Annotated in this window: 52 protein-coding genes, 1 tRNA gene and 2 pseudogenes (2 of these 55 cut by a window edge); 27 read left to right on the top strand and 28 right to left on the bottom strand. The window is 73.1% G+C overall.

The features are described from left to right. The 5 genes from VM636_RS17920 to VM636_RS17900 all read left to right on the top strand — a co-directional run. On the top strand, window positions 1-260 hold the 3' portion of the coding sequence (locus VM636_RS17920; RefSeq protein ID WP_338485149.1) for a hypothetical protein. The gene continues 346 nt to the left of window position 1, outside the view; only the last 260 of its 606 coding nucleotides appear in the window; its start codon lies beyond the left edge, outside the window; it ends in the stop codon at window positions 258-260. Continuing rightward, window positions 257-913: a Fic family protein gene (locus VM636_RS17915; protein WP_338485147.1), complete on the top strand. Its 657-nt coding sequence runs from the start codon at window positions 257-259 to the stop codon at window positions 911-913. The genes VM636_RS17920 and VM636_RS17915 overlap by 4 nt, the downstream gene beginning before the upstream one ends. Further along, window positions 910-1,305: a DUF5958 family protein gene (locus VM636_RS17910; RefSeq protein ID WP_053914130.1), complete on the top strand. Its 396-nt coding sequence runs from the start codon at window positions 910-912 to the stop codon at window positions 1,303-1,305. Before VM636_RS17915 ends, VM636_RS17910 begins: the two co-directional genes overlap by 4 nt. A 117-nt stretch (window positions 1,306-1,422) precedes the next feature. Beyond that, window positions 1,423-1,911: a DUF4265 domain-containing protein gene (locus tag VM636_RS17905; RefSeq protein ID WP_053914191.1), complete on the top strand. Its 489-nt coding sequence runs from the start codon at window positions 1,423-1,425 to the stop codon at window positions 1,909-1,911. Between the two features lie 52 nt (window positions 1,912-1,963). Beyond that, window positions 1,964-2,341 carry a hypothetical protein gene (locus VM636_RS17900; RefSeq protein ID WP_053914129.1) on the top strand — a complete coding sequence of 126 codons (378 nt, stop codon included), beginning with the start codon at window positions 1,964-1,966 and terminating at the stop codon, window positions 2,339-2,341. Here the strand turns inward: VM636_RS17900 and VM636_RS17895 are convergent. From VM636_RS17895 to VM636_RS17885, 3 genes are all read right to left on the bottom strand, one after another. Beyond that, window positions 2,338-2,694: a hypothetical protein gene (locus VM636_RS17895; protein WP_234340450.1), complete on the bottom strand. Its 357-nt coding sequence runs from the start codon at window positions 2,692-2,694 to the stop codon at window positions 2,338-2,340. The genes VM636_RS17900 and VM636_RS17895 overlap by 4 nt on opposite strands. Window positions 2,695-2,781: 87 nt before the next feature. Beyond that, complete coding sequence (locus tag VM636_RS17890) at window positions 2,782-3,207, bottom strand: DUF4259 domain-containing protein (protein ID WP_338486396.1); 426 nt, start codon at window positions 3,205-3,207, stop codon at window positions 2,782-2,784. A 344-nt stretch (window positions 3,208-3,551) separates the two neighbouring features. After that, entirely contained in the window at window positions 3,552-4,091 is a 540-nt protein-coding gene (locus VM636_RS17885; protein WP_107091393.1) for a helix-turn-helix transcriptional regulator, read from the bottom strand. Between the two features lie 72 nt (window positions 4,092-4,163). On the opposite strand from VM636_RS17885, the gene VM636_RS17880 reads away from it, so the two are divergent. Continuing rightward, a complete protein-coding gene (locus VM636_RS17880) occupies window positions 4,164-5,096 on the top strand; it encodes a hypothetical protein (RefSeq protein WP_053914126.1) in 933 nt (310 codons plus the stop codon). Continuing rightward, a complete protein-coding gene (locus tag VM636_RS17875; RefSeq protein WP_338485142.1) occupies window positions 5,093-6,916 on the top strand; it encodes a hypothetical protein in 1,824 nt (607 codons plus the stop codon). Before VM636_RS17880 ends, VM636_RS17875 begins: the two co-directional genes overlap by 4 nt. Before the next feature lie 234 nt (window positions 6,917-7,150). Here the strand turns inward: VM636_RS17875 and VM636_RS17870 are convergent. The 7 genes from VM636_RS17870 to galU form a co-directional block, all read right to left on the bottom strand. Then, window positions 7,151-7,224 (bottom strand) — tRNA-Ala (locus tag VM636_RS17870). A 61-nt stretch (window positions 7,225-7,285) separates the two neighbouring features. Then, on the bottom strand, window positions 7,286-8,485 hold the full coding sequence (glpR, locus tag VM636_RS17865) for a gephyrin-like molybdotransferase receptor GlpR (protein WP_053914696.1): 1,200 nt from the start codon (window positions 8,483-8,485) through the stop codon (window positions 7,286-7,288). 168 nt (window positions 8,486-8,653) lie between these two features. Further along, window positions 8,654-9,331, bottom strand: a complete 678-nt coding sequence (locus tag VM636_RS17860; RefSeq protein ID WP_199809363.1) for a GNAT family protein — start codon at window positions 9,329-9,331, stop codon at window positions 8,654-8,656. Continuing rightward, window positions 9,328-9,831 (bottom strand): MogA/MoaB family molybdenum cofactor biosynthesis protein, encoded by a 504-nt coding sequence (locus VM636_RS17855; RefSeq protein ID WP_030419666.1) that lies wholly within the window; start codon window positions 9,829-9,831, stop codon window positions 9,328-9,330. The genes VM636_RS17860 and VM636_RS17855 overlap by 4 nt, the downstream gene beginning before the upstream one ends. Further along, entirely contained in the window at window positions 9,828-10,337 is a 510-nt protein-coding gene (gene moaC, locus VM636_RS17850; RefSeq protein WP_030419667.1) for a cyclic pyranopterin monophosphate synthase MoaC, read from the bottom strand. The genes VM636_RS17855 and moaC overlap by 4 nt, the downstream gene beginning before the upstream one ends. An 85-nt stretch (window positions 10,338-10,422) precedes the next feature. After that, the gene (glp, locus tag VM636_RS17845) at window positions 10,423-11,706 is read right to left on the bottom strand and encodes a gephyrin-like molybdotransferase Glp (protein WP_051821263.1); all 1,284 of its coding nucleotides are present in this window, start codon (window positions 11,704-11,706) and stop codon (window positions 10,423-10,425) included. Between the two features lie 77 nt (window positions 11,707-11,783). After that, window positions 11,784-12,686 (bottom strand): UTP--glucose-1-phosphate uridylyltransferase GalU, encoded by a 903-nt coding sequence (gene galU, locus VM636_RS17840; RefSeq protein WP_053914719.1) that lies wholly within the window; start codon window positions 12,684-12,686, stop codon window positions 11,784-11,786. 92 nt (window positions 12,687-12,778) lie between these two features. On the opposite strand from galU, the gene VM636_RS17835 reads away from it, so the two are divergent. Continuing rightward, window positions 12,779-13,405, top strand: a complete 627-nt coding sequence (locus tag VM636_RS17835; protein WP_053914697.1) for a 5-formyltetrahydrofolate cyclo-ligase — start codon at window positions 12,779-12,781, stop codon at window positions 13,403-13,405. Between the two features lie 85 nt (window positions 13,406-13,490). Here VM636_RS17835 and VM636_RS17830 read toward each other — a convergent pair whose 3' ends face one another. Then, entirely contained in the window at window positions 13,491-16,322 is a 2,832-nt protein-coding gene (locus tag VM636_RS17830) for a penicillin acylase family protein (protein WP_030419671.1), read from the bottom strand. 252 nt (window positions 16,323-16,574) lie between these two features. Between VM636_RS17830 and VM636_RS17825 the strand changes: the two genes are divergently transcribed. The 6 genes from VM636_RS17825 to mscL all read left to right on the top strand — a co-directional run bounded on the left by VM636_RS17825 (window position 16,575) and on the right by mscL (window position 22,602). Continuing rightward, on the top strand, window positions 16,575-18,212 hold the full coding sequence (locus VM636_RS17825; RefSeq protein WP_338486392.1) for a potassium/proton antiporter: 1,638 nt from the start codon (window positions 16,575-16,577) through the stop codon (window positions 18,210-18,212). 397 nt (window positions 18,213-18,609) lie between these two features. After that, the gene (locus VM636_RS17820; protein ID WP_234312546.1) at window positions 18,610-19,836 is read left to right on the top strand and encodes an MFS transporter; all 1,227 of its coding nucleotides are present in this window, start codon (window positions 18,610-18,612) and stop codon (window positions 19,834-19,836) included. A gap of 68 nt (window positions 19,837-19,904) precedes the next feature. Beyond that, window positions 19,905-20,267, top strand: coding sequence for an FmdB family zinc ribbon protein (locus tag VM636_RS17815; RefSeq protein ID WP_338485138.1), 363 nt, complete (start codon window positions 19,905-19,907; stop codon window positions 20,265-20,267). A gap of 149 nt (window positions 20,268-20,416) precedes the next feature. Continuing rightward, on the top strand, window positions 20,417-21,259 hold the full coding sequence (locus VM636_RS17810) for an S-methyl-5'-thioadenosine phosphorylase (protein WP_030419675.1): 843 nt from the start codon (window positions 20,417-20,419) through the stop codon (window positions 21,257-21,259). Window positions 21,260-21,414: 155 nt separating this feature from the next. Continuing rightward, window positions 21,415-22,020: a hypothetical protein gene (locus tag VM636_RS17805; RefSeq protein WP_234312545.1), complete on the top strand. Its 606-nt coding sequence runs from the start codon at window positions 21,415-21,417 to the stop codon at window positions 22,018-22,020. Window positions 22,021-22,131: 111 nt separating this feature from the next. Continuing rightward, complete coding sequence (gene mscL / locus VM636_RS17800) at window positions 22,132-22,602, top strand: large conductance mechanosensitive channel protein MscL (protein WP_030419677.1); 471 nt, start codon at window positions 22,132-22,134, stop codon at window positions 22,600-22,602. Between the two features lie 52 nt (window positions 22,603-22,654). Here the strand turns inward: mscL and VM636_RS17795 are convergent, their stop codons facing one another. Beyond that, window positions 22,655-22,831, bottom strand: coding sequence for a hypothetical protein (locus VM636_RS17795; RefSeq protein WP_078855849.1), 177 nt, complete (start codon window positions 22,829-22,831; stop codon window positions 22,655-22,657). 191 nt (window positions 22,832-23,022) lie between these two features. Here VM636_RS17795 and VM636_RS17790 point away from each other — a divergent pair, with 191 nt between their 5' ends. The 3 genes from VM636_RS17790 (at window position 23,023) to VM636_RS17780 (ending at window position 26,355) form a co-directional block, all read left to right on the top strand. Then, window positions 23,023-24,273: a low temperature requirement protein A gene (locus VM636_RS17790; protein WP_338485135.1), complete on the top strand. Its 1,251-nt coding sequence runs from the start codon at window positions 23,023-23,025 to the stop codon at window positions 24,271-24,273. Window positions 24,274-24,312: 39 nt separating this feature from the next. After that, complete coding sequence (locus tag VM636_RS17785; protein WP_338485133.1) at window positions 24,313-25,365, top strand: P1 family peptidase; 1,053 nt, start codon at window positions 24,313-24,315, stop codon at window positions 25,363-25,365. Window positions 25,366-25,608: 243 nt separating this feature from the next. After that, entirely contained in the window at window positions 25,609-26,355 is a 747-nt protein-coding gene (locus VM636_RS17780; RefSeq protein ID WP_030419680.1) for a DUF6227 family protein, read from the top strand. Between the two features lie 208 nt (window positions 26,356-26,563). Here the strand turns inward: VM636_RS17780 and VM636_RS17775 are convergent, their stop codons facing one another. The 6 genes and pseudogenes from VM636_RS17775 to VM636_RS17750 form a co-directional block, all read right to left on the bottom strand. Next, complete coding sequence (locus VM636_RS17775) at window positions 26,564-28,777, bottom strand: fructose-specific PTS transporter subunit EIIC (protein ID WP_338485131.1); 2,214 nt, start codon at window positions 28,775-28,777, stop codon at window positions 26,564-26,566. A 220-nt stretch (window positions 28,778-28,997) separates the two neighbouring features. Next, window positions 28,998-29,945 (bottom strand): 1-phosphofructokinase, encoded by a 948-nt coding sequence (gene pfkB, locus VM636_RS17770; RefSeq protein ID WP_030422919.1) that lies wholly within the window; start codon window positions 29,943-29,945, stop codon window positions 28,998-29,000. Next, on the bottom strand, window positions 29,942-30,703 hold the full coding sequence (locus VM636_RS17765) for a DeoR/GlpR family DNA-binding transcription regulator (RefSeq protein ID WP_030422920.1): 762 nt from the start codon (window positions 30,701-30,703) through the stop codon (window positions 29,942-29,944). Before VM636_RS17765 ends, pfkB begins: the two co-directional genes overlap by 4 nt. Before the next feature lie 593 nt (window positions 30,704-31,296). Further along, window positions 31,297-31,878, bottom strand: a pseudogene (locus VM636_RS17760) (helix-turn-helix domain-containing protein); the annotation flags it as partial. A 768-nt stretch (window positions 31,879-32,646) separates the two neighbouring features. Continuing rightward, window positions 32,647-33,645: a sigma-70 family RNA polymerase sigma factor gene (locus VM636_RS17755; RefSeq protein WP_030422922.1), complete on the bottom strand. Its 999-nt coding sequence runs from the start codon at window positions 33,643-33,645 to the stop codon at window positions 32,647-32,649. A gap of 490 nt (window positions 33,646-34,135) precedes the next feature. After that, a complete protein-coding gene (locus VM636_RS17750) occupies window positions 34,136-34,921 on the bottom strand; it encodes a class III extradiol ring-cleavage dioxygenase (RefSeq protein WP_030422923.1) in 786 nt (261 codons plus the stop codon). Window positions 34,922-35,028: 107 nt separating this feature from the next. Here VM636_RS17750 and VM636_RS17745 point away from each other — a divergent pair, with 107 nt between their 5' ends. Then, window positions 35,029-35,544 (top strand): MarR family transcriptional regulator, encoded by a 516-nt coding sequence (locus tag VM636_RS17745; protein ID WP_030422924.1) that lies wholly within the window; start codon window positions 35,029-35,031, stop codon window positions 35,542-35,544. 39 nt (window positions 35,545-35,583) lie between these two features. Here VM636_RS17745 and VM636_RS17740 read toward each other — a convergent pair. Next, window positions 35,584-35,809: pseudogene (locus VM636_RS17740) on the bottom strand (MFS transporter); the annotation flags it as partial. A gap of 216 nt (window positions 35,810-36,025) precedes the next feature. Between VM636_RS17740 and VM636_RS17735 the strand changes: the two are divergent. From VM636_RS17735 to VM636_RS17720, 4 genes are all read left to right on the top strand, one after another. Next, window positions 36,026-37,318: a M6 family metalloprotease domain-containing protein gene (locus tag VM636_RS17735; RefSeq protein WP_030422925.1), complete on the top strand. Its 1,293-nt coding sequence runs from the start codon at window positions 36,026-36,028 to the stop codon at window positions 37,316-37,318. Between the two features lie 49 nt (window positions 37,319-37,367). Next, entirely contained in the window at window positions 37,368-39,059 is a 1,692-nt protein-coding gene (locus VM636_RS17730) for an IclR family transcriptional regulator C-terminal domain-containing protein (protein ID WP_030422926.1), read from the top strand. A gap of 57 nt (window positions 39,060-39,116) precedes the next feature. Further along, complete coding sequence (locus tag VM636_RS17725) at window positions 39,117-40,100, top strand: DsbA family protein (protein WP_030422927.1); 984 nt, start codon at window positions 39,117-39,119, stop codon at window positions 40,098-40,100. Window positions 40,101-40,203: 103 nt separating this feature from the next. Next, the gene (locus VM636_RS17720; protein ID WP_051821560.1) at window positions 40,204-40,809 is read left to right on the top strand and encodes a TetR/AcrR family transcriptional regulator; all 606 of its coding nucleotides are present in this window, start codon (window positions 40,204-40,206) and stop codon (window positions 40,807-40,809) included. Window positions 40,810-41,004: 195 nt separating this feature from the next. Here VM636_RS17720 and VM636_RS17715 read toward each other — a convergent pair whose 3' ends face one another. Beyond that, window positions 41,005-41,445, bottom strand: a complete 441-nt coding sequence (locus tag VM636_RS17715) for a helix-turn-helix domain-containing protein (protein ID WP_030422929.1) — start codon at window positions 41,443-41,445, stop codon at window positions 41,005-41,007. Between the two features lie 194 nt (window positions 41,446-41,639). Between VM636_RS17715 and VM636_RS17710 the strand changes: the two genes are divergently transcribed. After that, on the top strand, window positions 41,640-43,010 hold the full coding sequence (locus VM636_RS17710; RefSeq protein ID WP_234312809.1) for a transposase: 1,371 nt from the start codon (window positions 41,640-41,642) through the stop codon (window positions 43,008-43,010). Here VM636_RS17710 and VM636_RS17705 read toward each other — a convergent pair. Beyond that, the gene (locus VM636_RS17705; protein WP_030422931.1) at window positions 42,908-43,795 is read right to left on the bottom strand and encodes a helix-turn-helix transcriptional regulator; all 888 of its coding nucleotides are present in this window, start codon (window positions 43,793-43,795) and stop codon (window positions 42,908-42,910) included. The genes VM636_RS17710 and VM636_RS17705 overlap by 103 nt on opposite strands. A 240-nt stretch (window positions 43,796-44,035) precedes the next feature. On the opposite strand from VM636_RS17705, the gene VM636_RS17700 reads away from it, so the two are divergent. Genes VM636_RS17700 through VM636_RS17685 form a run of 4 tightly spaced genes read left to right on the top strand, consistent with a single transcriptional unit; the run spans window position 44,036 to window position 47,857 of the window. Next, entirely contained in the window at window positions 44,036-45,472 is a 1,437-nt protein-coding gene (locus VM636_RS17700; RefSeq protein WP_030422932.1) for an MFS transporter, read from the top strand. Then, complete coding sequence (locus VM636_RS17695) at window positions 45,462-46,337, top strand: alpha/beta hydrolase (RefSeq protein WP_078856247.1); 876 nt, start codon at window positions 45,462-45,464, stop codon at window positions 46,335-46,337. The genes VM636_RS17700 and VM636_RS17695 overlap by 11 nt, the downstream gene beginning before the upstream one ends. Then, window positions 46,334-46,861, top strand: coding sequence for a hypothetical protein (locus VM636_RS17690; protein ID WP_030422934.1), 528 nt, complete (start codon window positions 46,334-46,336; stop codon window positions 46,859-46,861). The genes VM636_RS17695 and VM636_RS17690 overlap by 4 nt, the downstream gene beginning before the upstream one ends. A gap of 9 nt (window positions 46,862-46,870) precedes the next feature. Further along, window positions 46,871-47,857: an MsnO8 family LLM class oxidoreductase gene (locus tag VM636_RS17685; protein WP_037859715.1), complete on the top strand. Its 987-nt coding sequence runs from the start codon at window positions 46,871-46,873 to the stop codon at window positions 47,855-47,857. 85 nt (window positions 47,858-47,942) lie between these two features. On the opposite strand, the gene VM636_RS17680 is transcribed toward VM636_RS17685, so the two are convergent. From VM636_RS17680 to VM636_RS17650, 7 genes are all read right to left on the bottom strand, one after another. Beyond that, entirely contained in the window at window positions 47,943-49,148 is a 1,206-nt protein-coding gene (locus VM636_RS17680; RefSeq protein WP_051821562.1) for an acyltransferase, read from the bottom strand. 83 nt (window positions 49,149-49,231) lie between these two features. Next, the gene (locus tag VM636_RS17675) at window positions 49,232-50,476 is read right to left on the bottom strand and encodes a VCBS repeat-containing protein (RefSeq protein ID WP_030422937.1); all 1,245 of its coding nucleotides are present in this window, start codon (window positions 50,474-50,476) and stop codon (window positions 49,232-49,234) included. Then, window positions 50,473-51,279 carry a hypothetical protein gene (locus VM636_RS17670; RefSeq protein WP_234312811.1) on the bottom strand — a complete coding sequence of 269 codons (807 nt, stop codon included), beginning with the start codon at window positions 51,277-51,279 and terminating at the stop codon, window positions 50,473-50,475. Before VM636_RS17670 ends, VM636_RS17675 begins: the two co-directional genes overlap by 4 nt. After that, entirely contained in the window at window positions 51,276-52,460 is a 1,185-nt protein-coding gene (gene wecB, locus VM636_RS17665; protein WP_030422939.1) for a UDP-N-acetylglucosamine 2-epimerase (non-hydrolyzing), read from the bottom strand. The genes VM636_RS17670 and wecB overlap by 4 nt, the downstream gene beginning before the upstream one ends. 104 nt (window positions 52,461-52,564) lie before the next feature. After that, complete coding sequence (locus tag VM636_RS17660; protein ID WP_078962844.1) at window positions 52,565-54,259, bottom strand: FAD-binding oxidoreductase; 1,695 nt, start codon at window positions 54,257-54,259, stop codon at window positions 52,565-52,567. 308 nt (window positions 54,260-54,567) lie between these two features. Further along, entirely contained in the window at window positions 54,568-55,353 is a 786-nt protein-coding gene (locus VM636_RS17655; RefSeq protein WP_030419376.1) for an SDR family oxidoreductase, read from the bottom strand. 214 nt (window positions 55,354-55,567) lie between these two features. Continuing rightward, window positions 55,568-56,145: the 3' portion of a UTP--glucose-1-phosphate uridylyltransferase gene (locus tag VM636_RS17650; RefSeq protein ID WP_053914721.1), read on the bottom strand. It continues 355 nt past the right edge of the window; the window shows 578 of its 933 coding nt (coding positions 356-933); its start codon lies beyond the right edge, outside the window; the stop codon is at window positions 55,568-55,570.

The raw sequence follows: 56,145 nt of genomic DNA, 5'->3' as shown, positions 1-56,145 counted from the left end.
ACCTCTGGAACTGGGAGCGGGCGTGCACGCGCCTGGTCACCGTGGTGGCTGACCGCACCCAGGCCGAGAGCGGCTGGTACGGGCACTGCATGCAAGTACTCCGATGGTTCCTCGCCTACAACGGCATCGACGAGGGCCAGGCCGAGGAGATCGTCGAGAACGCGGTCGGCGGCCGGTTCGGCAGTTGGATCGCGCCTGACGTTCCGGTGGTCGACGCGGTGAGTTCGCGGTTCGCCAGAGGCGTGGGCGGCATCAGATGACCTCCGGGTCCGGCCAACCGAAGGACAGCCTCGCCGACTGGCTGCTCATCCGCCCGGAGATCTCCTGGCCGTCCTGGCGCGGCGCATCCCCTGTCTCTGGAGCACCGGCCCGCGACGGCTTCCGGAGTTTCTTCATGGCAACGCGAGGTGGACGTGACAGCGGGGGAACCGCGCGGGTTCTGACCGCCCTCGACGTGGCCTTTGCCGACGCGGAGCAGGGCAGGCCGCTGGCCTTCGCCCTGATGGCGAAGTGGCAGCGGACCGTGTTGGGCCACGACCTCGTCGGTTTCCGCACGATGCCGGCCTTCGCGAAGGGCGGACGGGAGCGCTACGGTCTTGCACCCGATACGCAGACGCTGTTCGAGCACTGTCTGTCCGAGAGCGTTCTACCGAATCTGCCCCTCCCCTCACGTGCTGCCCGGGCCTACCTCGACGTCCTCTTCTTCCATCCGTTCGAGGACGGCAATGCCCGCGCGGCCATGCTGGCGTTGGCCTTCGTCCTTGCACGCGAAGGCGTCCTCCTCGACCAGGTTCACCCGCTGCAGACCACCCGCTGGGCCGACGACGCCGAAGGCGCGGCCGATCTGGCAAGGCTGCTCGGAGTCCTGATCACCGCTGCGGAGCGGCGTCCGTCCCACGGGAGGCCGTCATGAACGAACGCGACGTCCTGCTCAACGAGCTCGCACAGGGGCTGCGCCCGATGTCAGAGGGCATCGAATGGTTCGACAGCCTCGGCCAGGAAAAGCAGTCCGAGGCGCTGCTGTTCCTGCGCCATCACTGCGTCCAGGCGCGCGCTGTCGCCGAGGACGCGCAGGAGGCCATCCGCCGTGCCGGGCTGCGCCTGACCCATACGCCCGCAGTGCTGATCTCACGAGGCCGGATCGACGAGCAGCTGGGGAAGATTGCCGGTCTCGCCCCCCTCGACGAACGTCGTAAGGCTTTCAGGCTGCTGATCGCGGTGCTCACGATTGCCGATGCGCGACGCCGTGAGCGCTTCTGCTCCGACGGCTGCAGTCACTGGTGGCACAGATTGTCCGTCGCCTGAAACCCGAATACCGCGGCTCTGAAGGCACTTCACGCCTGAGCGTTCCTGAGGAATGGATCAGTCCTACCAGGACTCCCATCGTTTCCCACGACGACGGTGGCTGTGGATGATGGTGCGGTGACGAGCATCAGGGACGACCACGTGAAGGTCCACTTCCGCCTGGAGGTAGACGAGGACGGCTGGCCGCCGGCGAGCGTGGAGAGTTTGTGGGCGGTGGACCTCGGCGACGGAACCGTTCGGTTGGACAACACTCCCTGGTTCGTACGCGGAGTCGCCAGCGACGACATCATCCGGGTGGAGCTCGATGATGAAGGCGTCCGCTGGGCTGGCGAGACGGTGCAGGCTTCAGAGAACTGCACCATCCGGTTGATCGTCATGAAGGACGGCGGCTCAGCTGCCGCTCGGCAGACCGTGCTGGAGACCTTTCACCGGCTCGGCACGACCGGCGAGGGTATCGAGCAGTTCCGGATGGTGGCGCTCGATGTGCCACCGGATGCGGACCTGCCTCGGATTCGGAAGCTCTTGGAACATGGAGAGGCCAAGGGGTGGTGGCACTGGGAGGAAGGGTGTGTCACCGCCGTGTGGCAGGCCACGGCAGCTGCGTGACTGCCATAGCGGCTCGCGCCTCTCTTCGTGCGGAGGCAAGGAGGAAAACGCTATGACCACCTTTCACTGCGTCAGCTGTCAGCAGCTCCTGACAAGGGAGGTGGCTCCGGGGGAACCGCTGAGGGGGCCGGAGCGGCCGGTGGGCCATGAGGTCGTCTCGCCCCGGATGGCCCCGGGGACCTTCAAGGTCAATTTCGACGCCAGTCTGCTGATCTTTCACCCGGATGACGTTCCGGGGACTGCGCTGCACCCCGATTCTCGGCGTCTCGTTGGCTGCTGCGGACTCGCCGGCCAGGACGGCCCCAACCTTGTGTGCAGCGGCTGCGGTGTCGAGGTCGCGACCAAGGAGTCTGACTGCTGGACCGACAATCTCGTGGCGTTGATCGCCTCCGCCGTCACGGAGAGTGTGTCCTCGCGCCTCAGCCTTTAGCGATGGGAGCGGAGCATGCGGTCGCGGTACTGCTGGAAGCGGTACCATCCGGAGGTTTCTAGTGGAGTGATCAGGTCTCCTTCGGCGCAGTCCAGAACCTTGCAGCGTAGGGCTCCTGCGAGGCGGAAGACAGGGGTGAGGACGTCGTCGCCGCCTCCGCGGATGTGGAGCATGATCGAGTCGACTGGGTCTTCTGTGCCGATGTTGAGCTCCATGGACCAGGTGGGGCCGAGGAGTTCGCCCCAGGTGGGGTCGGAAAGGTCGGTGTCGGGGATGGCCTGGGTGATGGCTGCGAGGACGTCGTGCTGGCTGCCGAGCGGGGCGGGGGCGTAGTCGTCAGAGATCTGCTGCACCGAGGTGACGTCATTGGGCAGGCGGAGGAGGAGCACGTCCCAGCTCATGGTGACCTTTCGGGGATAACTCGTAGAGGGTGCGGTGGTTCAGATCAGGCTGAGCTGTTCGCCGGGAGGCTGTGGCGTGAGCACGTTCCGTAGGTTGCGGATGTGCGTGCGCCAGGGACCGCCATTCGATTCATCCCAGAGGTCCATCAGCTCGGACGGCTCGGTCATGACGCGGTCGAGGGCCTGGAGGGCAAGGTCGCGCACGCCGGTGAGGTCGGGAAGTGGCTCTTCGGGGCCGTAGACGGGATCGGTCGGCTCACCCTCGGGGCACTGCGCGGCAACGAGGGCGGCTGCGGCGACGGCTTCTTCGGATTCGGGTGCTTCGAGGTAGCCGGCTGTGTCGATCACGCGTGTGAGGGTGCCGAGGATGATGCCCGCGCGCGCATCCGCAGCTGCCTCGTCGAGGGTGTAGCTGAAGTCCGCTGCGGTGTCGTTGTCGAAGGGGCCGACATCCCAAGTGCCCATGTTGCCCTCCTGCATCGTGGCCGGTTCCGGGCATCCTGACAGCAGCCACTGACATTGAGCCCTGCCTGAACGGGGACAGGAGTGATCCCGCACCGATTCTGAGTGAGCGGAAGGCGAACGCGTGCGGTCGGTTGGGGATATCTGCGGTCTCGCTCTGCGATCTTGTTGCGGCTCGCCCTACGTTTGGCTCGGGCTCCGACTGCCGTTGGGGCCGTAGTGCCGGTGGGGAGAGGGCGGACCGCGATGACGTCGCTGTTCGAGCGTCTTGCTCTGGAAGAGGCGGTCGTGCGTGGAGAGTTGTCCTCCCTGCGCGAGAAGATCGCGGTGACCGAGGAACGGCTGGCTCACCTGACGATCACGCGGGAGACGTTGTTGTCCCTGGTTGGCAAGGAGTACGCCGACCAGGACGACGGCGTCATGCAGGAGCCGCTGGCAGCCCCTGCGGACGAACCGGTGACCGAACGACCCCCTGCCCCCGATTCCCGGCCTGCTGATGCAGAAGTACCTTCCAGCGGGGCGGCGTCTGGCGGCCCGTTGGAGTGGGAAGAGGCGCGAGAGCGGATGCTGGTGCTGCTGGCGGGGGCTGGTCGGGCGATGAAGTCCGGCCACAGGTTGGCGCCGGTGAAGTGGGCGAGGCGGGCGACGGTGGCCACGTCCGGCCGGGACCGTCCCGCGAGAAGGTCAGCTACGGCCTGCCTGTTCACTCCGGAGCCGGCGGCGGTCGCGCGCAGACTCAGGCCCCGGCCGTCCAGGACCAGGGCGAGAGTACGAGCGATGTAGCGTACCGCTTCGGCGGCCGCATCGGTGCTCGGCTGTTCGGGCCAGGCTTCCGGATTGTCGGTCAGCTCCCTGGGGGAGCGTGCGCGGGCGCGTCCGCCAACCATGCGCGCACCATCCTGTCCGTTGAAATTGATCAGCTGTGGAATGGCTGCTTGTCCAGCCGGTATGCATGGACCGTGATCCTTGATCCCGTCACGTCCGCGAAGATCACCCGCTACCGGCCCAAGAGCGTTCCGCCTGTGTGGGCCGAGGTCGCGCCGCTGGTGCGGTCGGTCGTCGCTGCGGCCGTGACGGCGGTGCCCTATGACGTGGAGCGGCTGCTGCACGTCGTCGGCAGACTGGCGTTGTGGGCCGAGGCGGCGGGGATCGAGCGGTCTGCAGACGCGTGGTTGCGCAACGAGGTGATCGACGCGTTCGTGCTCTCGCGGGCCGGGGAGATTGAGGCGTCGTCGGTACGGACGTACCGGACGTGGCTGCTGCGCGTACGCGATGCCCTGGCGTGGAGTGAGCGCGGGGAGGCGCCCCCGGCCCGGATGCACGCTGAGGTGAGTCCGCACCAGCCCTACACGGCAGCCGAGTTGGCGGGACTGCGGCACTGGGCGACTCATCTGCCCCGCCAGCAAAAGACCGACGCGCTGGCGCTGCTGGGGCTGGGTGCCGGTCTGGGGCTGATGCCGAAGGAGGTCGCGGCCAGTCGGGGCATCGATCTGCGCCGTCCGCGCCAGGACGGACCGCTGCTGCACAAGGGCGTCGAGCGGCTGGTCCCGCTCGTCGCACGGGCCGCCTGGGACACGATCCTGGGTGAACTGGCAGATCGGGCGGGCGACGGGGACTTGTTCCGGCCGAGGCGGACCGTCGAGTACTCCAAGAACCTGATCGGCTCCTGGTCCCTGCTCCACCGGCCGCCGCGGGATCTGCCTGCGGTGTCGGTAGGCCGGTTGCGGGCGACGTGGATCGTCGAGCTGATGCGCGCGCATATCGATCACCATCTGATCGCCCAGGCGGCCGGCCTCGCTTCCGCCGCGTCTCTGGCCCGCTGGCAGCACCTGGTGCCGCCCGTGGACGAGGTGACTGCGGCCCGGCTCCTGCGAGGCCCGGAGGAGAGGTGACCAAGCCCCGGGCCTGGCGGAACCCGGAGAAGATCAGACAGTGCCGGCCGCGGCCGGTCACCGACGCACCCGCCCAGGCCCCCGACTCCAAGGTCGGTCAGCTCGACGCACTCCTCCAGGAGTCCGGAGTGCTTGAGCTGATCGACACCGAGTTGCAGGGCCGCCCGGGTCCGAAGGGGCTCCCGGTCCGGACCGTGCTGGTGGGGTTGCTGCTTGCGTTGCACTATCACCGCAGCGCCAGCCTCGCGGATGTCTGCAGAGTGCTGCTCGATGAGCTTCGGGCCCCCGCGCGGTCGTGGCTCGGCGTTCCGGACGGCAGCCGTGCCGACGACCACGCCAGGATCGCGTTCTCCCGCCGCGTCTACCAGTCTTTCGACCGGCTGACCACCGCCCTCGACCCCCTTCGCTGCGACCGGCGACGTCGGCTTCCCGCCGAGGAGGCCCACGTCGTGGCAGCCGCTTGGGAGGACACGGACGCCGAGCGCACACGTCGGCGGGAGCTGCTGCAGGAGGTCAGTGACCGTCTGGTGCTGATCACCGTCCGCCTCGCCCACCGCCGGGGACTGTTCGAAGGCTGGCGGGGCGACATCGCCGCCGACACCACCCCGATCCCCGCCTGGCACCAGCCGCCCCAGGAACGACGTTGCTTGGCCTCCGTCGAACTCACCGCCGGCTGGCACTACTGCGGAGGCTCCGAGGAAGGGATCTTCGGACACTCCGCCAGCCTTCTGGTCGCCTCCAGCCGACGCCACCCCGCAGGACACCCGCAGGCCGGTGAACGCGTCAGCCACCATCCGCAACTGGCCCTCGGTCTCGTCCTGGACACCCCGGGCAAACGTATCGGCCCGAACGCGGTCCACTCCCTCGCCCGACTTGCTCCGTTCGGCTTCCCGGCAGGGCTGCTGGCGGCCGACCGCGCCTACACCGACCAGAACACCGAGCACTTCGCCCAGCCGGTCCGCACCATGGGCTACCAGCTGGTTCTCGACTACAAGCAGCAGCACCGGGGCGTCCAGGGCACCCACCAAGGCGCCCTCCTCGTCGACGGCTCCCTCGCCTGCCCCGCCATGCCGGACGCACTGGCCCGTGCGACGGCCGGGCTCGACGACAGGGCCGTACGCGGCATCGGCGACAGCGGCGAGCTCCACGATCTGATCGCCGCCCGGGAGCCGTACTTCCTCAAGCTCAAGCAGTCCGCGGACGAGCGGGGCGCGATCAGGCTCCAGTGCCCGGCGAGCGGGCCCTCGCCCGCCGTATCGTGTCCCCGCTTCAACCAGGTCCACCGCGTCCCGGCACCACGGCCGGCCGTGGTCGACCTCACGAACAAACGGGCCGCCGCCGCACACGCTGCGGCCAAGCCCACCGTCCCGATCCCCCAAGGCGAACGACTGCGTCCCCTGCCCAGGAGCGAGTTGCCGCGCATCTGCCAGAAGCCCACGATCACCATCCGCCCTGGTGACCTCGGCAAGCTCGACAAGTTCCGCCAGGACCGGCACTACCTCCACCCCACCTGGCAGGACGCCTACCGGCCCGAACGAGCGAACATCAAGGGCCTCAACGGCAGGGCCAAGAGTCACGGCATCGACATCTCCGACCCCACCAAGCGCCTCGCCCACGGACGGGTCGCGCAGACCATCCTGCTCGCGCTGATGATCTGCAGCATCAACCTGCACATCCTCTTCACCTGGCAGCAGACCACCGGAGCCCGAGCGACCGCGACCACTCATGAAGTCGCCCCCATCTCCAGACCTGCCGCACGGCCACCCGACACGGCTGGCCTGCCTCCACCCAACGGTCCGGAGATCCGCACGACCACCTGAGACCTCAGCACCACCAGCAGGGATCACGCACGCCCGTCGACAGTCCTAGAACGCCCCCGCACCGGACCACCCCCGAAACTTCAGCCCGACGACCGCCAGGCAACCGCTCCCGGCACCGAACCCGTTCGGACAACACCTCGAACAAGCTCCGGAAACGCCGAGATCCCGTCCAATCAATCAGATCGGACGGGATCTCGTGAACTCTTCCTGAGCGAACTCAAGAACAGTCGTGCGTGGACCTGTGGGGATTTGAACCCCAGACCCCCTCGATGCGAACGAGGTGCGCTACCAGACTGCGCCACAGGCCCTTGCGACGAGTGAAACTTTAGCACCCCGGGGGGCGTGCTCAAAAATCACTTCCCCGGGGGACTACTCGTTGGCCGCGCGGGGCCGGTCGCCTTCCTCGTACTGGTCGAAGAGGGGAGTCCGGCCGCGTTCGCGGGAGCGGCGGGCGGAGGCGGCGCGACGGGCGCCGCTGCGGCCCGGGTCCTCCGGGCGGTCCTCGGCGGAGGGGGCGGGCCGGCCGGCCTCCGGGGCGGACCCGGCGCCCGCGTCCCGCTGCTCCGGAGGTACGGCGCTGGAGCGGGCCGAGCTCCAGGCGTCCGGGCCGCCCAGGTCCACGTCGGGGGTGGCCCGGGGGGCGACCGGCGCGGTCACGTAGGTGGGCAGGGGGACCGGCACGGGGTCCCAGCTCTCGCCGCCCTGGCCGGGGCGGCGCTGCCGTTCGCGCTGCTGGTCGACCCACTCGGCGTGGTCGGTCTGCTCCACCAGGGCCCGCCGGTCGGCGGCGAGGGCGGAGAGGCCGGGGTCGGCTTCCGCCTCGGGCTCCTCGTCGGGCTCGTCGGCGTCGGTGACGTCCGCGGGGTCGAGCGGGGCGCGCCGGCGGGACCCGCGTTCCCGCAGCCGCTGTGCGGCGACCTCGGCCTGCCGGCGGTCCATCTGGAAGGCGAACCGGCGGCGCTCCTGGGTACGCAGGTGGACGATGTACGCGCTGAGCAGCACCGCGGGGGCGCCCGGCGCCCACAGGAAGGCGAGTCCGCCGACGGCGGCGACGACCGAGCCGGCGGTGAAGGCGAGGAAGAGCACCACGGTGGTGCGCCGACGGCGCGCGAGCACCTTCGAGCGCCGGGCGCGTGCGGCCTCGGCGGGCGAGGGCGCCGCGGGCTGCGCCCGGCGGCGGGGCGGGCCGGGCTCGGGACGGGTGGTCCGTACGGGGGCGGGGTCCGCGTCGGCCGGCTCGGGCCGCTGCGCGGCGGGCACCGGGGCACCGGGCCGGCGGGGGGGCCGGGACACGGCGAACTCCCGGACGTCCACCGCGCCGGCCCCGTGGTCCGGGTCCGGCGCGTCGGAAGCCGGTGCGGGGGGCTCCGCCTCGTCGGCGGAGCGCGCCCGGTCCTTGGCGTACCGGCGCTCCATGCCCGCCCGTCCGGACAGCAGCCGGATGGCGGTGCTGAAGCGTTCCGTCGGACGGGCCTCGTTCAGCTCGTCCTGCCTACGGAGCCACATCGGCACCAAGTAGGCGGCCCAGGCCCCGACGATGACTGCGTAGATGAGGCCGCTGCTGCTCACGCCTCACACGGTAGAGGGGTTTACCTGAGGCCATCCGCCAATTGAGCCGGTGTGTCGCACGATCTGGCTGATATTTCGAACTTTTTTTGTGACCGATGCGATCAGCCGACCGACAATGCCGTGAATTTCCCACTTCGGGATGATCGGCATACGGCCAATTTCGAACACTTATTCCATTCCGGGGCCTGGGTGTGCGGCATTTCCCGGAGAGTTCGGCAGGTGGGGGGCACCGTCCCGGCCCTCGGACCGGTGCCGTCGGCGCACCAGACCCTCGGGGACCTCCTCGACGGTGAGGGCGTACACGAGGTGGTCGCGCCAGGCTCCGTCGATGTGGAGATAACGCGGACGCAGCCCCTCCTCGCGGAATCCGAGCTTCTCCACGACCCGGCGGCTGGGCCGGTTCTCCGGGCGAATGCAGACCTCGACGCGGTGGAGTCCGACGGTGCGGAAACAGTGGTCGACCACGAGCGCCACGGCGGTCGGCATCACCCCGCGCCCGGCGACCGCCTCGTCCACCCAGTACCCGATGTGACCGGAGCACATCGAGCCCCAGGTGATCCCGGCCACCGTGAGCTGCCCGGCCAGCCGGCCCCGGTACTCGATGACGAAGGGCAGCATGCGGCCCGCGTTCGCCTCCGCGCGCAGGTGGCGCACCATCTGCCGGTAGGTCGGCCGGTGGACGACGGGGCCGGCCGGGCCGGGCGGCGGGATGGTCGCCTCCCAGGGCCGCAGCCAGTCCCGGTTACGCCGGTTGACCTCGCGCCAGGCCCGCTGGTCGCGCAGCCTTATCGGCCTCAGGACGACGTCGCCGTCCCTCAGCTCCGCGGGCCAGGAGGGGCCGTTCAGCTCGCACCCCCGGCGCTTCCCGGGCCCGGGTGGTCACCGCCGCGCAACTGGTCCACCGCGTGCGTCAGCACCGGCTCCAGCACGGCGAGGCCGTCCTTCACCCCGCCGGTGGAACCCGGCAGGTTGACGATGAGCGTGCGCCCCGCCACCCCGGCCAGTCCCCGGGAGAGCACGGCCGCCGGCACCTTCTCCCGGCCGTGGGCGCGGATGGCCTCGGCGATGCCCGGCACCTCGTGGTCGATCACCGCCCGGGTCGCCTCCGGGGTGCGGTCGGTCGGGGACAGGCCGGTGCCGCCGGTGGTGACGATCACGTCGTAGCCGGCCGCGGCGCCCTCGCGCAGTGCCTCGCGCACCGGCTCGCCGTCCGGGACGACCCGGGGGCCGTCGACGGCGAAGCCGAGCCCGGCCAGGCGCCCGGCGATCAGCGGGCCGCCGCGGTCCTCGTAGATCCCGGCCGCCGCCCGGTTGGAGGCGGTGACCACCAGGGCGCGGTAGCTCATGACCGGCTCCAGACGCCCGAGGCCCCGCCGGTCTTCTCCTCCACCCGCACCTCCGTGATGACCGCCCCCTTGTCGACCGCCTTGACCATGTCGACCACGGTGAGCGCGGCGACGGAGACCGCGGTGAGCGCCTCCATCTCGACGCCCGTGCGGTCCGTGGTGCGCACCGTGGCGGTGATCTCCACGGCGTCGTCCGCGACCGACAGGTCCAGTGTCACACCGGAGAGCGCCAGCGGGTGGCAGAGCGGGATCAGGTCCGGGGTGCGCTTGGCGCCCATGATGCCCGCGATGCGGGCGGTGGCGAGGGCGTCGCCCTTGGGGACGCCCTCGCCGCGCAGCAGTTCGACGACGCGGGGCGCGACGAGGACGCGTCCGGTGGCGCGGGCGGTGCGCGCGGTCACGTCCTTGCCGGAGACGTCGACCATGCGGGCGGCGCCGGTGTCGTCGATGTGCGTCAGTCGGTCCTGTGGGCGCGTGTCCGGCGCCTGGGGGTCGTGCGTGCTCATGCTCTGTGGCGCTCCCGGTCCGGGCCCGGCGGTGCGGTGCGCGCGGGCCTGCTGTGCGCGACACGGTACCGCCAACCGGGGGTGCTCAGCGGAGCAGGACCACCTCGACCTCGGCGCCGGGCTCGACGGTCTCGACGTCCTCGGGGACGACGATCAGCGCGTCGGCCCGCGCGAGGGCGGCCACCAGGTGGGAGCCGGCGCCGCCGACCGGGGTGGCCGTGCCGTCGGCGCAGGTCGCGCGGAGGAACTGGCGGCGGCCCCGGGGCGAGGTCAGCGCCTTCTCCGCGGCCAGCGTCGCCGTGGTCCGCGGCCGGTGCACGTCCGCCAGGCCCATCAGGGTGCGGATGGCGGGGCGGACGAAGAGTTCGAAGGAGACGTACGAGGAGACCGGGTTGCCGGGCAGGGCCAGCAGCGGGGTGTGGTCGGGGCCGACGGAGCCGAAGCCCTGGGGCTTGCCGGGCTGCATGGCGAGCTTGCGGAAGTCCACGCCGCCGCCGGGCTCGTCCTCGTCCCCGACGTGAGCGAGGGCCTCCTTGACCACGTCGTACGCGCCGACGCTGACGCCGCCGGTGGTGACCAGCAGGTCGGCGCGGACCAGTTGGTCCTCGATGGTGGAGCGCAGGGTGTCGGCGTCGTCGGCGACGGCGCCGACCCGGTAGGCGATGGCGCCGGCGTCGCGGGCCGCCGCGGTGAGGGCGAAGCTGTTGGAGTCGTAGATCTGGCCGTAGGCCAGTTCCTCGTCGGGCTGGACGAGTTCGCTGCCGGTGGAGAGCACCACCACGCGCGGGCGCGGGTGCACCCGGACCCGGCCGCGGCCGATCGCGGCGAGCAGGGAGATCTGCGGCGGGCCGAGCACCGTGCCGGCCTCCAGGGCGAGGTCGCCGGCCCGGACGTCGTCGCCCGCCGAGCGCACGTGGGCGCCGGGTCCGGCGGGGCGGTGCACGAGGACCTGGCCCTCGGCGCCCTCGGGGGCCAGGCTGCGGGCGCGCATGCCGTCGACGGGGCCCCCGCCGAGGCCCCCGTCGGTCCACTCGACCGGGACGACGGCCTCGGCGCCGGGCGGCAGCGGGGCGCCGGTCATGATGCGGGCGGCCTGGCCGGGGCCGACCCGCAGTTCCCCGGCGGCTCCGGCGGCGACGTCGCCGATGACCTCCAGCGCGGCCGGGTACTCCTCGCTCGCGCCCGCCACGTCGGCGACGCGGACGGCGTAGCCGTCCATGGAGCTGTTGTCGAAGGGGGGCAGGGAGACCGGCACCGTGACGTCGTCGACCAGGACGCACCCCTGGGCGTCGAGCAGGTTCAGCTCGATGGGCTCCAGGGGACGGACGGTGGTGAGGATGTCCTCCAGGTGGCCTTCCACCGTCCACAGTCCGTCGGGGCCCGGGGTGTGGTCCGGGGCCGTCCGGTCGTGGCCGGCGGCACGGTGCTCGGCGCTGCTCAAGGTCCTTACATCTCCTCGGCTACGTAACTGCGGAGCCAGGTCCGGAAGTCCGGGCCCAGGTCCTCACGTTCGCATGCGAGGCGGACGATGGCACGCAGGTAGTCGCCGCGGTCGCCGGTGTCGTAGCGGCGGCCCTTGAAGACGACGCCGTGCACCGGGCCGGCGGCCTTCTCGTCGGCCGCGAGCTGCTGGAGGGCGTCGGTGAGCTGGATCTCGCCGCCGCGGCCGGGCTCGGTGGTGCGGAGTACGCCGAAGATGCCCGGGTCGAGGACGTAGCGGCCGATGATGGCGTAGTTGGAGGGGGCCTCGGACGGGTCGGGCTTCTCGACGAGCCCGGAGACCTTGACGACGTCCGAGTCGCCGGTGGCCTCGACGGCGGCGCAGCCGTAGAGGTGGATCTGCTCCGGCTCGACCTCCATGAGGGCGACGACGCTGCCGCCGTACTGCGCCTGCACGTCGATCATGCGCTGGAGCAGGGGGTCGCGCGGGTCGATCAGGTCGTCGCCGAGCAGGACGGCGAAGGGCTCGTCGCCGACGTGCGGGGCGGCGCAGAGCACGGCGTGGCCGAGGCCCTTGGGGTCGCCCTGCCGGACGTAGTGGATCATCGCCAGGTCGCTGGACTCCTGGACCTTGGCGAGACGGCCGGCGTCGCCCTTCTTCTGGAGGGCCGACTCCAGCTCGTAGTTGCGGTCGAAGTGGTCCTCCAGGGGGCGCTTGTTGCGGCCCGTGACCATGAGGACGTCTCCGAGACCCGCGGACACGGCCTCTTCGACCACATACTGGATCGCCGGCTTGTCGACGACCGGCAGCATCTCCTTGGGAGTGGCCTTGGTGGCCGGAAGGAACCGGGTGCCGAGACCTGCTGCGGGGATGACAGCCTTGCTGATCCTGGGGTGGGACTGAGTCATGCCCGCCACCCTATCCGGTGAATTCCGGGGCCCTTCCCGGGTCCGGGGCACCGGCCCGGGGCGGGGTCACGAGAACGGCAGGGGAGCGCGCGATGAGCGGTACGAGCGGTGCGGACGGGTCCGGGAAGCGGGCGCTGCGACGGGCGTTGCTCGCCGCGCGCGAGGCCCTGGGGCCGGGCGAGGCGGAGGCCGCGGCCCGGGAGCTGGCGGCCCGCGCCCTCACGCTGCCGGAGCTGGCCCGGGCGCGTGCGGTGGCGGCGTACGTCTCGGTGGGCACCGAACCGGGCACGCTCGCGCTGCTGGACGCACTGCGCGCGCGGGGCGTGCGGGTGCTGCTGCCGGTGCTGCTGGCCGACAACGACCTGGACTGGGGCCTCTACACGGGTCCCGGCTCGCTCGCGCGGGTGCGCCACGGCGGGCGGATGGAGCTGCGCGAGCCGTCCGGGGAGCGGCTGGGACCGGAGGCGGTGACGGCCGCCGACGCGGTGCTGCTGCCGGGGGTGGCGGTCGACGGGCGCGGCATGCGGCTGGGGCGCGGGGGCGGCTCCTACGACCGGGTGCTGGCCCGGCTGGAGCGGGCCGGGGCCCGCCCGGCGCTGCTGGTGCTGCTCTACGACGCGGAGGTCGTCGACCGGGTCCCGGCGGAGCCGCACGACCGGCCGGTGGACGCGGTGGTGACGCCGTCGGGGGTCCGCCGGTTCCGCACGTCCCGGGAATGAGAGAAAGACCTCCACGCGCGTGGAGGTCTTTCCCGTACCGCCCGGTGGCCGCCCCCGAGGGGGCGGCCGGTGTGTCGCCCTTCCGTCAGGAGGGCTTGAGGACCAGCGTGTCGCCGGTGTTCTTGTCGACCGCGTCCTTCGAGAAGTGCCAGGGGAGCAGTTCGCCGTCGGCCCACTTGTCCGTCTGGTCGGTGTAGTGGGCGCTGAAGGCGTGGCCGGAGGCGCCGGTGAGGTTGATCCAGCGGGACTTGTCGAGGTCGCCGAGGTTGACGACCATCCGCATGGACGGCACCCACACCACCCCGTAGCCGCCGGCCGCGTTCCAGCCGGTGGCGTTGACGGCGGCCTCGCCGCCGCTGAGCTTCCACGGGCCGCGGTTGAGCGCGTACTTCAGGAAGCCGGGGCCTTCGGTGCCCAGTGTCTGGTTCTTGAGGAACAGGCGGTGCAGCCGGCCCCAGTTCCAGGTGTCGATGTCCTTGCCGAGCTTGGCGGTCAGCTCCCAGCGGGCGTCGACCATGGCCCGCTGGAAGAGGTCGTCGCGGTTGTCGGCGGCCTTGCGGGTACCGGAGGCCGGCGTGGACCACCACTCGCTCTTGGGGTCGTCCATGAGCGTGCGGACCACCTCGAACCAGCGGTCGCCGCCGTCCGGCTGGGCCTGGTCGGCGTCGCGCTGGCCGCACTCGCGGACCTTGTTGGTGGGGTCGGCGGGGCCGGTGGTGTTGACCGGGTCGACCCACAGGCACTGGCCCTTGACGCGCAGTTCCTTGGGGAGCTTGTTGCCGAAGCCCAGCTTGAGGATGTTGCGCCACACGGCGTTGAAGTAGGCGGCGGCGGCCGAGTCGGCCTCCTGGGTGTAGTCCCAGCCCTCCAGCAGGCGCTGCGCCTCGCGGACGTCCTTGTCCTCGACGTCGATCTTCAGCAGTTGCGGCACGAGCAGCTTGGCGATCTCGCTGCTGTTGTCGATCTGCATCTGGCGCATGTCGTCGGTGGAGATCTTGCCGCCGTCCTTGATCTTCTGCTCGATCAGGGAGTTGATGCGCTGGCTGCGGGTGCCGTAGCCCCAGTCCGTGGTGAGGGTGTGCGGGTAGTCGTCGGGGCCGATGACGGCCTGGTTGGCGGTGACGATGTAGCCGCGGTCGGGGTCGTACTCGTACGGCATCTCGTCCGCGTCCAGGTACGTGCCGGTCCAGCGGTACTTGGGGTCCCAGCCGGGGACGGGCAGGGAGCCGTCGTGGCCCTCGGCGCGCACCGGGATCCTGCCGGGCAGGGTGTAGCCGATGTGGCCCTCGGTGTCGGCGTAGACGAGGTTCTGCGAGGGCACGTCGAAGAGCGCGGCGGCCCCGCGGAAGTCGTTCCAGTTCTTGGCGCGGTTGATGGCGAAGACGGCGTCCATGGTGGTGCCGGGCTCCAGCGCCGTCCAGCGCAGGGAGATGCCGTAGCCGTCGCCGCGGTCGGGGGCGAGGGTGTCGACGGTGGCCTTCTTGCCGACCTTGACCAGTTCGCCGTCGCGGTCGGAGAGCAGCGGCCCGTTGCCGGTCTCACGGACGACGATCTTCTTGGCGGGGCCGCCGGCGACCTGGATGGTCTCCTCGCGGGTCGTGAAGGGCACCACCTTGCCGTCGTACTGGTAGCCCTCGCCGGTGATCTTCTCGAGGTAGAGGTCGGTGACGTCGGCGCCGGAGTTGGTCAGGCCCCAGGCGATGTCGCCGTTGTGGCCGATGATGACGCCGGGCATGCCCGCGAAGGTGTAACCCGACACGTCGTAACGGCACTTGTCCGAGACGTCGCGGCAGTGCAGGCCCATCTGGTACCAGACGGACGGCAGCGCCGGGGAGAGGTGCGGGTCGTTGGCGAGCAGCGGCTTGCCGGTGATGGTGTGGTCGCCGGAGACGACCCAGGAGTTGGAGCCGATGCCGTCGCCGTTCACGCCGACGGCGGTGGGCAGGCCGGACAGGACCTCCTGGAGTCCGGCCAGTTGGCCCTCCAGGGCGCCGGCCGCGTCGCCCGGCAGACCGGTGCCGGTGCCCACGCCGGTGCCACCCGCGCCCGTGCCGGTGCCGGTACCCACGCCCGTGCCGGTACCGACGCCCGTGCCGGTGCCGGTGCCGGTGCCCGTGGCGCCGCTCGCGCCGCCGTCGTAGGTGCCGGTCAGCTCGTCGTAGCCGCCCTCCTGGACGATCGCCTTGTTCCGGCCGTACGGGTACGCCGGGTACAGGTCGGCGATCTGCTTCGGGCCGAGACGGCTGGTCATCAGGGCGCGGTCGATCTCGTCCTGCATGTTGCCGCGCAGGTCCCAGGCCATCGCCTTCAGCCAGGCCAGCGAGTCGACCGGCGTCCAGGTCTGCGGCGCGTAGTCGTTGGTGAAGCCGAGCGCCGCGTACTCCAGGGAGATGTCGGCGCCGTCCTTGCCGGCGAGGTAGGCGTTGACGCCCTTCGCGTACGCCTGGAGGTACTTCTTCGTGGCGTCCGACAGCTTCTCGTCGTACTCCTTCTTCGCCACCCGGTGCCAGCCCAGGGTGCGCAGGAAGGCGTCGTTCTTGACCTGGCCCTTGCCGAACATCTCCGACAGGCGCCCGGCGGTCAGGTGGCGGCGCACGTCCATCTCGTAGAACCGGTCCTGCGCCTGGACGTAGCCCTGCGCCATGAACAGGTCCTCCTCGGAGGACGCGTAGATCTGCGGGACGCCGTACCCGTCGCGCTGCACGTCGACCGGCCCCGACAGCCCCTCCAGCGTGAGCGAGCCCTTGGTCTGCGGGAAGGACGCGCGCACGGTGCCGACGGACCAGTACGCCCCGTAGGCGAGGCCGCCGACGAGGGCCAGGACCAGGACCAGGACGAGCAGGCGCGCCTTGCGCCCCTTCTTCCTGCCGGACTTGACGGGCTGCTGGCCCGTGGAGGCGGTGGTGTTGGGGGGCATCGCTGTCCTTGCTGTCCTAACACGAGCGGCAGGGGCGGGCTGTGCTTCGTACTGAGCGCTGGGGCAACTCTAGGCGCAGGGCGGGCGCCCCCTTGACGCGGAGTCGGGTACCGGCACGCACGGGCGTTCGATCATGCCCGCCCTTGCGTCAAGAAAACGTCAAGAGTTAGGTAAGGTAACGAAGTAGTCGTTCGCGGGGTCCCCCGGCTTCGTGTGCCATGTACGTGCCTCAGGCCCGTCGTCATACGGGCGCTGTGCACCAGGGAAGGATTCGGGCCGCTGACTGTCCACGACCTCAACCAGCTCCTGCTCGTCTGCTCGCTGGTCCTGCTCGTCGCCGTCGCGGCGGTGCGGATCTCCTCGCGCAGCGGGCTCCCCAGCCTGCTCATCTACCTGGCCATCGGCATCGCCATGGGCCAGGACGGCATAGGCCACATCCGGTTCGACCGGCCCGAGCTGGTCCAGGTCATCGGGTACGCGGCCCTCGTGGTGATCCTGGCCGAGGGCGGCCTCGGCACCAAGTGGAAAGAGATCCGGCCGATACTCCCGGCCGCCTCCGCGCTGGCCCTGGTGGGCGTCGCGGTGAGCGTCGGCGTGACCGCGGCCGGCGCCCACTACCTGACCGGGCTGGAGTGGCGCCAGGCACTGATCATCGGCGCGGTGGTCTCCTCCACGGACGCCGCGGCCGTCTTCTCGGTGCTGCGCCGAATCCCCCTCCCCGCGCGCGTGACGGGCACGTTGGAGGCCGAGTCCGGCTTCAACGACGCCCCCGTGGTCATCCTCGTCGTCTCCTTCTCCATGGCCGGGCCGATCGAGCACTGGTACGTGCTGCTGGGCGAGATAGCGCTGGAGCTGGCCATCGGCGCGGCCATCGGGCTCGCGGTGGGCTGGCTGGGCACCTGGGGGCTGCGGCACGTGGCGCTGCCCGCCTCCGGCCTCTACCCCATCGCCGTGATGGCGATCGCCGTCGCCGCGTACGCGACCGGCGCCATGGCCCACGGCAGCGGCTTCCTCGCCGTCTACCTGGCCGCGATGGTGATGGGCAACGCGCGGCTGCCGCACTGGCCCGCCACCCGCGGCTTCGCCGACGGCCTCGGCTGGATCGCGCAGATCGGCATGTTCGTGCTGCTGGGCCTGCTGGTCACACCGCACGAGCTGGGCGACGACATCCTTCCCGCCCTGATCATCGGGCTGGTGCTGACCATGGTGGCCCGCCCGCTGAGCGTGGTGCTGTGCCAGACGCCGTTCCGCGTGCCGTGGCAGGAGCAGGCCCTCATGTCGTGGGCGGGGCTGCGCGGCGCGGTGCCCATCATCCTGGCGACGATCCCGATGGTGGAGCACGTCGAGGGCAGCCGCCGGATCTTCAACATCGTCTTCGTGCTGGTCGTCGTCTACACCCTGGTCCAGGGCCCGACGCTGCCCTGGCTCGCCCGCCTGCTCGGCCTGGGCAAAGGCGAGGAGACCGCCGACCTCGGCGTCGAGTCGGCGCCCCTGGAGCGCCTGCGCGGCCACCTGCTCTCCGTCACGGTCCCCGAGGGCTCCCGCATGCACGGCGTGGAGATCAGCGAACTGCGGCTGCCGGCCGGGGCCGCCGTCACCCTCGTGGTCCGCGACGGCACCTCCTTCGTGCCGCTGCCGACGACGGGCCTGCGGCGCGGGGACGAACTCCTCGTGGTCGCCACCGACCCGGTCCGCGACGCCGCCGAGGCGCGGCTGCGCGCGGTCGGCCGCGGCGGCAAGCTCGCCGGGTGGCTCGGTACGAACGGGGACGGTGGTCCCGGGGCCGGTGGTTCCGGCGGGGCACGGGGGGTCGGCGGTCCGGGCGGCAGGCCCGGCAGGGCCGGCGGGGCGGGCAAGACGCGACGGCGGGCGGGTGGGCCCGTGGGATGAGGGGCGGACCCGTGGGGTGAGAGGTGGGGTGCCCCCGCGTACCGGGGTGCGCTTGCGGGTGCGGGGGTCGGCGGAGCGCGCGTGCTCACTTTCACAGGTGCCGACCCGCCCCTCCCCTGTACGATGAAGGCGGCACCTGATCGAACCAACTCTGCCTGACGCAGAGCTGGCGCGACCGTATGGCGGCCGGAACGCCCCCTTCCGCACCGGGCTCCGGTATCTACCGCAGTCCGCGCAAGAGGACAGCTCTCGGCGCTCCCCGGTGGCCGCCACGACGGGGACGGCGCTACCAGGCGGCGGAAAGGCACGGACCGTGGCAGCCGCGGTCACCCCGTCGAAGACCCCCTCGGAAGGCACCCCGGGCACCCCGCCCGCCCGTCCCGGATACGGACCGCTCCTGCGCACGCGCGGAGCGTGGACCTTCCTGCTCCCGGGCTTCGCCGCCCGTCAGCCCTTCGCCATGCTGACGATCTCCATCGTCCTCCTCGTCCAGCACACCACCGGCTCCTACGGCGTCGCGGGCGCCGTCGCCGCCGTCACCGGCGTCTCCATGGCCCTCTGCGCGCCCTACGTCGGACGGCTCGCCGACCGCCTCGGGCAGCGGGCCGTCCTGCTCCCCGGCGTCCTCGTGCACGCGGTGTCCGGGCTCGGCCTGACCTTCCTGGCCCTCGCGCACGCGCCCCTGTGGGCACTGTTCGCGGCGGCCGTCCCGACCGGCGCGTCGGTGCCGCAGATCGGGCCCATGGTGCGGGCCCGCTGGGCCGCGAAGCTGAAGGGCTCGCCCCTGATGAGCACGGCGGCGGCCTTCGAATCGGTCACCGACGAGCTGACCTTCGTCCTCGGCCCGCTGCTGGCGACCGCCCTGTGCACCGGCGTGACCCCGGCCGCCGGCCTGGTCGCCGAAGCCGGGCTGACCCTGGTGGGCGGCCTGCTGTTCGCCGCCAGCCGGAGCACCCAGCCGCCCGCCGGCCGCACCGGGGACGGCTCCCCGCGCGTGCCGCACGCCTCCGCCCTGCGGGTGCCCGGTGTGCGCGTGCTGATCGCCGCCTTCCTGGGCATCGGCGCCGTCTTCGGCGGCATGCAGGTCTCCCTCGCCGCCTTCACCGAGTCGATCGGCCGGCCCGGCCTGAACGGCGTCCTGTACGGCGTCTTCGCCGCGGGCAACATGCTCTCCGGTCTGGTCTGCGGCGCCCTCGCCTGGAAGGCGGCCCCGCACCACCGCCTCCTCGTCGGCTACGGCGCCCTGGCCCTGACCGCCTCCGGCCTGTGGGCCGCCCAGTCGGTGCCCGTACTGGCGGGGCTGGGACTGCTGGTCGGCGTCTGCGTCGCACCCGCCCTGGTCACCGGGTACACCCTGGTCGACGGTCTGGTCCCGGCCGGGGCGCGCACCGAGGCGTTCACCTGGCTCACCGGCGCCGTGGCGCTCGGGCAGGCGACGGCCGTCACGGTCGCCGGGCAACTGGAGGACCGCCTCTGGGACGGTGCCGGGTTCCTGGTCCCGGCGGGCGGCACGCTGCTCGCGCTGGCGGTGCTGCTGACGCTGCGGTCCTGGCTGGCAGCGCCCTCGCAGGGGCGCACCGTCGCACGTGGTGTCGGTCACCGCGCGCCTGCCGCAGTGGACTGATCCCCGGGAATGCGTCACTATGGACCGTCGTTAGCACTCATCGAGTGAGAGTGCCAGGAGGAACAACAGTGCCGACCTACCAGTACCAGTGCACCGCCTGCGGCGAGGGCCTCGAAGCGGTGCAGAAGTTCACCGACGACGCCCTGACCGAGTGCCCGAGCTGCCAGGGGCGCCTGAAGAAGGTGTTCTCGGCGGTCGGCATCGTCTTCAAGGGCTCCGGTTTCTACCGCAACGACAGCCGCGGCAGTTCCTCGGGCGGCTCCACCGCCGCGAAGACGTCCTCCGGGGCGTCGTCCCCGGCCGCCTCGGCGTCGTCGGGTTCCTCGGATTCGTCCTCCGGCTCCTCCGGCACTTCCTCCGGCTCCGGGTCGTCGGCCTCCAGCAGCTCCAGCAGCTCCAGCAGCTCCAGCGGGAGCACGACCGCCGCGTAGCAGCGCACGCTCTCCTCGGGTCCCCGTCGTCACCGGACGACGGGGACCTCGTTGTCCGCGCCGCCCGCAGTGCGGACCTCGTCGTCCGTGCGGCCGCGGTGTTCCGGAGGGCGTTCCCGCGCGCCCGGGGCGGCGGTTAGGGTGCGGGCATGGCGAACACGGTGAGTGCCGGGATCGGTGTGATCGGCGGCTCCGGCTTCTACTCGTTCCTCGACGACGTGAGCGAGGTCCGGGTCGACACGCCGTACGGGCCGCCGAGCGACTCGCTGTTCGTCGGCGAGATCGCGGGCCGGCGCGTCGCCTTCCTGCCCCGGCACGGCCGCGGTCACCATCTGCCGCCGCACCGCATCAACTACCGCGCCAACCTGTGGGCCCTGCGGTCCGTCGGCGTCCGCCAGGTGCTCGGTCCCTGCGCGGTGGGCGGTCTGCGGCCCGAGTACGGTCCGGGCACGCTGCTGGTGCCCGACCAGTTCGCCGACCGGACCAAGTCCCGGCCCTCGACGTACTTCGACGGCATGCCGCTGCCCGACGGCACGATGCCCCGCGTGGTGCACGTCTCGCTCGCCGACCCGTACTGCCCCGCGGGGCGGAGCGCCGCGCTGAAGGCGGCCCGGGGGCGGGACTGGGAGCCGGTGGACGCAGGCACCCTCGTGGTGGTCGAGGGGCCGCGCTTCTCCACCCGCGCCGAGTCGCTGTGGCACCGGGCGCAGGGCTGGTCGGTGGTCGGCATGACCGGTCACCCGGAAGCGGCCCTCGCCCGTGAACTGGAGCTGTGCTACACCTCCTTGACCCTCGTCACCGACCTCGACGCGGGCGCGGGGAACGGCGACGGCGTCTCGCACGACGAGGTGCTGCGGGTCTTCGCCGCGAACGTGGACCGGCTGCGGGGCGTCCTGTTCGACACGGTGGCCGCGCTGCCGGCGGACGGTGAGCGGGACTGCGCGTGCGGGCGGGCCCTCGGCGGCATGGACCCGGGGATCACGCTGCCGTAGGGCGGGGGTCACTCGGGACCACGACCCGGGCGGAACGTCCCGTTCGAGTGGGCGAGTTGTCCACAACCGGCCGGTCGTCCACGGGCGCCGGCGGGCTGCGGCGCGGAGCCTCATCGTGGGGACACCAGCCGATCTCACCGCAGGTGGTGGTCACCTTGTCCCCTTCCGCCGTCCTCCCGCCGGAGGTCCCGGTCGCCTACCGCGCCGGCGCCCCCGTCGTCGCCCCCGCTCTCCCGTCCCCTCCGCTCGGCACGGACACACCGCCCACCGGTGAGGTGCCGCCCTTCGCCCCGGTCCGGGTGCGCGGCGGACGGCTGCGGTCACGCGGGCTCCCGCGGCACCGGCGGCGCCTGCTGGCCGCCGGACTCGCGGTCACCGCCGCCTCCCTCGTCGTGGCGGGCGCGCGGCCGGGCACGGAGGAGGCCGGGGAGGCGCGGGCACGGGCCCGTCCGGTGGCGGAGCGGATGGCGGAGAGACCGGCCGGCGCGCTCGTGACGGCCCCGGTACGGATCGCCGACGCGGCTACGGTGCGGCTGCTGGCGCCGGGCGACCGGGTCGACGTGGTCGCGGCCGGCCCGGAGGGCGCGGGCGCGGACACCGCGGTCCTCGCGCACGGGGCGCGGGTGGCGCGGGTGCCCGAGCCGGAGCCCGGGGCGGTCGCCGGGGAGGGGGCGCTGGTCGTGCTCACGGTGCCCCGCGACACCGCCCACCGGCTGGCCGGCGCGGGGGCCTTGTCACGGTTGGCGGTGATTCTGTGCTGACGCTGTCAAGTCACTCTTTCGAGGGGCGCGATTGGACAAGGCGGCCCACGGCTGACGTAGGTTGCGAGTCGTTTTGTTCGCCGATCTGTTCATGCGAGGAGTGCTACCGAGGTGAGCGAGAAGAAGGAACCGAGCATCCTGGACGGCTTCAAGGCCTTCCTGATGCGCGGAAACGTCGTCGATCTGGCGGTCGCGGTGGTCATCGGCGCCGCCTTCAGCGACATCGTCAACTCGGTGGTGAAGGGCATCATCAACCCGCTGGTCGGCGCGTTCGGCACGCAGAACCTGGACAGCTACAGCTCGTGTCTGAAGGGCCCGTGCGAAGGCTCGGGCGACACGGCGACCGGGGTGCGGATCCTGTGGGGTTCGGTGCTCGGCGCCACCCTGACGTTCCTGATCACGGCGGCCGTCGTCTACTTCCTGATGGTCCTGCCCATGTCCAAGTACCTGGCCCGCCAGGAGGCCCGCCGGAAGGCGAAGGAGGGCACCCAGGAGGTCATCGAGGTCTCGGAGCTGGAGGTCCTCAAGGAGATCCGCGACGCGCTGGTCGCGCAGCGCGGCTCGGGCCACGACCGGGAGTGACGCCGGGGCCGGCCGGGTGGCCCGCCGCACGGCGGGTACCGGTCCGGCCGGCTCAGATGTGGTGCGGCGGCTTCTCGTCGAGGAAGCGCTTCAGATCGGCCGCGCTCCCGCCCTCGGTCCGCTCGCCCCACCCGCGGTCGGTGTCGTCCGAGGACTGCTGGTCCAGCGGGTCGTCGAAGACCAGGGCGGGCCGGGGGCCACTCGGCTCGGATGCGGGTGCGCTGCTCATGCTCCCAGGGTACGTCCCCCGCGCGCACCGGCCGCCGCCCTCGCACGGCCTCCCCGCCCGGGGGACCACACCCCGCCCCCGCCGTCCGGCACGGGCCGGCCCCCGCCGGACGAGGCCGCACCACTCCCCGTGGCGGACAGGACCTCCCGGGCGGCGAGCGCGTCCGCTCCCCGTCTGCTGTGCTGGGAGTCATGACGTCCGGCCCCCCGCCCGCCGCCACCCCGCCCGGCTCCCCGGGCCCGTCAAGCCCGCCCGAGGGGCGACGACCGCTGCGCCGGCTCACCGCCCGCGACCGGCACGAGCCGCACCGGGTCTCCTCCCCGCTGGAACTCCTCTTCGACCTGTGTTTCGTCGTGGCGGTCGCCCAGGCGGGCGCCCAGTTGGTGCACGCGGTCTCCGAGGGCCGTGCCGGGGAGGGCATCCTCGACTACGCGATGGTCTTCTTCGCCATCTGGTGGGCCTGGATGAACTTCACCTGGTTCGCCTCCGCCTACGACAACGACGACGTGCTCTACCGGGTCATGACCCTGGTGCAGATCGCGGGCGTGCTGGTGCTGGCGGCCGGGATCTCCCGGGCCTTCGCCGACCACGACTTCCTGGCGGTCTGGCTGGGATACGTCATCATGCGGATCGCCATGTCGGCGCAGTGGCTGCGGGCGGCCCGCGGCGCCCCGCCCGCGGAGCGCGTGATGGCCCGCAGATACGCGGTCGGGGTGCTCGTCTGCCAGGTCGGCTGGCTCGGCCTGGTGCTGCTGCCGGAGGGCGGGCGACTGTGGCTGTTCCCGGGGATGGCGCTGCTGGAGATGTGCGTGCCGCTGATCGCGGAGTGGCACCACCCCTCCTCCTGGCACCCGCACCACGTGGCGGAGCGGTACGGACTGTTCACGATCATCGTGCTCGGCGAGACGATCGCCGCGGCCACGGTGGCGGTGAAGTCGGGCATCGACGAGCACGACGCGCTGCACGAGGTGCTGCCCATCGCGGTGGGCGGGCTGCTGATCGTCTTCGCCGCCTGGTGGATCTACTTCGGGGTGCCCGTCCACGGCCGGCTGCGGTCCAGCCGGGAGGCGTTCCTGTGGGGGTACGGCCACTACCTGGTGTTCGCCTCGGCGGCGGCGATCGGCGCGGGGCTGGAGGTGGCAGTGGACCACGCGGTCGGCAAGGGGCACGTCTCGGACCTGGCCGCGTCCGCCGCGGTGACGCTGCCGACGGCGCTGTACCTGCTCACGGTGTGGGTGCTGCACTCGCGTCACTTCAAGGCCGGCATCTCCCAGCAGGTGGTGCTGCCGCTGGCCGCGCTGCTGGTGATCTGCTGCACCTTCCTCGGGGACCTGGCGGTGCTCGCGGCTGGGATCGTGCTGGCGGTCGCGGTGGTCTCCGCAGTGGTGCTGACCGCCCGCCGGGGCCCCCGGGGGCGGGGTCCGGTGGCGTCGGGCGGCTGATACCGGCGCGGACGCGGCCCGCTGGACGACACTGTGGGCATGAGAGTCGACGCGGTGACGGACGTGGCGGGCGTGCGGGTCGGACATGCGACGCGCAGCGGAGACGGATGGCTCACGGGCACCACGGTGGTGCTCGCGCCGGAGGGCGGCGCGGTCGCCGCCGTGGACGTCCGCGGCGGCGGTCCCGGCACCAAGGAGACCGACGCGCTGGACCCGCGCAACGTGGTGGAGAGGGTCGAGGCGGTCGTCCTGACCGGTGGCAGCGCCTACGGCCTGGACGCGGCGTCCGGGGTGATGGCCTGGCTGGAGGAGCGGGGGCGCGGGGTCCGCGTCGGGCCGGACCCGGCGCACGTGGTGCCGGTGGTGCCCGCCGCCTGTGTCTTCGACCTGGGGCGTGGCGGTGATTTCCGGGCCCGGCCGGACGCGGGCACGGGGCGGGCGGCGGTGGAGGCCGCCCACGCGAGCGCGCCCGGCGCCCCCGTGGCCGAGGGGTGCGTCGGGGCCGGTACGGGGGCGGTGGCCGGGACCCTGAAGGGCGGGGTCGGCACGGCGAGCACGGTGCTGGAGTCGGGGATCACGGTGGCGGCGCTGGTGGTGGCCAACGCGGCGGGGTCCGCGCTGGACCCGGAGACGGGGGTGCTGTACGGGGAGTTTTTCGAGGGGCGGCGGGTGGCGTACCCGGCGCGGGAGGTGCACGAGGCGGCGCGGCGTCGGCTGGCGGAGGTCGCGGCGCTCAACGCCCCTCCCCCGCTCAACACCACCCTGGCCGTGGTCGTCACGGACGCGGACCTGTCGCGGGCGCAGGCCCAGAAGCTGGCCGGCACGGCGCACGACGGTATCGCCCGCGCCGTCCGCCCCGTGCACCTGCTCACCGACGGGGACACCGTCTTCACCCTGGCGACCGGACGGCACCCGCTGGACGCCCGGCAGCCGCTCGCGCTGAACGACGTGCTGGCCGCGGGCGCCGACATGGTGACGCGGGCGATCGTGCGTGCCGTCCGGGCCGCCACGCCGGTGGACGGGCCGGGCGGCGCCTGGCCGTCGTACACCCGGCTGTACGGCGCGGGCGGCGGTGCGGGCGGGGCGCCGTAGCGGACGCCACCGGGGCCGGCGAGGAAAAAGCGCAGGAGTGCCGGGCGGGGAACGGGGCATGCTGTAGGGCACCAAGAGGGGTGCGGGCAGGGTTTTTTGACGGCCCATCGGATCCCGCGGAAACTTTTCGGGTGGGCGGCGCGTTTTCCGATCAGGCGTTTTCCCGGTTCCCGGGTACGACGTCCGACCGAGGGGCTACGGTATGCACCCACAAGGTGACATGCAGCAACGCCGGGAGAAACCTTGAGCGTTCCGTACGACACGGCAGCGTACGAACCACCCGAGTCGCCCGAGTCTCCGGAGGAGCACCTCGCGCGACTGCTCGGCCGCGCGCTGAACTCGTTCGAGCTGCCCGACGAGACGGTGCGGCGGGTGGAGGGCGCGCTGGCGTACGACGACTCGCTGCACTCCGCGCACCACAGCGCGGGTCTGCACCGGGAGACGTACCGGCACACGTGGCTGCTGGCGGACGGTTCGGCGCTCACCCTCTGGGAGCTGGTCCACAACACGGCACCGAACGGCGCCCCGCAGCACGAGGTGTACGTCGACGAGGAGGAGGCGCGGGCCGCCACCGCCCGGCTGGCGCTGCCTCCGGACTCGCCCGGTTTCGAGCTGCCCCTGCCGGTGCGGTTGTCGCCGGTCCCGGCGCCCCGGCACACGTACGTGTCCGACGGTTCGGCCGACCACGCGCGGCGGCTGCTGCGCCGCGCGGAGAACCCGGACCGGCCGGGCCCGGAGATCGCCGCCCTGCTGGCCTTGGCGTCGGCGCACCGGATCACGCAGGCGTTCGGCGGCCCCGGCCGCGCGGGCCGGGGCCGGCTCAGCATCTCGCTCTACGAGCACGCCTTCCTGCTGGGCAACGGCGTCGAGATCTCCCTGTGGGAAGTCGAGCACACGGCGACGCCCGACGGACGGCACATGTGCGAGGTGTACGTCAGCGAGGACGTGGCCCGGCGGACGATGGAGCGGCGCGCGGCCCGGGTGATCTGAGGCGGCGGCCCGCACGCCCGCCGGTGTCCGCCGAAGACGCCGGGCACCGGCCACGACGGCGAACGGCTGCGGGCAGTGTGCATGACGGCTGGACGGCTGGACGGCTGGACATTTCCGGGCCGGAACCCTCGGAGGGTTCCGGCCCGGAAGTGTCTGCCTGCGCGTGCCGGTGCCTGTGCCGTGCCGGTGTGCGGTCAGGCGCCGCGGGTCACACGGCGACCGGCTGCTGCGCCTCGGGAGCCTGGCCGGCCTCCGCGTCCCCGGTGCCCTGGGCGACGGCGGGGGCGTTCCGGCGCAGCCCCTTGAGGACGATCACCAGGGCGGTGGTGACGCAGACGCCGGCGGCGATGGCGACCATGTAGAGCAGCGGGTTGCCGATCAGCGGGACCACGAAGATGCCGCCGTGCGGGGCGCGCAGCGTCGCGCCGAAGGCCATCGACAGCGAACCGGTGAGCGCGCCGCCGACCATGGAGGCGGGGATCACGCGCAGCGGGTCGGCCGCGGCGAAGGGGATGGCGCCCTCGGAGATGAAGGAGGCGCCGAGCACCCAGGCGGCCTTGCCGTTCTCGCGCTCGGTGGCGTTGAAGAGCCTGCCGCGCACGGTCGTGGCCAGGGCCATCGCCAGCGGCGGGACCATGCCGGCCGCCATGACCGCCGCCATGATCTTCATCGCCGAGTCGCTCGGACTGGAGACCGCGATGCCGGCCGTGGCGAAGGTGTAGGCGACCTTGTTGACGGGGCCGCCGAGGTCGAAGCACATCATCAGGCCGAGCAGCGCGCCGAGCAGGACGGCGTTGGCGCCGGAGAGGCCGTTGAGCCAGTCGGTCATGCCGCTCTGCGCGGAGGCGATGGGCTTGCCGATCACCACGAACATCAGGAAGCCGACGATCGCCGAGGAGATCAGCGGGATCACGACCACCGGCATGATGCCGCGCAACGCCGCCGGGATGCGCAGGCGTTGGATCGCCATCACCACCGCGCCGGCGATCAGACCGGCCGCCAGACCGCCGAGGAAGCCGGCGTTGATGGTGAGCGCGATCGCACCGCCGACGAAGCCGGGCACGAGGCCGGGCCGGTCGGCCATGCCGTAGGCGATGTAACCGGCCAGGACCGGCACGAGGAAGCCGAAGGCCACGCCGCCGATCTGGAACAGCAGCGCCGCCCAGCTGTCGGCCTGCGCCCAGGCGAAGTGCTCCATCACCGAGGGCGCCTGGTCGACCTCGTACCCGCCGATGGCGAAGCCGAGGGCGATGAGCAGGCCGCCCGCGGCGACGAACGGGACCATGTAACTGACGCCGGACATCAGCCACTTGCGGAGCTTGGTGCCGTAGCCCTCGCCGCTCTCGCCGGTGCGCTCGACGGGCGTGGTACCCGGGGCGGCGGCCGAGGTGACCTCGCCGCGGGCGGCCTTGGCGCGGACCTCGGCGATCAGTTCGCCGGGCCGGTTGATGCCGGCCTTGACGCCGGTGTCGACGGTGGGCTTGCCCGCGAACCGCTCCTTGTCGCGCACCGACACGTCGTGGGCGAGGATCACGCCGTCGGCGGCCTCGATCACCGCCGGGTCGAGCCGGGTGAAGCCGGCCGAGCCCTGCGTCTCGACGACGACCTCGACGCCCGCCTCACGGCCCGCCTTCTCCAGCGACTCGGCCGCCATGTAGGTGTGCGCGATGCCGGTGGGGCAGGAGGTGACGGCGACGATACGGAACGGACGCCCGGCGCCTTCCGAACCGTCCGTGGAAGCCCCCGCGCCCTGGGCGCTCTCGCCGGCCGCGGGGCTCGCGGCGCCGTCGGGTGCGCCGTCGGATGCGGCGTCGGTGACCGTGGCGGGGCCGGCGGAGGCCGCCGCCGGCCCCGCCACGGAGTCATCGGAGTGATCGGAAGCGGAGCCTCCGGCAACTCCCGTGCCGGCCTCTCCCGTACCGGCCTCTCCCGTGCCGGCCGCGCCCTCGGCGGCGGACGCGCCCGTCCCCGCCGCCGGGGATTCCTCGCCCCGGATCAGGGCCGCGGCGGCCCCGGCGTCGTCCACCGACCGCAGCGCGGCGGTGAAGTCGGCGTTCATCAACTGCCGGGCCAGCGACGAGAGGATCGTCAGGTGGGCGTCGTCCGCTCCCGCGGGCGCGGCGATCAGGAAGATCAGGTCGGCCGGGCCGTCCGCCGCGCCGAAGTCGATGCCGCGCGCGCTGCGCCCGAAGGCGAGCGTGGGCTCGGTGGCGTGCTCACTGCGGCAGTGGGGGATGCCGATGCCGCCGTCGAGTCCGGTCGGCATCTGCGCCTCGCGGGCCGCGACGTCGGCGAGGAAGCCCTCCAGGTCGGTCACCCGGCCCTGGGCCACCATCCGTTCGGCGAGGGCGCGGGCCGCCGCTTCCTTCGTGTCGGCGGACAGGTCGAGGTCGACCAGATCCGCGGTGATCATCTCGCTCATCGCGGGCTCCTTCGCTCGCGTATCGCCCGGAACGTGGGGTGGTGGGCGGGGGTGGGGAGGGGGGTGCCGCCCCCGTGGGGGACGGGGGTCCCGCCGTGGGGGACGGGGGTCCCGCCGTGGGGGACGAGGCGGGCCCCGGCCGGAACGCCGGGGTCGGGGAGGTACTGGGGGCAGGTGAGGGGTGCGGGGGCGGAGCCGTACCGCCACGGGGGCCGTCGGTTCATGGCACCGGCTCCGTCAGCGGGCGGTCGACGGGGACGCGGGCCGTGACGGTCACCGCGGCCGGGTCCAGGTCGGCCGGCGTCGGCATCACGCTGCCGGGAAGCCGCACCGCGGCGGCGCCGTGGGCGACGGCGGAGGCGAGGGCGCGCGGGCCGGTGCCCCCGGCGATGAGGAAACCGGCGAGGGAGGAGTCCCCCGCGCCGACGTTGCTGCGCACGGCGTCCACGCGGGCGCTGCCGTACCAGGTGCCGGCGTCGGACACGAGCAGTTGCCCGTCGGCCCCGAGGCTCGCCAGGACGGCGACCGCGCCCAGCGCGCGCAGTTCCTCGGCGGCCTTGACGGCGTCGCCGACGGTGGCGAGGGGGCGGCCGACGACCTCGGCGAGTTCCTCGGCGTTGGGCTTGACCACGTCGGGGCGTTCGCCCAGCGCCCGGCGCAGGGCGGGCCCGGAGGTGTCCAGGGCGATACGGACCCCGGCGGTGTGCGCCCGCGCGACCAGCTCGGCGTACCAGGAGGGGGCCAGTCCGCGCGGGAGGCTGCCGCAGCAGGCGATCCAGTCGGCGCCGTGGGACTGGCGGCGGACGGTGTCGAGGAGCAGTTCCCGTTCGGCCTCGGTGAGTTCGGGGCCCGGGGCGTTGATCTTCGTCAGGACGCCGTCGGCCTCGGCGAGGGCGATGTTGGAGCGGGTCGCCCCGCCGACCGGCACCGGCGCGACCTCGATGCCCTGCGCGTCGAGCAGGTCGGCGACGAGGGCGCCCGGTGCTCCGCCCAGCGGCAGGACGGCGACGGTGCGCCGGCCGGCGGCGGTGACCGCGCGCGAGACGTTGACGCCCTTGCCACCCGGGTCGACGCGTTCCCCGGTGGCCCGGACCACTTCGCCCCGGTCGAGGGAGGGCACCTCGTAGGTGCGGTCCAGGGAGGGGTTGGGGGTGACGGTGAGGATCATGCGCGTACCACTTCCGTGCCGTCGCGCTCGATGGCGGTGGCGTCTTCCGGGCTCAGCCCGCTGTCGGTGATCAGCAGGTCCACGTCGCCCAGGCCGCCGAAGCGGGCGAAGTGCTCCTGGCCGTGCTTGGAGGAGTCGGCGAGCAGGACGACCCGGCGGGCGGAGGCGACGGCGGCCCGCTTGACCGCGGCCTCGGCGAGGTCGGGGGTGGTCAGGCCGTGCTCGGCGGAGAAGCCGTTGGCCGCGAGGAGCACCACGTCGGCGCGGATCTCGCCGTAGGCGCGCAGGGCCCAGGCGTCGACGGCGGCGCGGGTGCGGTGCCGGACGCGTCCGCCGACCAGGTGGAGCTGGATGCCGGGGTGGTCGGCGAGGCGGGCCGCGATGGGCAGGCTGTGGGTGACGACGGTGAGCGACGCCTCGCGCGGCAGGGCGGAGGCCAGCCGGGCCACCGTGGAACCGGCGTCGAGGATCATCGTGCCCTCGACCGGCACCTCGGCCAGGGCGGCCTGGGCGATCCGGTCCTTCTCGTCGGCGGCGGTGGTCTCGCGCTCCGCGAGGTCCGGTTCGAAGTCGAGGCGGCCGGCGGGGATGGCGCCGCCGTGCACGCGGCGGAGCAGTCCGGCGCGGTCGAGGGCCTTCAGGTCGCGGCGGATGGTCTCCGCGGTGACCTGGAACTCCTCGGCGAGCGACACCACGTCGACCCGGCCGCCGTCCCGGGCGAGCCGGAGGATCTCCTGCTGCCGCTCGGGTGCGTACATGCCCTTCACCTCCGACGTGGTGCCCGAACCTGTGACTTCACTGGGAGGGTACGTCCCATTTTCCGGAAAGTAAACACGTAAACAGAAGTGAACGGACTCAATCGGGCGCGAACGGGCGCGGCTACTCTGCGTGCGGGGTGGCACCCGCACCGGTCCGCCGAGGCGGGCGACGCGGGAAGGCCGGGCCGCCCCTCAGAGGGGGTGGAAACCCCAGCGAAACGGAAGCAACCGGGCATGAGGCCGCCAGGGCGGACAGCAGCGGGTCCGCGGTCTCCGACCACGGAGGAGGCCCGGCGGTCAGATCCGGGGGGGGTACGCGCCGGACGGACGGACGGACGGTGCGCTGACGGGCAGGGGGCCGGGACGGCCGGAGCCGCTGCGCCGTCGAGGCGCCGCCCCGCCCTCGGCGGGAGCTACCCGCCGGCCGCCTCACCCCGGCGGACGCCACCCTCCTCAGTCTCCCCGGCCACCGCGTCGGCCCGGTGGGTGCCATCCCCCACGGGCGCCCCCGCCGCCCCCTCGCCCCGGCGAACGCCCGCCGCCACCGGCTCGTCCGCGCCGCTCCCCCACTGGTCCCAGCCGCTCCCCCACCGCTCCCAGGGGAAGTGCCGCAGCACGTCCAGGTTGCGCAGGGCCGCGTCCAGCGGGCCCGGCGTCGCCTCCGGGGCGGACGCCCAGTGCTCGACGGCGACCCGGACGGCACCGCCCGCGGTGGCGGCGGCGAAGCGCAGACCGGGGGACGCCGCGAGGCGCGCGGCAACGTTGTCGTCCCCCGGCGCCAGCCGGGCGGCCAGCGTCTGGGCGAGGGTCCGTTCCGCGGTGTGGCAGACCTCCGTCCACACCTTGCGCAGCGCCGGGCTGTCCTCGGCGAGGCGGATCAGGGCGCCGGCCCACCGCCAGGAGGACGCCGCGACACCGGCGCCCGGCGTGAGGGTGTGCCGGGCGGCGTACGCGAGGGCCTCGGGCGGAGGCAGTGCGGCCGGCGCCGTGCGCACCGTCTCGGCCCAGCGCTGGGCGCCCAGGGCGTAGAGGGGCGCGACGGCCTCCTCCTTGGTGGCGAAATACCGGTAGAAGGTGCGCGGCGCGACCCCGGCCGCCTTGGCGATGTCCTCGGCGCGGGTGGCCCGCAGCCCCTGCCCCACGAAGAGCCGGGCCGCGGTGCGGGCGATCTCCATCCGGGTCTCGGCCTTGCGCCGCCCGGCCGGCGGGAGGGTGCCGGGACCGGGCGCGGTGGCGGGTTCCGGACCGGTGGCGGGCTGGGTCGCGGGGGTGGTCCTCACTTCGGCAGGCTATGCCCCTGTGGCACAATCTGCCATCCGGCGGGCCACCCCGGGGTTCAGGTCCGGGGTGCCCCGCCCTTCCGGCCTGTCCGCCGCCCCGCGGCCCTCTCCACCTCGCCGTTCGCACGGGGGGTGGGCACGAGAGGAGCCGGGCCGCCGTGCCCAGGGGGAGAGGCACCGCGACCCGGCTCGGGGAAGTCCCGGCGCCGGGGGGAGTACGTCGGGACGTGGTTCCGGGTGTCCGCAGGTCCAGGGTGGTTCAGAGGGGTGCGGGTGTCCGGCCGGGTCCGGCGCCCACGGGCTCGGGGGCGGGGCGCGGGAACGGACCGGTCGGACGGACGCGTACGGGTGGGTCGGTCACTCGGTTGACTGACGGGCGTGCTTCACAGGCGTCGGGCGCACGTGCGTGCGGCCCGGCGGGCGTAGGGCACCCGTGGCCACGGGGCGCCCGGACACGACGGCTCGTACCTCGGGCCGGGGCCGGTCCGTGACCCGGTTCCGGATCGGTGCGCATCGCCTCGGATTCGGATCGGACCGCATGCGGATCGGATCGGCATCGGTGGGCCCGGAGTTCTTGTTCCCGGGCCCCGGCGGGTTGAAGCGGCGTTACACGGCCATGTTCGGACGCCCCGTGGGGAACCGGCCGGCCGTGGCCGCCGTGGGTCAGGCGGCGGCTTCGAAGCCGGTGTCGTGGGCCAGCTTCTTCAGCTCCAGCAGCGCGTGCTTCTCGATCTGGCGGATGCGTTCGCGGGTGAGTCCGTGCTCCTTGCCGACCTCGGTCAGGGTGCGCTCCCGGCCGTCGTCGATGCCGTAGCGCATCTTGATGATCGACGCCGTGCGCGGCTCCAGACGGCCGATCAGGTCGTCCAGTTCCTCGCTGCGCAGGAGCGTCAGCACGGACTGCTCGGGAGACACGGCGGAGGTGTCCTCCAGCAGGTCGCCGAACTGGGTCTCGCCCTCGTCGTCCACCGCCATGTTCAGCGAGACCGGGTCGCGGGCCCAGTCGAGCACGTCGGTGACGCGCTCCGGCGTGGAGCCCAGCTCGGCGGCGATCTCCGCGGGCTCCGGCTCACGGCCGTGCTCCCGGTTGAACTCGCGCTGCACGCGCCGGATGCGGCCCAGTTCCTCGACGAGGTGGACGGGGAGCCGGATGGTGCGGGACTGGTCGGCGATGGACCGGGTGATGGCCTGGCGGATCCACCAGGTGGCGTACGTCGAGAACTTGAAGCCCTTGCGGTAGTCGAACTTCTCGACCGCGCGGACCAGGCCGGCGTTGCCCTCCTGGATGAGGTCGAGCAGCGGCAGTCCGCTGCGGGGGTAGCGGCGCGCGACCGCGACGACCAGGCGGAGGTTGGAGCGGATGAACACGTCCTTCGCGCGCTCGCCCTCCCTCTCCAGCGCCTCCAGTTCCTCACGGGTGGCGTCGGTCCCGGTCTCCTCGTAGCCTGCGAGTATCTGCCGCGCGAACACACCCGCCTCGATCGTCTGGGACAGCTCGACTTCCTTGGCGGCGTCGAGCAGCGGGGTCCGGGCGATCTCGTCGAGGTACATGCCGACCAGATCGCGGTCGGCGAGTTCGCCGCCGTTCGCGCGGACGCTGGTTGCCGCGTCGGTGGTCCGGCCGGTGGCGGACTGACGACGGGCGACGGCACGGGTTGCCATGCGTGCTCCCTTGCGATGGTGGTTCAGCGGGTGGTCCTTCGGACGTACGGCACCGTGGAGAACTCCTCCGGTCTGCTCCGGAACTCTCGCCGGGTGCCCTGCATCCGATGGAAACAACGACTGGAATCCGGACAGAATTCCCCACCCGCTCCCCGATTTTTCTGATCATGCAGTACCCTGTCGGGCCGCAGCCTCCGGCGTCGCCGCCGAAAGGGGCGGACCGCCAGGTCAGACGGGGGGTGTGCGATACTTCCGCGCCCCACCGGCCCCCGGGCGGAGCCCCGGATGAGACTTCCGTCACGTACGCCGGTGCCCCTCCCCCGGGCTCCGGCGGCCTCCCCACGAGAACGCCCCCGCCCCACCAGACGGTTCCCGCGGCCGGGAGGTTGCCGGGGCACCCCGCCGGGCGGCGCGGGCGGGCAGCAGGGCGGGACCGACCGCCGCCCCCGCCCCGGCCGGATGACGGCGACCGCCCGGCCGGCCTCGCCGCTCAGCCGAACTGCACCGACCGCTTGGCCAGCCCCATCCAGAAGCCGTCGATCACCGAGCGGCGCAGGTCCAGCTCGCCGGCCGCGTCCGCCGCGCCCATCGTCACGAAGAGCGGGGCGAAGTGCTCGGTGCGCGGGTGGGCCAGCGTGCCCGCCGGGGACTTGTGGGCGAAGTCCAGCAGCCCGTCCACGTCCCCGTCCTCCAGCGCGCGCCGGCCCCAGTCGTCGAACTCGGCGGACCAGGAGGGCACCCCGGCCTGGCGCAGGGCGGCCAGGTTGTGGGTGAAGAAGCCGGACCCGATGATCAGCACGCCCTCGTCGCGCAGCGGCGCGAGCCTGCGGCCGATCTCCATGAGCCGTACCGGGTCGAGGGTCGGCATCGAGACCTGGAGGACCGGGACGTCGGCGTCCGGGTACATCTCGACCAGCGGGACGTAGGCGCCGTGGTCGAGCCCCCGGTCGGGGACGTCCTGCACGGGGGTGCCGGGCGCGCGCAGCAGCTTGCGCACCGCATCGGCCAGCGCGGGGGCGCCGGGGGCCTCGTAGCGCACGCCGTAGTAGTGCTCGGGGAAGCCCCAGAAGTCGTAGACGAGCGGGACGGTCCGGGTGGCGCCGAGCGCGAGGGGCGCCTCCTCCCAGTGGGCGGAGACGACGAGGATCGCGCGCGGGCGCGGCAGGCCGGCGGACCAGGCGGCGAGTTCGCCGGGCCAGACGGGGTCGTCGGCCAACGGCGGGGCGCCGTGGCTCAGGTACAGGGCGGGCATGCGGTCCCCGGTGGCGGCGGACATGGCGGCGGTTCCCTCCTCGACTGCTCGAGTTGCTTGAATCCTCAAGCTCTAACGCGAGGATACGCCGCTTTTGTTTAACGTTCAAGAATTTGCCTTACAGTGGACCCATGAACAGGGCACCCGGAAACCCTCCCGGCCAGGAACCGCGCTGGCTGACCGACGAGGAACAGCACGTCTGGCGCGCCTACATCGAGGCCGGCACCCTCCTGGAGGACCACCTCGACCGCCAGCTCCAGCGCGACGCCGGGATGCCGCACGTCTACTACGGGCTCCTCGTCAAGCTCGCCGAGTCGCCCCGGCGGCGGCTGCGGATGACGGAGCTGGCCCGGTACGCGAAGATCACCCGGTCCCGCCTCTCGCACGCCGTCGCCCGCCTGGAGAAGAACGGCTGGGTCCGCCGCGAGGACTGCCCCTCCGACAAGCGGGGCCAGTTCGCCGTGCTCACGGACGAGGGCCACGACGTGCTCGCCCGCACCGCGCCGGGGCACGTGGACGCCGTACGCCAGGCCGTCTTCGACCGGCTCACCCCGCAGCAGCAGAAGTCCCTCGGCGAGATCATGCGGATCGTCGCCGAGGGACTGGAGCCGGACGGGACCGGCGCCGACCTGCCCTGGCTGCGCTGAGCCGACCCGCCCCGGCCGCGCCGGCCCCCGCCCCCCGGGCTCGGCGCGGGTGAAGCCGTAGACCGGCGCCACCAGACCGAGGAGGGACCGGACCACGCCGGGGACGCCGAGGGGGAGCGGTTCCGGCCGCCCGCGCGGCTCGCGGACGACGAGGTACGCGCCGGCCGCCGCGACGACGGCGAACGGGATGTCGACGCAGAAGGCCCAGCGCCAGTCCAGGTGACGTGACGCATCCGACGGGGATCAGCCCGACGGCACCACCGCCGCGCCCTCTTTCCGGTGACCCGCGCCACACCTCGCCGCCACCCGGCACATCCCCCTCCCCCGCCCCGCACCCCGCCCCGGAACTCCTCCGAACGGCGGCTACCGCCGGGTAACCCACGTTCAGCCCCTCCAGCGCGCGCCCCCGCACCCCCCGGCAGAGGGTGAGCGCAAGGGTGCAGCCGGTGACGTGCGGCTGCCATGGGTCCGGGAGGTGCGCATGCGGCCGCAGGTGCAGCCGCCGAACCGGCGGATACGCCCCCGCCGTCCGGCCGCCCTCGCGGCGGTCACCCTCCTGACCCTCGCCGTCAGCACCTCGGCGGGCACCGGCCCCCTCGCCCCGGGCACCACGACGGCGGGCCCGGGCCCGGCCACCCTCTCCCGCACCCCCGCGCACAGCCCCTGCCTGATCAGCGGCGGCCCCGAGATCCAGATGTCCGAGGGCGTCCCGACCGCCTCCGGCTACGCCCGCTCCACCGGCACCGTCCGCGCCCTCAACCTGATGGTCGACTTCCCGGACGCGCCCGGGGAGGGCAAGGCCCTCGACCGGTACGCCGAGTTCTTCCCGCAGACCCGCGACTGGTTCACCACCAGCTCCTACGGGCGCCTCGACTACCGCCCCGACGCCCCCCTCCGCGAGTGGCTGCGGATGCCGAAACCGTTCGCCGAGTACGGCATAGAGCGCGGCGCGCCCTTCGACCCGGGCTACCGGGAGCTGATCCAGGACCTGGTCTCCGCGACCGACGCCAAGGTGGACTTCCGCGCCTACGACCTGCTCAACGTGCTGGTCACCCCGAACGCGGGCCCCTCCGCCCTGGACACGGTCCTGTCCGTCACCTTCGCGGGCAACGCCGAGGCACCGGTGGCCGACGGCGTCCCGGTGGCCAACGCGTCCTTCGTCTACTCCCGCCAGGACGACGGCTCCGGTTCCTACGACCGCACCGGCTACCGCGTGCTGCCGCACGAGAACGGCCACGTCTTCGGCCTGCCCGACCTCTACACCCAGGAGGGCGGCGGCGCGGTCGGCCACTGGGACATCATGAGCGAGGACTGGGGCGCCAACAACGACCTGCTCGGCTGGCACAAGTGGAAGCTCGGCTGGCTCGACGCCTCCCAGGTGCACTGCGCCTCCGCGCCCGGCTCGGCGAAGTACACGCTGACGCCACTGGCCCGCGAGGGCGGCGACAAACTGGTCGTCGTGCCGCTGGACGGGAAGTCCGGGTACGCCATGGAGCTGCGCACCCGCGAGGGCAACGACGAGGCCGTCTGCCGGCCCGGCGTGCTGATCTACCGGGTCGACGCCGACGTGGACACGGGGATGGGGCCGGTCACGGTCTACGACTCCCGGCGCGACAGCGGCGGCTGCACCCGCAGCCCCAACGTCCACGCCGAACTCTCCGACGCCGCCTTCATCCCGGGCGAGACCTTCAAGGACCCCGAGCGGGGCATCACGATCAAGGTGACGAAGGCGGACCCCCAGGGCGACCACGAGGTACGGATCACCCGGCGCTGAGGCGCCCGGACTACCGTAGCCCTGCCTCACCCGCCGTACCGGAGAGCCGATGCCCGCCAAGACCACGAACGACGCCGCCCGCGACGAGGGCGCCGCCGCGCCGGCCGAAGCGGCCCCGACGCTCACGCGCGGCCGGACGGCCGCCCCCGCCGAGGCCGTCACGCCGCTGCTGCGCGGGATCGCCGTGCTCCGCGAGCTGACCGAGGCGGACGGCACCCTCAGCGCCAGCGAACTGGAGAGGGCCACGGGGCTGGCCCGCTCCACCGTCGACCGGATCACCGCGACCCTCACCCGGATGGGATACGTCCGCCCGGACGGCCGGGACGTCACCCTGGCCCCCCGCCTGATGGAACTGGGCAACGCCTACCTCGCCGCCCTGCGCCTGCCCGCCCTGCTCGGCACCCGCGCCGACGCCCTCGCCGACGCCCTGGACGAGTCGGTCTCCCTCGCGGTCGGCGACCGGGACGGCATCCGCTTCATCCACCAGGCCACCCGTCGCCGCGCGATGTCCCTGAGCTTCCGCATCGGCGACCTGCTGCCCGCCGAACGCACCGCGCCGGGCCCCCTGTTCGCCGCCGAGTGGACCGAGGAGGACTGGCGGCACTGGCGCGCACGCCGGGCCGCCGACCCGGGGGACCACACCTTCCCCGCCGTCCCGCCCCGCGAACACCCGGCGCCGGACGAGGAGTTCGCGCAGCGGGCGGCCGAGGCGGCGGCCCGGGGCTGGGCACTGGACGACGAGCTGATCGAACCGGGTCTGGTGGCCGTCTCGGCGCCGGTACACGACCCGCGGACCGGCCGGGTGGCGTGCGTGGCCAACGTGGTGAGCCACACCAGCCGCCACACCGCCCAGGGCCTGCGCGAGACGCTGCTGCCCCGGCTGCGCACCGCCGTCGAGGCGATGGAGGCCGACCTGCGCGACGCCCCGCCGCCGGAACCGGGACCCGCCCCGGCGGGCCTGGCCACCTGGACGGGCGCCTCGAAGCAGGAACTGGGCCGGGAGTTCGTCGCCTCGCTGGCCCGCGGGCTGACCGTCCTGACCGCGTTCGGCGAGGGCCGCTCCGCGCTCACGCTCACCCAGGTCGCCGAGGCGACCGGCCTGGCACGGGCGACGGCACGCCGCGCGCTGATCACGTACGAGTGGGCGGGGCTGGTCGCGCCGGGCCCCGGCCGCACCTTCACGCTGACCCCCGGGGTGCTGTCCCTCGGCTTCCCGCCGCTCTCCCGCACCTCGCTGCCCCGGATCGCGGAACCCCACCTGGCCGCGCTCGCCGGCCGGGTGCGCGAATCGGCGTCGCTGGCCGTCCTGTCGGAGACCGGCGAGGAGATCCAGTACACGGCGCGGGCCTCGGCGGGCCGGGTGATGAGCGCCCGCGTCGCCCTCGGCTCCCGCCTCCCCGCGTACGCGACCTCGCTGGGCCGGGTACTGCTGGCCGGTCTCCCCGCCGACGCCCGCCCCCCGGCCCCGGCGGCCGGTCTGCCCCGGCTCCTGGAGGAGGTGCGGGAGCGCGGGTACGCCCTGGTCGACGAGGAGCTGGAGGCCGGGCTGCGGTCGCTCGCGGTGCCGGTGCGCGACCGTACGGGCCGGGCGGTGGCGGCGCTGAACGTGGCGATGCACGCCGCCCGCCGGACGCCCGGGGAGTGCGTCGCGGAGATCCTGCCGGAGCTGCGCCGCACGGCCGACGCCATCGAGGCGGACCTCAGGGTGGCCGGACGGTTCACCGGGGTGGCCCCGGCGTGAGCAGCGACACCTGGACAGGTGTCGCTTACTTGACAGGCGTCGCCTACTCTGGGCCGTATGGTGATCGAGATCTGGGCGGACGTCGTGTGCGCGTGGGCCTTCATCGGCCGGCGCCGACTGGAACGCGCCCTCGCCGGCCTGGACGCGGGCGAGGGGGCGGAGGTGGTGTGGCGCCCGTTCCGCGTCGACCCGATGGCTCCCGACCCGGCGGTCCCGCTCGACGACGAACTGCGCGACCCGCTGGTGGACGACGCGCTGCGCCAGTGCGCCCCCGGTCTCTCGACGGCCGGGAACCGGACCCGGGTCTCCCGCATCGCCGCGCGGGAGGGCATCGGACCCCGCTGGGGCGCGGCCTGGCGCACCAGCAGCCACGACGCGCACCGCCTGCTCGTCCTCGCCCTCGACCACGGCGCCCCCGGCGTGCAGGACGCCGTGGCACAGGCCCTGTTGCGGGCCCACTTCGTCGAGGCCCGCGACATCGGCTCACCGCAGGTCCTGGCCGACGCGGCCCGCGCGGCCGGCTTCCCCGAGGGCGCGGCCCGGCTCGCCCGGGGCGAGGGCGAGACGCGCGTACGGGAGCTGCTGCTCTCCGGGAAGGCGCGGGGCGTCACCAACTCCCCGACCTTCGTGGTCGCGGGCCGCTCCCTCACCGGCGCGCAACCGCCAAAGACCCTCGCGGAGTTCCTGCGCGCCACGGCCCCGGAAGAGGAGCGGGGCCTGCCGGCCGAGGTACGGCGGTTCCGCGAGGCCGAAGCCCTCCTGGACCTGGGCGACCCGCTGGGCTGTCTCACCCTGCTCACCCCGCTGCTGGCCGAGCAGGGGACCGACCGCGGGGTCCGCACGCTGGCCGCCCGCGCCTACTTCCACTCCGCCCAACTGGCCCAGGCGGAGGCCATGCTGCGGCCCCTGGTCACGCAGGCCCCCGACGACTCGTACGCCCGCCTGCTGCTGGGCCGCACCCTGGAACGCCGGGGGCGCGCCGAGGAGGCGGCGGCCCACCTGCGCCTGGCGACGGCGATGACCCCGTCGTACGGGACGTGAGCGACAACCCCCGCGGCCCTGCGCCCGGCCCCTCCCCCGCCCCCAGCTTTTCCCTCGCCTGCCCGCCCCGAGCCCTCTCCCGCCCCCGGAGGACCCCGCACCCGTGACCGGCACCAGTTCGTCCCCCGTCGCCCGGACCGCCTCGCACGACCCCCGGGCCCGCCGCACCCGCGCCCGGCTCCACGCGGCCGTGCTCGCCCTGTCCGCGGAACGGGACCCGGACACCGTCACCATGGCGGAGATCGCGGAACGCGCCGAGGTCAGCCGGGCGACGGTCTACCTCCACTACAAGGACCGCGACGACCTCCTCCTCGACGCGGCCGACAGCGCGATGGCCGACCTGGTCGAGGCGGTCCGCGCCTGCCGCGGCACCCCGGGGCCGGACCCGGCCGATCCCACGCCGCCGGGCCATCTGGTCACCCTCTTCGCCCACGTCGCCCGGCACCGCCCGCTGTACGCCCGGATGCTGGGTGAGGACGGCAGCGCCCGCTGCACCGCGCGCCTGCAGAGCCGGCTCGCGGAGGCATGGCGTTCCGGCGTCCGGGGCGAACACGAGGAGACCGGCCCGGAGGCGACGGCCGCCGCCCACTTCGTCGGCGGCGGCCTGGTCGCCCTGATCGCCCACTGGTCCCGGGGCACCCTGCCGGGCCCGGCCACCCCGGCCGACCTCGCGGCCCTGGCCTGGTCCCTGCTCGGCACCCGGCCGTGATCCGGGCGGGCGCGGCCCCCGCCGGTCCGGCCGCCGCGGAAACCGTTCCCCCGAGAATCCGTACGGCTCACCCCGGCCATTTCCCGGAAAGTCCAGAGGCTTTTGAGCCATAGGGTTTTTCATCGGAGGGACGCGACATGGCTTTACCCGGAAAGTGGCCGGAACCCGCCTTAGGCGACGCGCTCCGGGGGCGCATCAGCGGTCCACTCCCGACGGCTCGCGGGAAAGCCCCTCCAACTCGCGCACGCGCGCAATGACGTCACCGATGGACTTGAGGCTCCGCTCCGAGAGTCCGGCCGCGCCCAGGGTAATTCTCTGCACCTCCGCGTCCTGTAGCGCCACGCGAAGGGACAACTCGGCGTCGACCGCCTCGGTGACATCGTCGTCGAAGAAATACGCGGGGGGTACGCCGAAGAACCTGGCGAGTCCTTCGACGTGGCGCAGCGTCGGGTTGTCACGCTTCCCTTTACGCAACAGCCATACATAACTACCGGAGATCGGGATTCCGGAAGCCGTGATGGCACGCGCGACTTCCTCGCTGGTATACCGGTCCCGACCTGCGGGTCTCACCCTCATGAACAAGTGATTGAGCTTCCCGGCCAGACTGTTTCCCGGCCTGCTTTCGGCTTCCTTCACCGCACCGGACCTCCCTCCTCGGCTTACCTTACGGCCGGACCGGTGTGCAAAGAGAGCAACTGCTCACCCAATGGGAGTTGACGTGGCTGGAAGCAGTGGATAGCTTCATCGGGGCCTTCAACTGGTGTGCAGTGGCGGGCCCTTGGCGATCCAATATGAGTAAGTCGTCGGCGCGGGGGACGCAGGAGACTCCAATGACAGACTCTGTACGCCAGCAACGGGGCCGGGAACTCACCAGCTCGCGATCCGTGGACGTCTTCGCCGAGCGGCTTTTCGACTATCTACCACGAGCAGATCAACGCCGGTGGGCGCACGCCTACCTCACGGCCCTGATAACCACCCAGGGCAAGAAGTCGATGCGGCGATTGGCCGAGTCCGTGTCCACCTCGCCCACGGCCTGGTACTCGTTACAGCAATTCATCAACAACAGTCCGTGGGAGTGGGAACCGGCGCGCGACGCGCTGACGCGGTGGGTCGAGGAACGCTCCTCCGTCCGCGCCTGGGCCCTCACCCCGGTCGTGCTGCCGAAGCGGGGCCGCCACTCCGTGGGCGTCCACCAGCGGTTCGTCGCCTCGGCCGGCCGCAGCCTCAACTGCCAGGTGGGAATCGCCCTCTTCCTCTCGTGCCCGGGCGCGAACTTCCCCGTGAACTGGCGGTTGTTCCTCCCCCGGCCGTGGGACCGCGACCCGGAGCTGCGGCGGCGTGCCCGCATCCCCGAGACGGCGTGCTTCCGGCCGCAGTGGAGACAGATGCTCGACCTGGTGGACCACGTGGCCGGCCGCTCCGCCTCACCGGGGGTGCCCGTCGTGGCCGACATGAGCGACGCGCCCGACCTCGCGGAGCTGACGTCCCGGCTGGACGGCACCCGACGGGACTTCGTCGTCGTCGTGCACTCCCGGTTCCTGGCGCCCGACAGGGGAGCACGGGAACGGTCCCCGGCCGCCGGCGCGCTCACCGGCGGGAGAGCGGGGCACGGCGTGCTGGTCGGCGGCCCCCCGGTGCCGGAGGCGCAGCGGACCTGGAGCCGGCACATCGCCGCCATGACGGGGGCGGACGGGCGGTTCCGGCAGGCCCAGATCCTCTCCGCCCTGACCTGGCAGCACAACGGCGGTGAGCGCCGGGCCTACCGGCTGCTGACCGAGCTGGACGCGGAGGGCGAGCCCACCTCCCGGGTGTGGCTCACCAACCTCGTCCACCACCGGCTGGACGAACTCCTCGAACTGACCCGGCTCTACATCAGTTCCACCATCACCGCCGACTGCCTGGACGGCAACTACGGGCTGCTGGACTTCGCCGGACGTTCGTTCCCCGCCTGGCACCACCACATGACCATGGTCTCGGCGGCCTACGCCCACATGCGCCTCGCCCACGCCGGGCACCCCGTCGAGCCGGTGCCCGTCCGGCGGCAGGGCACCCCGGCCCCGGCCGGAGCACCGCCGCCGTACGGCCGGCAGGTGGTGATTCAGCGCCCGACCACCGTCGAGCCGGCCTCCGCCACCGGTGCGGTGGCGCTGCCCAGGAGCCTCAGCGCCGCCTCCGACGGCGACCCGGGCTCCGCGGTGTAGGCGATGAGGCGCTGCCCCGAGGTGCCGGGGATGACGAGGTTCTCGAAGCTGAGGTCCATCGTGCCGACCAGCGGATGACGCAGGTGCTTGACGCCGGAGGTGCAGGTGCGCACCGGGTGCCGGGCCCATCGGGAGGCGAACCGGTCGCACTTCATGCTGAGCTGGCCGACCAGCTCGGCGAGGGCGCGGTCGTCGGGGTGCCGGCCGGCCACCAGGCGCAGGGAGGCCACCGCGAGCTGTGCCTCCTCGTTCCAGTTCGGGTACAGCTCCCGGTACTGCTCGTCGAGGAAGAGCATCCGGGTCAGGTTGGGCCGGGTGGCCGGGGTGTCGGGGCTCGTGGCGTCCAGGTGCCCGGCGAGCAGCGCGTGGCCGAGCCGGTTCCAGGCGAGGACGTCGTTGCGCCGGTCCAGGACGAGGGCCGGCACGTCGGCCATGGCCGACAGGAGCTGCCGGGCCGAGGCGCCGGCGTGCTCCACCCGGGGCGGCGCCGGCCGGAGCGCGGCGTGGGCGGGGCGGGCCAGGTCCTTGAGGTGGGCCGTCTCGTCGTCGGTCAGGCGCAGGGTGCGCGCGATCGCCTGGAGCACGCTGTCGGAGGCGCTGGTGACGCGGCCCTGTTCGAGGCGCGTGTAGTGGGTGATGCTGACCCCGGCGAGCATCGCCAGTTCCTCGCGGCGCAGTCCGGTGACGCGGCGGCGGGTCGGGGACGCGGTGATGCCGACGTCCTCGGGGCGCAGCGCGGCGCGGCGGGACTTGAGGAAGTCTCCCAGCTCGGACGGTGCGTCCATCAGTGCCTCCAGGTCGGCTGTGCGCGGCCGGCGGTGTCCACCGGCCTCCCATGATGCCCGCCGGTACCGGCGGGCGGGGCGCCAAGGGTGGTCCTGTGATGACTACCCTCGCGCTGGCTGTGCGCGACAGGGTTCTGGCTCGGGTCCCGGGCGCCGACGAGTCTCTTCCCCATGACCGCGCGCGGCGCGGCCCAGCCCGCGCCGCGCGGCTGGACACCATGAGGAAAGGGACCCCAGGTCATGTCTGTCACCGATGCGGAGAGGTCGGGCGCCGCCGCCGGCCCGGCTCCCGCCACGCTCACCCCCCGGCTGCGGCTGGTGCTGGTGCTGCTGCTCGCCGCCCAGTTCATGCTGGCCGTGGACTTCTCCATCCTGAACGTGGCGCTGCCGGTGATCGGCGAGGGCCTGGGCTTCTCCCTGTCCCACCTGCAGTGGATCGCCACCTCGTTCGCGCTGTGCGCGGCCGGCTTCACGCTGCTCTTCGGCCGGGTCGCCGACCTGTTCGGCCGGCGCCGGCTGTTCCTCGGCGGTCTCGTCGTGCTCGGCGTGGCCTCGCTGGTGGGCGGCCTGGCCCAGAACCCCGAGGTGCTGATCCTGGCCCGCGTCTTCCAGGGCCTGGCCACGGCCGCGGTGACCCCGGCCGGGCTGTCGCTGCTGACCACCTCCTTCCCCGAGGGGCCGCTGCGCGAGAAGGCGCTCGGCCTCAACGGGGCGCTGATGTCGGCCGGTTTCACGACCGGTGCCATCCTGGGCGGCCTCCTGACCGACCTGCTGTCGTGGCGCTGGGCGTTCTTCATCAACGTGCCCGTCGTCGTCGCGGTGCTGATCGTCGCGCCGACCGTCATCAAGGAGTCCCGTCCGGACGAGCGGCCGAAGCTGGACCTGCCCGGTGCCGTCAGCGTCACGCTGGGCCTGCTGGCCATCGTGTTCGGCCTCACCCAGGCCGGCGAGGCGGGCTGGGGCTCGCCGGAGGCGCTGCTGCCGCTGGCCGCGGGCGTGGTGCTGCTGCTCGTCTTCTACGCGGTCGAGCGCAAGGTGTCCGCGCCGCTGGTCCCGCTCAGCGTGCTCGGCAAGCGGTCGGTGGCCTGGGGCAACATCGCCGGCCTCATCGCGTTCCTCACCGAGACCTCCCTCGTCTTCCTGCTGACCCTCTACCTCCAGAAGGTGCTCGGCTTCTCCCCGCTCGCCGCCGGCCTCTCCTTCGGCGTGCTCGGCGTCGGCACGGTCGTCGGCGGTTCCGTCGCCCCGCGGGTCATCGGGAAGATCGGCAGCAAGCAGACGCTGATCACCGGCGGCATCCTGCAGACGGTGGCCACGGCGGCCCTGCTGGGCCTCGGCGACGACCGCTCCTGGATGTGGCTGCTGCTGATCGGCACCTTCGCCGGCGGGGTCGGCAACATGCTCGTCATCGTCGGCTTCATGGTCACCGCCACCTCCGGCCTCGCCGACCACGAGCAGGGCCTCGCCACCGGCCTCGCCACCATGACCCAGCAGATCGGCATCACCATGGGCACGCCGATCATGAGCGCCATCGCCACCGGCGCCATGGCCGGCGCCGGGGCCGCCGCCATGCTCGGCGGCCTCAAGGTCGCCATCGCCGTGAACGCCGCCATCGTGCTCCTCGGCACCCTCACCAGCGCCCTGTTCCTGCGCGGCGCCCGGTCGAGTGCGCGGTGACGAGGGGCGGCGGGAGCCGTCCGCCGACGGCCGGCGGCCCGCCGCCACGCACCCGGACGAGGCCGTCCGCTGGGAGCCCCGGTGGCTCGACGCCGGCACCCACCGGGTCCCGGTACGGGTCTACCGGCCCGGCCCCGACCCGTACGGCTGGCTGGTGTGGGCGCACGGCGGGTCCTGGCGCGCGGGGTCCGTGGAGTACTGGCACGAACCGGTCGCGGACCTCGCCCGCGCGTCGGGCTGCACGGTGGTCAGCACCGGGTACCGCCTGGCCCCGCGCCACCGGCACCCGGCGCAGATCGAGGACGTCCTGACCGCGCTCTCCTGGGCCGGGGACCGGGCACGGCCCGGCGAACCGCTCGCGGTCGGGGGCGACAGCGCGGGCGGCACCGTCGCCGCCTGCGCGGCCCTCGCCCGGCGGGACCGGGGCGAGCCGCTCGCCGCCCAGGTGCTGGCCTACCCGCCGCTCGACCCGGACTGCGCCGCCCCCTCGTACGGGCGCGGGCCGGGCGTCTTCCCCTCCGCCGAGGACCTGAGGCACGCCTGGCGGCAGTACCGGGGACGGGGCACGCCCCCCGCGGGCGACGGCGAACGGCTGCACAGCACACCGCTGGAGGCCGGCCGGCTGGACGGGCTGGCCCCGGCCGTCCTCGCCGTCGGGGACCTGGACCCGGTCCTCGACGACGTCACCGGGTACGCGCGGCGGCTGGAGGCAGCGGGCAACGACGTACGGCTGCGGGTCTTCCCGCACACCCCGCACGCCGCCTTCCTCGCCGCCGTCGGGTCCACCCCGCACCACCCTCCCCTGAGGCACTGGCTCGGCACGGCGCTGCGCGACCGGCTGAGGCCACGGAAGGAGACACCATGACCGCACCACAGGCACCGGACACCACGGGCCTCCCCCACATCGAGGCCCTGACCCGGCACTTCTCCGACCTGCGCGACGGCACCCACGGCGACGCCGGCGACACCGTGTCCCGGCTCGGCAAGGAGGGGCACTTCCACCGGGCCGTCGCCCTGCTCGACCCGTACGCCCGCCAGGTGCTCGAGGAGTTCGACCGCACCCTGTTCGGCGGCACCGGCGAGGTCGAGGCCAGCGGGGTCCGGCGCACCCAGGACGCCGGCCTCGGAGCCTCCTGGACCCTGTCCTGGCCCGAGCAGCGGACGAGCGGCATCGCGCCGATCACGCTGCTGGCCCACTTCGGGCGCGGCTTCCACCACCCGCACCTGCGGGGCGCGACCGTCCACGACTGGCCGCTGAACGTGTTCACGCCCGAACAGGCCGCGGCGGAGGTGCCCACACTGCGCGCGATCGCCACCGGGGACCTGCACAACCTGGTCTTCCAGCGTGACTACCGCATCGTGCCCGCCATCGTGCGGGCCGGGAACTGAGGAGGACGGGTGGCACCCTCCGCACCACGGCTGTCGGTCCTCGACCAGTCACCCGTCGGCACCGGTTTCTCCGCGGCGGACGCCCTGCACGCCTCGGTCGACCTGGCCCAGGCCGCCGAGGAGTGGGGACACGTCCGCTACTGGACCGCCGAGCACCACGGCTCGCCCGGCTTCGCGGGCAGCGCCCCCGAGATCCTCGCCTCGGTGCTGCTGGCCCGTACCGAGCGGATGCGGGTGGGAACGGGCGGCGTGCTGCTGCCCCTCTACCCCCCGGCGAAGGTGGCCGAGGTCTTCGGCGTCCTGGCCTCGCTCTTCCCCGGCCGCGTCGACCTGGGCCTCGGCCGCGCGGGCGGCCCCGCACACGACTATCCGCAGCGGGTGCGCGCGGTGCGCCGGCTCATGGACCTGGACGGCGACGGGCCGCCCGCCGGGGCCGGGGTGAACCCCGTCGCCACCGTGCGCCCCCGGATGTGGCTCCTCGGCGGGGGCGTCGGCTCCGCCTTCATGGCGGGCGAGCTGGGCACCGACTACGCCTTCGCGCACTTCCTCGTGCCCGGCCCGGCACGGGCGGCGCTCACCTCCTACCGCTCGGCGTACACCGAGCACACCGGACGCCCCGCGCCGGGCGGGGTCCTCGCGGTGCGCGTCGTGACCGCCGCGAGCGAGGAGCGGGCCGAGGCGCTGGCCCAGAGCGTCCTGCTGTGGCGCAGCCGCAAGGACCTCGGCGACGACCTCCCGCTGCCCACCCCGGCGGAAGCCCTCCGCCACGAGTGGACCGCCCTGGAGGCGGAACGCGCCGAGGTCCGCCGGGGCTCCCTGGTGTGGGGGACGCCGGAGCAGGTCCGCGAACGCCTGACGGAACTCGCCGCCCGGCACGGCGTCTGCGAACTCATGGTCAACACCCTGACCTGCGATCCGGCCGACCGCCTGGACTCCCACCGGCTGCTCGCCGAGGCGTTCGCCGCCCGGCCGCGGCCCGCCGCCGCGGGGAGGTGAACCGCGGGCGACCGGGAGGACCGGGAGCCGGGCCCCGGGCCCCGGCCGACGGACCCCGGCCCCGTCGGCGGGGGGCCGGGGTCCGTCACAGCGAGCGCAGCGGGGCCTGCCCGGCCGGCTCCGCGTCGGCGACGGCCGGGGCGGGCGTGTCCGGGGGCGCGGGGCGGACCTCGGCGCGGCCCACGCTGAGGCGGCGCATGGCGGGCATCTCCACGAAGCGGTAGAGCAGCCAGCCGCCCAGCAGCGAGGTACCGAAGAAGCCCACGATCAGCAGCACCGCGCCGGGCACCCCGTACGTGGCCCCGTCCAGCAGGGACCGCAGGTAGAAGATGGACACGCCCTGGACGAGGTAGAAGCCGAAGGAGACCTCGCCGAGCCACACCATCACCCGCCCGCGCAGCCGGGTGCGGCGCCCGGCGACGTCCGCCGCCGCCACCGCGGCGATCAGCGCGCCGATGGGGACGATCGTCGCGACGACGAACGTGTACGGGAAGGGCACCACGAACCCGGCCGCGTAACCCGCCGCGCACAGGACGAGGGACCAGCCGATGCCGATGCGGCGCGGCCAGCGGCCGGCGAGCACGATCCGCGCGAGCAGGATGCCCAGGACGAACTCGAAGAGGCGGCCGGGCGGGAACAGGTAGCCGAACCAGAACTGCAGGTCGGAGATGGGAGTGATCGCGGACTTCGGCGTGTCCGGTACCAGGTGCGTCGAGACGAGCTGGACCGCCACGGTCCCGGCGACCATCACCGCCGACCACGCCCACAGCGCCCCGTCGCGGATCTTCCGGACCGGCACGATCAGCAGCGGGAACAGCAGGTAGAAGAGCAACTCGCTGCCCAGGGACCAACTCGGCGGACTCACACTGAGGTTGATCTCGGGCTGCGGGAAGAAGGTGTGCACCAGCAGCATGTTCGGCAGCCACTGCCCGACCGAGGTGATCGTGGCGCCGGCGAAGAGGACCAGCGACACCGCGAAGACGACGAGGTGGTTGGGGAAGATCTTCGTCATGCGGCGGCGCCAGAACGCCCGCGCCGACTGCCCCGGCCGCGCCGACCAGGCGAGCACGAAGCCGGAGAGCACGAAGAAGAAGGACACCCCGATGTAGCCGGCGTTGAGCAGCGCCTTCTCGTAGGCCCCCGCGATGCCCGGGTCGGCGAAGGGGTTGATGGGATCGTTCGGCGGGATGGGCGAGTTGGAGAGCGAGGAGTGGAAGAAGAACACCGACAGCGCGGCGAAGAAGCGCAGGCCGGTGAGGGACGGCAGTTTGGACGTTCTGGGCGGAGTCATGACAGTCCTCTGGGCGACGGGACCGGGTGAACGGCGGCGGGGCCCCGCGCCCCGGGTCCGGGACGCGGAGCGCGGGGCGCGGGTCATCGGCCGGCGGTGCCGGTCTCGTTGCGGTGCAGGACGATCTTCGCGTCCTTCGCCACGTAGTAGTTCTGCACCGAGTACGCGATCGTCGCGAAGTCCAGCCGCCCGTCGCCGTTGAAGTCGCCGGTGGCGATCCGCGCCACGGACTCGTCGGACACCCGCCACTTGGCCCAGATGCCCTTGGCCGCGTCGACGGCCTTGTAGTACATGACGCCCTGCCAGGGCCACGGGCCGCGGAGCGCCACCAGGAACTCGTCGTCGCCGTCCCCGTCGAAGTCGGCGCAGACGATCTGGTGCCCGGGGCCCTCGCCGTTCTCGTTGGGGTCGCCGTACACGTCCAGCAGCGTCCGCTCCCAGCCTCCCCCGCCGGCCGGGCCGCCCTCGCGCTTGGTGTAGACGGCGACCGTGTTGCCGTGGAACGGCTCGATCGCCGCGACGTAGGCCATCGGGTCGTCGCCCAGCCGCCCGGCGTCGAGGTCACCGCTGCCCCGGAAACCGGTTTGCTCGAACTGGGTGAGTTCACCGGTGCCGACCAGTTCGCGCACCCACTCGCCGCGCCCGGTGTCGTAGTGGAGCCAGGTGACTCCCTCGTCGGAGGCGAGCAGGATCGAGTCCAGGTCCGAGCCGGGGATGAGGCCGCGCTTCTTCTCCGCACCGTGGATCATGCGGAAGTTGCTGTCGTCGATGACCGTCATCGGCCATTCCGTCGCCGTCAGCACGTCGTCGGGCTGGGTGAACAGCACGACGGGCAGCACCGCGTGCACGTCGGCCTCGGCGACGATCGGCAGGCCGATGATCTCCAGTCGCTCGGACTGCGTGAAGTGGCCGGCCCGCAGCCGGTGCATGCCGGTGGCGCGGCCGACGTAGTGCTTCGTCCAGCGCGAGGGGTCCTTGTCGGGCGAGCCCGGGTTCTCCAGCCAGGCGATCTTCCCGCCCTCGGGGTCGGGGTCGACGATGGTGCCGATCGGCCCGTACAGCTCGTAGCAGACGATGATGTCCGGCGAGCCGGTGCCGCTGACGTCGGCGAAGTCCGCGCCGACCGGCATGCGGAAGCCGTCGGCGACCAGGCGCCGGGTCCAGTCACCGTCGTTCTGGTACCAGTAGATCTCGCCGAGCCGCAGCCCGTAGCCGAACAGGTCGGGACGGCCGTCGCCGTCGATGTCCGGGGCCTCCAGCCAGTAGCCGTCCCGGAGTTGCTCGGCCACCGGTTCCGCGGTGAACTTCGGGGTCCGTATCTCGGTCATGTCGTGTCTCCACTCGACGGTCGCCGCGTGACGCGGTGGTACTCGATGGCCAGCCATACGCAGTCGGTGTCGGCGTAGTACTGGTGCCAGGGGTAGGTGAAGGAGCCGTCCGGCCCGAGGGAGCAGAACGGGTCCGCGGTGGTGTGGCCGGGACTCATGGGGATGTCCTGGTAGAGCGTGGCGTGGTCCTGGGCCGCGAACTTCTGCATCCGCCCCAGGCCGGCCACCTGGGTGTGGACCTCGACGAAGTCGTGCAGGCGGTGGATGAAGCAGTCGGTGCCCGCCGGGGCGAACCACAGGTTGGCCCGGACCTCGAACGGCTGCGGGGCGCCCGCCGTCGCCGTCTCCCGCAACAGGTGGGCCGGGTCGAACGCGACCTGTCCGACGGTGTCCTGCGGGCCCCGCCACAGAGGGGTCTTCCTGTCGAAGGGCAGGCCGCCCGTGGTGCCGGGGTCGTCGCCGATCGCCTCGCCCAGCAGTTCCCAGCCCGGCTCGGCGGTGATGCCGGCGAGGGTGCCGCCCGTCTCGTCGCGGACGTGGAGCACGATGAGCAGGCCGGCGGACCCGATCGTCGAGTCGACCACGATCGTCGAGGTCAGGGGCGGTATCGGGCGCCTGGGGGCCGCGTCGACGTACGCGTCGCGCGTCCCGCAGTTGACCACGATCGCCCGCCCGTCGACCCGGTACTCCGCGACGTCTTTCACGACGGTCGCGGTGACGTGGGGGCCGGTGAAGTTCATCGCGCGCACGCCCCGCGGGTGTCCCGCGGGTGCCGGCCGTTCGCCGGTCGTCGTCCCGTTCATGTCCGCGCGTACTCCGTCCTGCCGTCCGCCTCGCCGAGCGGGGTCCTGGGGACGAAGGGGTCCGCGGGTGGGCCGTCGCCGAAGAAGTGCGCGATCGCGTCGATCGTGCGCCGCGTGGCCCGCCCGTCGCCGTACGGGTTGGCGGCGGAGGCCATCCGCAGGTACGCCGCCTCGTCCCGCAGCAGGCGCACCGTGTGGCCGTACACGCCCTCGTACGCCGTGCCGACCAGACGGGCCGTGCCGGCCTCCACCGCTTCCGAACGCTCGGTGACGTTGCTGATCACCAGCGTCGGCTTGCCCAGGGCCGGGCCCTCCTCCTGGGCCCCGCTGGAGTCCGACAGGAGGATGTCGGCACGCCGCATGAGCCGGCAGAAGTTCAGGTACGGCAGCGGGTCGACGATCGTGATGTCCGGGTGGGCGCCGATGTGCGGCAGCATCGCCTGCCGCACCGACGGGTTGCGGTGCAGCGGCACGACCACCCGGGTGCCGGGCTCGTCGGCGATGTCGGCGAACGCCCTGGCGATCTCGGGCAGGTGCGGCCAGGCGTCCCGCCGGTGGGCGGAGGCCAGCACCACCCGCCGCGGATCGGCGTCCAGATCCGCCAGCGCCGGGTGACCGAAGTCGTCGGTCCTGCCGCCGGCCCACTGGAGGGCGTCGATGACCGTGTTGCCGGTCACCGCGATCGCCTCCTCGGCGATGCCCTCGGCCAGCAGGTTGGCCTTGTTGCCGGGGGTGGGGGCCAGGTGCAGCGCCGCGATCTGCGCGATCATGCGGCGGTTGCCCTCCTCGGGGAACGGTGACCCGAGGAATCCGCTGCGCAGGCCCGCCTCCACGTGGACGACGGGGATCTGGTGGTGGAAGCCGGCCAGGGCGCCGGCCATGGTGCTGGCGGTGTCGCCGTGCACCAGCACGGCCTCGGCCTTCAGGGTGCTGAGCTGCCCCTCCAGCTCGCGCAGCGCGCGGTACGTGGTCTGCGAGAGCGTCTGCTGGGGGACCATGACGCCCAGGTCGATGTCGGGGGTGAGGTCGAACGCCTTCATCGTCTCGTCCAGCATTTCCCGGTGCTGGCCGGTCGAGATGACGATCGGTTCGAAGCGGGGGTCGTCCCGCAGAGCGTGGATCACGGGGGCGAACTTGATGGCCTCCGGGCGGGTGCCCAGGACCACGGCAACGGGTCGCATCAGGTGTCTCCCGATCGAGATGTCACGTGGAGGGCCGGTCCGCCGTACGCGGGAACCGCGCTGTTCCCGCACACGGACCGGCGGCCGTCGGCTCCGGGGCGGTGCTAACGCCGGGGCGGCTCGACGGAGAGGGCGTGGCGGAAGTAGTTGCCCGGGTCCCAGCGCTTCTTGACCTGCTGGAGCCGGGGGTAGTTGCCCTTGTAGTAGAGGGTGTGCCAGGGAACGCCGGAACGGTTGTGCGCCGGGTCCGCCATGTCGGTGTCGCAGTAGTTGATGTAACAGCCGTCCGTACGGCCGCCGACGACCGGCACGCCCCGCGTCTCCGCGAAGAAGTCGGCGTACAGGCCGCGTATCCAGTCCAGGTGGAACGCGTCGTCCCGCTCGTCCGGCCAGAACGTCTGGAAGGTCATCTTGAACACGCAGTCGCGCTGCGCGTTGGCCGTCGCGTCCGGCGCCACCGCGTTGACCCGGCCGCCGAACGAGAACAGCACGAGCATCGTGTCCGGATTGGTGAAGTCCGGGCGGGTCATGTACCGGTACAGCGCCGAGATCTGGTGGTCGCTGAAGTTCTTCCGCATGTAGCCGGACTTGTGCGCGGCGCGCGACATGGGGTCCGTGATGGTGGGGTTGTTGGTCCCGACCATCCGGGTGGCGTTGAGCCACGGCATCTCACGCGGCTCGGCCAGGTCCGTCAGGTGGGGGATCTCCCCGTTGGCCTTGGTCATCGGCCTGGCCGTCAGTCCGGTACCGGCGGTGACGGCGGCGAAGTAGTCGTCGAGCAGCCTGCGCGCGCCGGGCACCGTCGCGTCGACCTGCGTGAACATGCCGAGGCTGCCGTGCGCCCTGGAACTGACGTTGAAGAGGCTGGACAGGTGCCGGTACGGGGAGTCGGGCGCGCTGTTGTTCTCGTGCCAGGCGCCGAAGTTCTTCAGCAGCCGCCGGAACTTCGCCTCGTCCAGGTCGGCCCAGGGCAGGTCGACGGCCTGGACCAGCACCTTGGAGGGCGGTGAGATCAACTGGTCCTCGGGCCGGCTGCCCCTGGCGTCGGGCGAGCGGAACCAGTAGCGGGTGATCAGGCCGAAGTTGCCGCCGCCCCCGCCGGTGTGCGCCCACCACAGGTCCCGGTTCGGGTCGTTCCGTTCCCGCGTGGCGACGGTGGTGCGGACCGTGCCCCTCTTGTCGACGGTGACGACCTCCACGGCGTAGAGGTGGTCGACGACGAGGCCGTGCGCCCGGGAGAGCAGCCCGTAGCCGCCGCCGGATATGTGGCCGCCCGCGCCGACGCTGTAGCAGATGCCCCCGGGGATGGTGACGCCCCAGCCCTTGTAGAGGGCTTCGTAGACGTTGAGCAGCCGCGCTCCGGGCTCGACGTAGAAGGCCCGCCTGGACGGGTCGTACCCGACGCCCGTCATCTCGGAGAAGTCCAGGATGACCTCGACCTCGGGGTTGCAGACGAGGTCGGCGAAGCAGTGGCCGCCGCTGCGCACCGAGATCCGCTTGCCGGCCCGGTGGGCGGTGCGCAGCGCCTTCTCGGCGTCGGCGGTGGAGCGGATCATCTTCACGTACTCGGGGGCGGCGACGTACCGCTGGTTGTTCCCGGTCGTCAGCAGCGGGTAGCGCGGGTCGTGGGGGCCGATGAGCGCGCCGGCCCCGGAGGGGGGCTTCCCGGCCGTCACGGGGACGGCTTCCGCGGGACCCGCCGCGGCGGTCGTCAGGCCCGCGGCGGCGGCGGTGGCGCCTCCGGCGAGGGCGGCGCTCCGGGCGAGGACGGAGCGCCGGTCCATGGGTGTTGTGGTCATGGGCACCTCAATCTTGTGGTCGGGCGGGGGGGTGTGTGGGGCTGCGTGGGGTGTGCGGGCTGTGTGGGGTGCGGTGCGTGGGGTGTATGGGGTGTATGGGGCGCGTGGGGTGTATGGGGTGTATGGGGTGCGTGGGGTGCGGGGTGGGGGCGGGTCGGCGGTCGGGGCGGGCGGGGCGGGGCCGGAAGGGGAGACGGGTACGGGGGGCCGGGGAAGCCGGGCAGTCCCGGGCGGTCCCGGGGGGTCCGGGGAAGGCCGGGCGGTCCCGGGGGCCCGGGGAAGGCCGGGCGGTCCCGGGCCCCGTCTCCTCAGATCTGGCGGAGTGCGCCGCCGTCGACGGCCCACTCCGCGCCGGTGACCTGGCCGGCCGACGGCGAGAGCAGGTACGCGATGACCCTGGCCACGTCGTCGGGGTGGCCGATCCGCCCGCTGGGCAGCCGGCGTTCCTCCCGGATGAAGTGGTCGACCGCGTCGTCGGGGGACATGCCGTACCGTTCGGCGAGCTGCTCGGCGAAGCCCCCGGGGGCGTCGAACAGCGCGGTCCGGGTCGGCCCCGGGGACACCACGTTGGAGCGCACCCCCTGGGGCGCGAACTCGGCCGAGAGGGACTTCGACACCGACAGGAGCGCGGTCTTGGCCGCCGCGTAGTCCAGCAGCGGCGCGTCGGGGAACCGGGCCGCCTCACTGGCGAGGTGCACGAGACTGCCCGTCCCCTGCTCCACGAGGAGGGGCAGGACGGCCCGTGTCATCCGGACGACCGCGTGCAGGTTGAGTTCGAACGTCTCCTTCCAGTCCGCGTCCGTGGTGTGCAGGAAACCCTTCCGGGAGAAGAGCCCGCCGGCGTTGTTCACCAGTCCGTCGACCCGCCCGTGGCGGGCGAGAGCGGCGTCCACGACGGCCCGTGCCGCATCCGGGTCGGTGACGTCCGCGGAAACGGAGGAGACGCGCTCGCCGATCCAGTCGATCGCCTTCGTGTTGCGGGCCACTCCGACGACGTGAGCCCCCTCGGCGGCCAGCAACCGCGCGGTCGCCTCGCCGATTCCCGCCGACGCCCCGGTGACGATGTAGACCTTTCCGGAGAGGTGCAGATCCAACGTTTTTCCCTTCTCGAATTCTCCGACTGATTTCCCGGCGGCCCCCCGACCGGGGAACGGCCACCGCTGATTTCCGGGCGGCCGGCCCCGGGCCTTTGAACTGCCACCGCTGATTACCTGGCACCCACGGACCGGGGAACGGCCACCGCCGATTCCCACGTTTCCGCGCACGGTGACGCGCACGAGTCCAGGCACGGCTCGCGCGGAAAAGCGCCTACGCGGCGCGAGAGCCCGCACCGGCCGACGCGCGGTGGGCGTTCGCCGCGACGAACCCGCCCAGCCACTCGCGGAACGCCGGCCCCAGATCGGCGCGGTCCCAGGCCAGCTCGACCACCGCGCGCAGGTAGTCACCCGGGTTGCCGGTGTCGTAGCGGCGCCCGGAGAACACCACCGCGTGCACCGGTCCGGACGCCCCGCCGCCGCACATCTCGCGCAGGGCGTCGGTGAGCTGGATCTCGCCGCCGCGGCCGGGTGCGGTGGTGCGGAGTATGCCGAAGACGCCCGGGTCGAGGACGTAACGGCCGAGCACGGCGTAGTTGCTCGGCGCCTCCCCGGGCGCGGGCTTCTCCACCAGGTCGCTCACGCGGACGACGCCGGGGTCGTCCGTGGGTTCCACGGCAGCGCACCCGTACCGGGAGATCTGCTCGGCGGGCACCTGCATGAGCGCCAGCACGCTGCCGCCGTACCTCGCGCGCACCGCGGCCATCCGGCCCAGCAGGTCGTCGCCGGCACCGATGAGGTCGTCGCCGAGCAGCACCCCGAAGGGGACGTCACCGACGTAGGACGCGGCCC

The organism is Streptomyces sp. SCSIO 75703 (assembly GCF_036607905.1).
Classification (GTDB): domain Bacteria; phylum Actinomycetota; class Actinomycetes; order Streptomycetales; family Streptomycetaceae; genus Streptomyces.
This window is presented reverse-complemented; position numbering and strand designations above follow the sequence as displayed.

What these genes read in the sequence shown, in the direction of transcription:
- VM636_RS17705 (WP_030422931.1), bottom strand. Translation starts at nt 43,795, where the DNA reads ATGGACGCACCGTCCGAGCTGGGAGACTTCCTCAAGTCCCGCCGCGCC.
- VM636_RS17745 (WP_030422924.1), top strand. Translation starts at nt 35,029, where the DNA reads ATGAACAGGGCACCCGGAAACCCTCCCGGCCAGGAACCGCGCTGGCTG.
- galU (WP_053914719.1), bottom strand. Translation starts at nt 12,686, where the DNA reads ATGACTCAGTCCCACCCCAGGATCAGCAAGGCTGTCATCCCCGCAGCA.
- VM636_RS17670 (WP_234312811.1), bottom strand. Translation starts at nt 51,279, where the DNA reads ATGAACGGGACGACGACCGGCGAACGGCCGGCACCCGCGGGACACCCG.
- VM636_RS17765 (WP_030422920.1), bottom strand. Translation starts at nt 30,703, where the DNA reads ATGTACGCACCCGAGCGGCAGCAGGAGATCCTCCGGCTCGCCCGGGAC.
- VM636_RS17750 (WP_030422923.1), bottom strand. Translation starts at nt 34,921, where the DNA reads ATGTCCGCCGCCACCGGGGACCGCATGCCCGCCCTGTACCTGAGCCAC.
- VM636_RS17710 (WP_234312809.1), top strand. Translation starts at nt 41,640, where the DNA reads ATGACAGACTCTGTACGCCAGCAACGGGGCCGGGAACTCACCAGCTCG.
- wecB (WP_030422939.1), bottom strand. Translation starts at nt 52,460, where the DNA reads ATGCGACCCGTTGCCGTGGTCCTGGGCACCCGCCCGGAGGCCATCAAG.
- VM636_RS17660 (WP_078962844.1), bottom strand. Translation starts at nt 54,259, where the DNA reads ATGACCACAACACCCATGGACCGGCGCTCCGTCCTCGCCCGGAGCGCC.
- VM636_RS17810 (WP_030419675.1), top strand. Translation starts at nt 20,417, where the DNA reads ATGGCGAACACGGTGAGTGCCGGGATCGGTGTGATCGGCGGCTCCGGC.
- VM636_RS17885 (WP_107091393.1), bottom strand. Translation starts at nt 4,091, where the DNA reads ATGGTTGGCGGACGCGCCCGCGCACGCTCCCCCAGGGAGCTGACCGAC.
- VM636_RS17775 (WP_338485131.1), bottom strand. Translation starts at nt 28,777, where the DNA reads ATGAGCGAGATGATCACCGCGGATCTGGTCGACCTCGACCTGTCCGCC.
- VM636_RS17725 (WP_030422927.1), top strand. Translation starts at nt 39,117, where the DNA reads ATGGTGATCGAGATCTGGGCGGACGTCGTGTGCGCGTGGGCCTTCATC.
- VM636_RS17700 (WP_030422932.1), top strand. Translation starts at nt 44,036, where the DNA reads ATGTCTGTCACCGATGCGGAGAGGTCGGGCGCCGCCGCCGGCCCGGCT.
- VM636_RS17755 (WP_030422922.1), bottom strand. Translation starts at nt 33,645, where the DNA reads ATGGCAACCCGTGCCGTCGCCCGTCGTCAGTCCGCCACCGGCCGGACC.
- VM636_RS17730 (WP_030422926.1), top strand. Translation starts at nt 37,368, where the DNA reads ATGCCCGCCAAGACCACGAACGACGCCGCCCGCGACGAGGGCGCCGCC.
- VM636_RS17900 (WP_053914129.1), top strand. Translation starts at nt 1,964, where the DNA reads ATGACCACCTTTCACTGCGTCAGCTGTCAGCAGCTCCTGACAAGGGAG.
- VM636_RS17915 (WP_338485147.1), top strand. Translation starts at nt 257, where the DNA reads ATGACCTCCGGGTCCGGCCAACCGAAGGACAGCCTCGCCGACTGGCTG.
- moaC (WP_030419667.1), bottom strand. Translation starts at nt 10,337, where the DNA reads ATGAGCACGCACGACCCCCAGGCGCCGGACACGCGCCCACAGGACCGA.
- VM636_RS17910 (WP_053914130.1), top strand. Translation starts at nt 910, where the DNA reads ATGAACGAACGCGACGTCCTGCTCAACGAGCTCGCACAGGGGCTGCGC.
- VM636_RS17785 (WP_338485133.1), top strand. Translation starts at nt 24,313, where the DNA reads ATGAGAGTCGACGCGGTGACGGACGTGGCGGGCGTGCGGGTCGGACAT.
- VM636_RS17790 (WP_338485135.1), top strand. Translation starts at nt 23,023, where the DNA reads ATGACGTCCGGCCCCCCGCCCGCCGCCACCCCGCCCGGCTCCCCGGGC.
- VM636_RS17675 (WP_030422937.1), bottom strand. Translation starts at nt 50,476, where the DNA reads ATGACCGAGATACGGACCCCGAAGTTCACCGCGGAACCGGTGGCCGAG.
- VM636_RS17795 (WP_078855849.1), bottom strand. Translation starts at nt 22,831, where the DNA reads ATGAGCAGCGCACCCGCATCCGAGCCGAGTGGCCCCCGGCCCGCCCTG.
- VM636_RS17735 (WP_030422925.1), top strand. Translation starts at nt 36,026, where the DNA reads ATGCGGCCGCAGGTGCAGCCGCCGAACCGGCGGATACGCCCCCGCCGT.
- VM636_RS17890 (WP_338486396.1), bottom strand. Translation starts at nt 3,207, where the DNA reads ATGGGCACTTGGGATGTCGGCCCCTTCGACAACGACACCGCAGCGGAC.
- VM636_RS17830 (WP_030419671.1), bottom strand. Translation starts at nt 16,322, where the DNA reads ATGCCCCCCAACACCACCGCCTCCACGGGCCAGCAGCCCGTCAAGTCC.
- VM636_RS17680 (WP_051821562.1), bottom strand. Translation starts at nt 49,148, where the DNA reads ATGACTCCGCCCAGAACGTCCAAACTGCCGTCCCTCACCGGCCTGCGC.
- VM636_RS17835 (WP_053914697.1), top strand. Translation starts at nt 12,779, where the DNA reads ATGAGCGGTACGAGCGGTGCGGACGGGTCCGGGAAGCGGGCGCTGCGA.
- pfkB (WP_030422919.1), bottom strand. Translation starts at nt 29,945, where the DNA reads ATGATCCTCACCGTCACCCCCAACCCCTCCCTGGACCGCACCTACGAG.
- VM636_RS17855 (WP_030419666.1), bottom strand. Translation starts at nt 9,831, where the DNA reads ATGAGCTACCGCGCCCTGGTGGTCACCGCCTCCAACCGGGCGGCGGCC.
- VM636_RS17690 (WP_030422934.1), top strand. Translation starts at nt 46,334, where the DNA reads ATGACCGCACCACAGGCACCGGACACCACGGGCCTCCCCCACATCGAG.